This window comes from Hymenobacter psychrophilus, assembly GCF_900107135.1.
Taxonomy (GTDB): Bacteria; Bacteroidota; Bacteroidia; order Cytophagales; family Hymenobacteraceae; genus Hymenobacter; species Hymenobacter psychrophilus.
This window is the reverse complement of sequence record NZ_FNOV01000003.1, coordinates 1-57072: the sequence shown is the minus strand read 5'-3', so window position 1 is coordinate 57072 and position 57072 is coordinate 1. Positions and strand designations below refer to the sequence as shown.

Here is a 57072-nt window from a genome sequence, read left to right as displayed (position 1 = left end):
CCGTGTTCCGGGGCCACAACAAAATGCGCATCTTCCAGGAAGAAATCTTCGGCCCGGTGGTGTCGGTCACCACGTTCAAGGACATGGACGAGGCCATCGAACTAGCCAATGACACGCTCTACGGCCTCGGCGCCGGCGTCTGGACCCGCGACGCCCACGAGCTCTACCAGGTGCCCCGCGCCATCCAGGCCGGCCGCGTGTGGGTGAACTGCTACCACGACTACCCGGCCGGTGCGCCGTTCGGTGGCTATAAAAACTCGGGTTTCGGTCGCGAAAACCACAAGATGATGCTCGGCCACTACCGCCAGACCAAGAACATGCTGATTTCTTACAGCCAGCAGAAGCTCGGCTTCTTCTAGGCCATAAAGTAGCCTGAAACTATGGTGAGCCGATGTTCTGCCGTTGGGCGGGGTGTCGGCTCACCATTCTGGTTTGCAGCGCAACCAGTTACGCATGGGGTGCGTCTCTCTGATAGCTGTTAACCAACCCGTTACCGTTATGCGCTTCCTCTTCGCTCCCTTGCTGACCGCCTGCCTGGTAGGCAGCGCGGCCGCCGCTACAGCCCAGCAGTTCCCGGTTCCGGAAGCTAAAAATCCCGACTGGGTATTGCAGAAAATCGAATCCCCCACGGGTATGCCTAGTATGCAAGTCTGGTCGGTACCCGACCGGAATGCCTCTACTGAAGATGCTGTGCGCGGCGGAGTGTACGACGGAGAAACCGGGGCGCTAGTGAGCTTTTACGACCCCCGCACCGCAATTGCCTACGACCTGCGACACGGTATTCTGCATGACCGGACCACCAACAAATACTACCGCTTCCACCGCCGCGGCGCGCAACCCCAGCCGCAACCCAGCATTAAATTCCTCTGATACCGCCCGGTCCCGGCCGGCCTGTTCCCCTCCTATGCCCGAAACTGCCCTAACTCCCCGCGTCCTCGTTACGCCTGCCGCCGAAGCCACCATCGACCTGCTCCGCGATGAAAACGGCCCCCTGATGTTCCATCAAAGTGGCGGCTGCTGCGACGGCTCCTCGCCTATGTGCTTTACCAAGGGCGAATTCCGGGTGGGAGCCAACGACGTGTGGCTGGGCCAGATTTACGGCTGCGACTTCTTCATGAGCGCCTCCCAGTTCGAGTACTGGCAGCACACCCAGCTCACGGTAGATGTGGTGAAGGGCCGCGGAGCCAGCTTCTCGCTGGAAATCCCACTCGGCGTCCGGTTCCTGATTCGCTCCCGGATTTTTACTGAGGAAGAATCCAGGCAGATGGCCCCGGTCTACGACGGGGAGGAATACCTGACCCGCCCGGAGCTGGCGCAGTAGTGTAGTAGTACGTCTGCCGAAACGCAAAACGCCCCGTCAGCAGTAGCTGGCGGGGCGTTTTGGTGCTGTGAAAATCGGGATTTATTTCACCTTTACCGGCAGGCCTTCGAGCTGCACGTAGCTGAGCTTCCAGGCGTTTTTGGCGTTCTTTTTCCAGACCAGGATGAAGTTGCCTTCGCCCTCGCCGCGGGGCTGGTCGGCCATTTCGGGTAGTACGTCGGTCGAGAAGGTGCCGGCCTCGTAGGCGATGGCCGGGCCGCTGCCCGAGTTGGTGCCGTAGAGCTTCAGGTCGGCAATAGTGCCCATGGTGGCGCGCACCCATTTGTCGGATACCTCCGCTTTGCCGCTGAAGCGCGTGGCGCCCTGGGCGTACTGCACATCGTCGGCCAGCAGCGAATCGAGCTGCACGGTGTTTTTAGCGTTCCAGGCCCCGATGAACTGTTGGTTGAGGCTTTGCACATTCACGGCGTCGGCGGTGGCATCCGTTTTGGTTTGGGAGCAGCCGGCAAGCAGGGCACCTCCGAGCAGGAGGCCAAAAATGCGTTTCATGGGAACAGGATTAGGTAGAAAAATCAGAAGTGAAGCAGGCAAGGGCCCTAAGGCACGAAAAGCCCAGGTCCGCAGACCTGGGCTTTGAAACTACGCAAACGGGCCGGACTACCAGCTCTTGCGACGAACTTCGGAGGTGGGGTAAGCGGCTTCGCGCTTGCCGTAGGCCTCGTTGGGCAGGTAGCCCGAGCTCATGGCGTAAGCGGCGGGGGCAGCGTTAGGAGCGGCGAAGCTGCTCATCATGGCCGGGGCAGCAGCGGGGGCAGCGGCCATGGTAGCGGCGTTGGCACGGGCGGCCGAAGCCTTACCCTGGGCAATGCCCGAGCGGTAAGAAGCCTGGCGGTTAGCCTCGGCCCGGCGGGCGGCGGCCACGCGGGCGGCTTCGGCGCGGCGCTTATTGTCGGCGGTGCGGCCGATGCTGTAACCGAGGCCGGCGCCGGCAGCGCCGCCTACGGCCCCGCCCACCACGCGGTTTTTCTTGTTGATGATGGCTCCGGCGGCGGCACCACCCAGGCCACCGAGCACGGCACCTTTGGCGCTGGAACTAACCTTACGGTCTTGGGCGAAGCCGTGGAAGGCGGTGGTGAGGAACAGGACAAATGCGAGAAGCAGACTAACCTTTTTCATGGCGGATGATTCTAAAGTGAAAGGGCGGTGATGCCCCGGGTTGACAGAGCGGTTTACAAGCACCATGCCAATACGCAACTTCCGCCGCCGGGGTTAAGCGCGGCCGTACTGGTTTGGTGCTGCCGCCAAGCTACCCAAAAGCGTGCCTGACAGTCAAATGTAAGGCCTTTTCCGTATCTCAGCCCATGAAGACTGCTTTTCTTTTTCAGGTCGCAGAAAGCCGGGTACTGACGGGCCTGGGAGTGCTGCTACTGCCCGCCGCGCCAGCCCACACCCTGGCCTCCCTAGCCCTGCACACAAGCCTGCCGGTCCGACTCATTCAGCCCGACAAACAGGAAATTTCCGCTACGGCCAGCGTCGAGGAAATCACCCGCACCGGGGAGCCCGCCATGCGCGTGCTGCTGCTGACGCAGGAAGGCGCTACGGCCGTGCCCGTTGGAACGGCGGTGTGGGCGGTAGGGTAGCTGCGTCGCCCTCACGTTGCGCCTCACCCCCTAGCCCCCTCTTCGAAAAAGGAGAGGGGGGACTAGCTTGTAGTTTCTAAAACTAGAGCAGCCAAATTAAACTAGAAAACTAGTGGCTAGTTCCCCCTCTCCTTTTTCGGAGAGGGGGCTAGGGGGTGAGGCGCAACGCTAGAACGACACAGCTAGTTTACAGGGCCGCCGTGCTCTTCATCGGGCTTGTAATTCGCTTCCAGTTCGGCCAGCTTGGTTTTGCCGTAGGCGAAGCGGGTGATGAGCACGTAGAGCACCGGCACGATGAAAATGGCCAGCAGCGTGGCCGAAAGCATACCGCCGAGCACCGTCCAGCCTATTGTTTGGCGGCTGATGGCGCCAGCGCCGGAGGCGAATACCAGCGGCGTCACGCCCAGAATAAAGGCCAGCGAGGTCATGACGATGGGGCGCAGGCGCAGACGGACGGCTTCGAGGGTGGCCTCCAGCAGCGGCATGCCTTTATCGACCCGCTCCTTGGCGAATTCGATGATAAGGATGGCGTTTTTGGCCGAGAGGCCGATGAGCGTAATCAGGCCGATTTGGGCGTAGACGTTGTTGGTGAGCTTGGGCAGGAACGTGAGGGCCAGGATGGCCCCGAACGCGCCCAGCGGCACGGCCAGCAACACCGAAAACGGCACCGACCAGCTCTCGTACAACGCGGCCAGCAGCAGGAACACGAACAGCAGCGAGAGGCCAAAAATGTACACCGTCTGCCCGCCGGCCAGCTGCTCCTCGCGGGTCAGGCCCGAAAACTCGTAGCCGTAGCCCTGCGGCAACGACTCTTTGGCCACTTCCTGCAGCGCCTTCAGGGCATCGCCCGAAAAGTAGCCGGGGGCGGCGCTGCCGTTGATTTCGGCCGAGCGGAACAGGTTGTAGTGCGAAATCAGCGGGGCCGACTCGGCCCGCTCGTAGCTCGTAATGGTGCTCAGCGGCACCATGCCGCCGCTGCTGTTGCGCACGTAGTACTGGCTCAGGTTACTGATGCTGCCCCGGTAGCCCGAATCGGCCTGGGCTACCACCCGGAAGTTGCGGCCGTAGAGCGTGAAGTCGTTGACGTAGGACGAGCCCAGGTAGGTGCGCAGGGCCGTGCCGATATCGGCAATCGACACGCCTAGTTTCTTGGCCTTTTCGCGGTCGATGGTGAGCCGGTAACCGGGCGTGCTGGCGGTGAAGAACGAGAAGGGCCGCACGATTTCGGGCCGCTTGGCCAGCGCTGCCTGAAACGCTTTCAGGTTGCGGTCGAAAGTTTGAATTTTGCCGTCGCCGTCGCGCTCCTGGAAAATAAACGAGAATCCCCCGCTGTTGCCCAGGCCCGGGATGGGCGGCGGCGAAATCACGACGATGTTGGCTTCCTTGAACTTGCTCAGGCGCTGCTGCACGGTGGCCATCAGGCCCTGCAGCTGCAGGGCCTCGTCTTCGCGCTCGGCCCAGGGCTTAAGCTGGCAGAAAATGGTGCCGCTGTTCGATTTCGACGAGAAGTTAATCACGTTCAGGCCCCCCAGACCGGCGTAGTGCGCAATGCCCGGGATGGAATCGAGCTCGTGCATGATGTTTTTGAGCATGGCCACCGAGCGGTCGGTGGAGGAGGCTTCGGGCAGGTTGTAGGTGATGAAAATCCGGCCCTCGTCTTCGGTCGGGATGAAGGCCGTGGGCTTGTTGGCGTAGAGCAGGCCGGTGCCCGCAATCAGGCATACGAGCAGAATAACCACCAGCCGCGCGTGCTTGATGCCGCGCTGCACACCCTTGCCGTACTTGCCGGTTACGCGCTCAAACCAGCGGTTGAACTTGAAAAAGAACTTGTCCAGGCCCTTCGACTCCTGGGTGCGCTCGTGGGGCTTGAGCAGCAGCACGCATAGGGCCGGCGTGAGCGAAAGGGCCACAAAGGCCGAAATCACGACCGAAATGGCGATGGTAATGGCAAACTGCTGATAGAGCCGCCCGGTGATGCCCGGAATAAAGCCCACCGGCACGAACACGGCCGCCAGAATGAGGGCAATGGCAATAACGGGCGCCGAAATTTCGCGCATAGCCTCCAGCGTGGCCTCCAGCACCGGCATTTTGCGCGCGTTCATGTTGTGCTCCACGGCCTCCACCACCACAATGGCATCATCGACCACAATGCCAATGGCCAGCACGAAACCGAACATGGTGAGCGTGTTGATGGTGAAGCCCAGCGGAATAAAGAAAATGAACGTGCCCACAATCGACACCGGAATGGCCAGCACCGGAATAAGCGTGGAGCGCCAGCTCTGCAGGAACAGGAATACCACGATAATCACGAGCACCAGCGCCTCAACCAGCGTGTGCAGCACCTCCTCAATCGACACCTTTACCACGGTGGCCGCCTCGAACGGAATGATGTAGGTGAGGTCGGTGGGGAACTGCTGCTTGAGCCGCTCCATGGTGGCGCGCACGTTGTCGTAGGTTTCGAGGGCGTTGGCGCCGGGGGCCTGATACACGAGCAGGTAGGCGGCGCGCTTGCCATCGACGTACGAGTTGTTGGCGTAGTTGAACTTGCCCAGCTCCAGCCGGGCCACGTCTTTGAGGTAGACCACGGCCCCGGTTTCGGGGCGGGTTTTGATGATGACGTCGCCGAACTCCTCGGCCGTGCTCAGGCGGCCCTTCACGAACACAATGTACTCGAAGGTCTGGCCCGCGTTGGCGGGCGGGGCCCCAATCGAGCCGGCCGCAATCTGGGCGTTCTGCTCCTGAATGGCGGCCGTTACCTCCTGGGCCGTTACGCCGAGCTGCGAGAGTTTATCGGGGTTGAGCCAGACGCGCATCGCAAAGTCGTCGGCCCGGCTCACGATGTCGCCCACACCCTTGGTGCGCAGCAGCGCGTCTTTCACAAACAGGTTGGCGTAGTTGTCGAGAAAGGTGTTGTTGTGGCTGCCTTTGGGGGCGTACAGGGCCACCAGCATCAGAATGCTCGGGTTGCGCTTGCGCACCGTCAGGCCCAGGCGCTGCACCTCCTGGGGCAAAGTGGGCAGGGCAATGCCCACGCGGTTCTGCACGTCGAGGGCGGCAATGTTCACGTCGGTGCCCAGTTCGAAGTTCACCGTCATGCTCATCTGCCCGTTGCTGGTGCTGTTGCTTTGCAGGTAAGTCATGCCCGGCGTGCCGTTCACCTGCACCTCCACGGGCGTGGCTACGGTTTGCTCCACGGTCTGGGCGTCGGCGCCGGTATAGGTGCCGTTCACCGACACAGTGGGGGGCGTAATTTCGGGGTACTGCCCCACCGGCAGGTTCAGGATGGCCAGCACGCCCAGCAGCAGCAGCACCAGCGAGGTAACAATAGCCGTAACCGGCCGGCGGATAAAGGTTTCTGCAATCATGGTGTTGGAGCTGTTCTGGCGCTTACCCCACCCCCGGCCCCTCCCCTCCGGGAGAGGGGTGCCAGACGCGAGTTTGCTAATTCTGTTCGTTGAACGCACCCCTCTCCCGGAGGGGAGGGGCCGGGGGTGGGGTTAACGGCTGCCCGTTTTGGCCGCCGCACCCGTCGCGGCTGGGCTGCCGGCCTGTACCAGGCTGCCGTCGCGCAGGCGCTGGAAGCCTTCGGTGATTACCTGGTCGCCTTCTTGCAGGCCTTCGAGGATTACTACCTGGTCGCGCAGTTGGGGGCCGAGCTGCACTTTGCGCTGGCGGGCCTTGCTGCTGTCGCCGGCCACGAACACGAAACTCTCGCCCATCTGGTCGGTAATGGCTTTGTAGGGGATGATGATGCGCTGGCCCGACTGCCGGTTGAGCACGTGCAGCACTGCGCTCATGCCATCCTTGAGGCGGCGCTCGGGGTTGGCAAACTCCACCCGCACCTGTACGGTGGCCGTCTGCTGCTCCACGCCCCGCGCAATGGCCTTAATGCGGCCCGACTGCTTGTACATGGTGCCATCCGACAGCTCCAGGCGAAACAGCGAATCGGGGTTGGCCCGGCCGGCGGCCTGCAAAGCCATGAAGCGGGGCAGGTCGGTTTCGTTGATGACGAAGTCGACGCCCATGGGGTCTTCGGCGCTGATGGTGTTGAGCAGCGTGCTGCCGGGGCTGATTTGGGAGCCCAGCCGCACCTGCGAGATGCCGATGCGCCCGCTGAACGGGGCCGTAATAGTGGAGTAGCTTAAATCGGTGCGGGCCAGCGTAACGGCGGCGCGGGCCTGAGCTACCTGGGCCTGGGCGGTGGCGTAGGCCGTGGCGGCGTTGTCCACAATCTGGCCCGCAATGGCATCCTGCTGGGCCAGTCGCTGGTAGCGGTCGAGGTTGAGCTTGGCATTCTGCACCGTGGCCTGAGTGCTGCGCAGCCCCGCCAGCGCCTGCTGGTAGGCGGCCTCAAAAGTGCGCCGGTCGATTTCGTAGAGCTTCTGGCCCTTGGACACCACTTCGCCCTCCTGAAAAAACAGCCCCGTGATGAAGCCGCCCACCTGGCTGCGTAGCTCCACGCTGTTGAGCGCCACGGCCGTGGCCGGATACTCATCATAATACACGGCGTTGGTGGTGCGGGCGGCTACCAGCGTTACGGGCGTGGGCGGCGGCGGCCCGGCCGGCTTATCGGCATCCTTAGCGCCGCACCCTGCCAGCAGCAGCAGGGCCAGAAGAGAGAGAAAATGGTGCTTCATGATTGGTTGTATTGAGCTGTTAGCTAATAGCTTTTAGCTGACAGCTTTCATTGGGAAAAGAGCTAACAGCCAACAGCTAATAGCTTACTTCGTTAATACGCCACCGGCAGCGTGCCCAGGGCGCGCTGCACATCGAGTTTGGCAGCCAGCACGGCGTAGAGGGCGTTGTAGTAGTTGAGCTGGGAGGTGCGCAGGTCGTTTTCGGCTACTATCACTTCAAGGTAAGTCTTGATGCCTTCGTCGTATTGCAGCTTGATGATCTTGTAGATTTCGCGGGCATCGTCGCGGTTCTGGCGCTGGGCCTGCAGGTCGAGGAAGTTGCCCTTGTAGCGGGCCAGGGCCTGCTCATACTCGGTGGAAATCTGGTTCTTGGTGTCGAGCACCTGTAGGCTCAGGCGGTCTTGGCGCAGGTTGGCAATCTTGAGGTTCTGCAGGCGGCGGGTGCCGGTGAAAATCGGGAGGCCTAGCTGCAGGCCGGCCTGCGAAGTGGGGAAGGCCTGCTTGTAGAGCTCCGCGAAATCGTTGTTCTGGTACACCTTCACGTAGTTGCCAAAGGCCGAAAGCGTGGGCAGAAAGCCCAACCGGTAGTAGTCAACGTCGAGGCGCTGGAGTTGCTGCTGGGTCAGGAGCTGCTGAATCTCGATGCGGCGCTCGAAGGCCAGCGGCTCCAGCGTGTCGAGCATGGTTTCGCGGGCCAGCTGGAGCGTGTCGTAAGTCAGCGTTACAGGGGCGGCCTCGGGCGGGGCGCCCATCAGCTGGCGCAGGGCAGCGTACTTGCCCTTGAGGTTTTCGGCCGTGCTCTTGCGGTCGGTAACGGCATTTTTAACCGCAATTTCGGCCCGCTTGTAGTCAATCTTATCCTTGAGGCCGACCTCGTACTGCGCGAAGGCGTCTTTGAGCTGCTTCTGCTGGCGCGTAATGGCCTCGTCGAGCACCCGCAGCTGCTCGTTGGTCAGCAGGATGTCGTAGAAGGCCTTGCTCACGTCGCGCACCACGTCAATCTGGTAGCTGACGGTGTTTTGGCCGTTCTGCTGGCGCACATAGCGGGCCGAGCGGGCCGTGCGTAGTACATCGGCGTTGTAGAGCACCTGGTTGCCCTGCAAACCCAGGTTCGACACGTTCTGCAGGCCAATGCGCCGAATCTGGGCCGGGGCCGAAGGGTCGGTGAAGTTGGGCAGCACCGCCACCGGCAGCTGAAAGTTGCGGGTGTAGGTGCCCGTTCCCTGCACCTGGGGCAGCCAAGCCGAAAGGCCCACCCGAATCTGCCGCTCGCCAATGGCCTCATCGAGCCGGGCCTGACGCACCAGGGGCTGGTTCTGCAGAGCGTACTGCAGGCACTCGGCCAGGGAAAGCGGCTGGCCAGGCAACGGCGGGGCGGGGGCAGCCACCTGGGCCCGGCTTAGGAGGGGCAACAGCAGCAGCAGGAGTGATAAACCCGGCAGCCCGAAAGCGCGAAGCAGTTGATTCATACGACAGGCATAAACAGCTACCTGCTTACGCGAACAAAAGTAAAGCGGGCAGAAAGCCCGACACCAACAGCCTTGCGGCACTACCGGCGGGTTGGTGCCAGCAGTGCCCGGCATCGAAATCCAAGCCGCCATAACCCGCGGCGGGCAAAATTGTTGGCGTGTCGCCCGGTCCGGGCGGCGGCATCTGGCCTGAAGGCCTGGCACAATACCGGCGAAGCTGCTGGCGTCCGGCCAAGCTACCCGGCCCGACGGCAGGGTTATCAAATCAGGCTGGAAGAACCCGTAGGGCTACATTTCGGCTATCGTTACCAGCACGTCGGTGTTACGGCCGTGGTCGTCGGCGCAGGAGATTTTGATCGGCCCGGGCGGGGGGCGAAAAAATACCCGCTCGGTGGCCGACGCCGCTCGTAGAAACTGGTCGTTCACGTACCAGTACACCTGGCGCACCTCGCCATCAGTGGTGCAGCTGAGCAAGAGCTGCTGCTGCTCGCGGGCACTGAGCACGTACTCGGTATTGGAGGTGGGCGAGGTGATGGTGGGCGCCCGCTCGGGGCCGCCGCTGGCCCGCTGGCACTGGGGGTTGTGGGGCGGCAGGCGGCGGTAGGGCAGACCCTGGGCCACCCGGTAGGCGGCCACTTCGGGCAGCAGGTTGGGGTACAGCTCGCGCCGGAACCCGGCCGCCGGCGCGCAGGCCCGGCAGTAGGTAAAGGTGTTATCGGCCGACACCAGCACCTCGCGCTGGTGCTGGCAGCGCCGCCCCGAGCTTTGGTTGGGCAGAAAGTAGTCGATTACCTGGTCGGGGCAGGTTTCGCCGGGCACAAGACCGGTTTCGGTGCACACGAGCCGGAAATCGAGGCTGGCGGGCGGCACAAACCAGTCGTTGGGCGAGTTGTAGGCCAGGGCGTTGAACAGGTCGAAGAGCAGGGGCGTGGCCACATCGGAGCCGGTGAGGGCCGGGCTGCCCTGGCCGCTGAAGTTGCCCACCCACACGCCAATCGTGTAGTCGCGGTTGTAGCCGATGCTCCAGGCGTCGCGGCGGCCGTAGCTGGTGCCGGTTTTCCAGGCAATTTTGGGCAGCCGGGTGCTGCGGGCGGCCCCCAGCGGCAAGTCGGGCCGCGTCAGCTGGCTCAGGATGTCGGTGACGAGAAAGGCGGCGGCGGGGGAGACCAACGAAACCCCACCCCCCGACCCCACACTCGCTTTAGCCGCGACATCCTCCGGGAGAGGGGGAGCCAGACGTGAAGTCGTTGAACGCACCCCCTCTCCCGGAGGGGAGGGGGCCGGGGGGTGGGGTGAACGAAGCCCCAACTTCTCATACCGCCCCCCGTTCGCCAGCGCCGTGTACAACCCCGTTAGTTCTTCCAGGGTAGCCCCGCAGCCGCCCAGAATGCTGCTAAGGCCCAGGCGGGTGCGGTTGCGGGCTATGCTTTGGAAACCGGCCTGCTGCAGCTTTTCGGTGAAGGCGGGTACGCCGTAATCCTGGAGCACGCGTACGGCGGGAATGTTGAGCGAAAAGGCCAAAGCGCGCTCCAGCGCTACTTCGCCCTGGCAGTGCTTGTCGAAGTTCTCGGGGCGGTAACCCTGAAAGTTGGTGGGCACGTCGGGCAGCTGTAGCTTGGGCGTTACCAGGCCCCGGTCGAGGGCCAGCGCGTACAGGAAGGGCTTAAGGGTGCTGCCCGGCGAGCGGACGGCCACCACGCCGTCGTTCTGGCCCTGGCCCCGGAAGTCGCGGAAATCGGCCGAGCCCACGTAGGCCTCCACCTGCCGGGTGCGGTTATTCACCACCAGCACCGAAGCCTGCGAAATGCCCAGCTCGTGCAGGCGGCGCACATAATTGCCGGTCAGCTCCTCGGCCCGGCTCTGCTTGGCGCGCTGCAGGCTGCTACGGATAATGGCCGCGTGCGGAAACTGCCTTACCAGCCGCCGCGACAGGTGCGGAGCCAGCGTGGGCGCGGCGTGGCGGCGCACGTTCAGCGGCTCGCGCAGGGCATCTTCAATATCCTGCTTTGCGAACAGTCCGGCGGCCCCAAACCGCTGGAGCCAGCGGTTTCGCTCGCGGCGCACGGCTTCGTTGTTCTGGCCCAACACCAGGCCGCGCGGGCGGTTGGGGATGATGGCCAGCGTGACAGTCTGGGCCAGCGAGAGGAAGTTGGGCGGCTGCTGGAAGTAGAGCAGGGCGGCCGATTTCACGCCCTCGATGTTGCCGCCGTAGGGCACCAGGTTCAGGTAGAGCTGCAGAATCTCGTCCTTGCTGTAGTGCGCTTCGAGCTGGGTGGCGCGGGCCATTTCGAGCAGCTTGTTGCCCAGCGTGCGCGGCTTGGGCTCCAGCAGCCGCGCCACCTGCATGGTAATCGTACTGGCCCCGGTGGTGCGACCCTGGCCAAACAGGTTGCGCCCGGCGGCCTGCACCAGCGCCAGCGGGTTCACCCCGAAATGCCAACGAAACCAACGGTCCTCCTTCTCGATGATGGTCTGGCGCAGTACCGGCGTAATCTCGCTGAGCTCGGTTTTCATTCGCCACTTTTGGGTGGGGTTGAGGGAGGCGTGCAGCACGGTACCATCGGCGGCCAGCACAATGGGCGAGTAGCGCGGGGCCGCCGGCAGCGGAAACAGCCGGTCGAGGGCCAGCAGCAGCAGCAGCGCCAGCCCGGCCAGGATTTCCAAAGTGCGAATGGCGGTGCGCCGTTTCATAGGGGCAAGATACGGGTTGCCCGGGCCTTCTTGCCGCCGGCCTTTCGTATATTCGTCAGCCAAGCAACCCCCGCTGCTATGTCCGTCATCACCGATATTTCCCAGCTCGACCTAACCAAAACCTACACCTACGCCGACTACCTGACCTGGCGGCTGGATGAGTTTGTAGAGCTGATTCGGGGCAAGGTGCGACAAATGAGCCCCGCTCCGCGAGTGCGGCACCAAGCGGTTTCCTTTAATCTGGGAGGAATTATCCGCAACAAAACGCGCGGAGGTGCCTACCAGGGCTTCGCTGCACCTTTTGATGTAAGGCTGCTGAAAAGTACTCCCGACGGCGATACGCGAATTAGCACGGTAGTGCAGCCCGACCTGTGCGTTATCTGTGACCCGGCCAAGCTCGATGAGTTTGGTTGCGTGGGCGCACCCGACTGGATTATCGAAATCCTGAGCCCCGGCAACGTGGCCCACGACAGCAAAACCAAGTTCGACCTCTACGAGGAAAACGGGGTGGGCGAATACTGGATGGTGGACCCCGGCCTCAAGAATGTAATGGTGTACGTTCTCGAAAGCGAACAGTATCAGTTGCGGGGCGAGTTCTACCAGCCCGGCCCGATTCCGGTGGCTACGCTGCCCGGCACGGCGCTGGAGTGGGCAGAGGTGTTCGAAGGAATATAGCTGCTCGATTTCTGACACCTACTCAATATACGTTACCTGACGGGGCGGAAACATGCGGCGCACCAGCTTCTCTAGCCGGCCCTGGGTGCTGCGTACGCGGTGCTTCACGGGCAGGGCGCGATAGTCGAAATCAGCTAGTGCAGCTACTTCTTCGACCACTGTGCGCTCTTGTAAGTGCGATTCGAGCAGGAAGGCGCTAATGGCGGAGTTCCACTCAGTTTTGGTGCTCCAATAGTGTCCTATGTGAGCCGCGGCGGCACCCAGCGGCCCAGTTTCCTCCAGCGCAACCGATAGGGCAAATTGCTCGATGAGCCGGGGCGTTACGCCTTGCCGGCTCAAATCGTCGCAGATGCGCAGGGCCAGCGCAATGGCCTCAGCGGCCCGGCCCGCCGGAATGCCCACTACCCCGGCGTTCCACATTTGGTGGTCTTCGCGCATGGCCACGCCCCCAAACGTATGCTGTTGTACCTGCTGCCACATGCGCTGCTCAGTTTTACTGGCCAGCTGGCTTAACGCGCCTTCCGGCTCGTGCATCAGTGCCGTGCCCGACGCCAGTCGCGCCCGTAGCTCGGCCAGGGAGCCATGCAGGAAGGTATCGGTGTCGAGGTAGAGAATGGCAGACTCGGGCTGCCGCTGGTGTACGTATTCGAGGGCCTTGATTTTGATGCGCCAGAAAAAGTCGAATTCGCCCCGCCACTCCTGGATGGTCGCCGCTTCAATGGGCAGCACAGTTACATGGTCGGCCATGTGGCGGTAGAATTCGGGCGCATCCGTCACTACCGTAATACTATCGAGTTGCTCCGGCTGCCGCAGAAACGAGAGCATGGAGAAAACCGCCTGGAAATGGTTGGGAGCCGCGTTGCCGAAAACGAGATAAAGCAGGTGCATTCTGGGAAGTTGAAGAATTCTACCGCACCCGCACCACACCGGCGCCGGAGTAGCTGTGGTACTCGGCGTTGTACATGGCGTCGGCGCTTACCGGGCCTAGCTTGAAGGTGCCTTTGGACACGGCGCGGGCCAAGTAGTAGAACGCCTTGGGTTTGGGCGTGGCGGTGGTGAAGATGTTTAGGCGGTCGTCGCGCACGTCGAGGTAGTCGGGCTGGGCGGCGTCTTTGGCCCAGGCCAGCTCGCGCACGGCCCCGATGCGGGGGTTCTCGATTTCGAGGCCGGCGGGCAGCAGGTCGGTGATGGCCACGTTGGGCACCTCGCCGGCGCTTTCGGCCGATTGCAGCGTGAGGCGGACTACCACCAAATCGTTCTGGCGGAAGGTGGCCGAGCCTAGCGGGTTGCCGTTGCGGTCCATAAACTGGCGGCGCACCATCAGGTAGGCGTCTTCCTCGGGCACGCGGCCCGAGGCCGAAACGCCTTCCATCTCCCAGAAGTAGTAGAGGCTGCCCTTGTCGGCCGGCTTCAGCGTGATTTGGCGGTTGGCCACGTTGCTTACCGTGAGGTCTTTGCCGGTGAAGGCGCCGATGTTCTTGCCGTCGGCCAGCAACTGGGCAGTGGCGGTGCTGTTGGCGTTGCTCTTGGCCAGCTTGCCCAGGGCCAGCAGCGAGAAGGCGCGTTCCTGGGTGCTCAGCCAGCCGGCCTGCTGCACGCGGCGGCTCAGCTGGCGGCTCAGGCTAAGTACCTGCGGGTTGCCGGGGTCGGCGTCGAGCAGGGCGTTGAGCACCAGGGCCATATCGCGGATGGGCGAGGCGAAGGAGCCGCCCAACTCGCGGCGGGCAATGCTCGGGGCCGCGCCGAAACGGGTGGGCACCGTCTGCCGGAAGGCGCGCTGATTGCCGCTCAGGGCGAAGGCCGCCGCCAGCAGGTAGCGCGAGTCGTCGGCCAGCAGGGGGCGGTTGGCTTTGTAGTAGTTGAGGGCCACGGGGGTGGGTCGCCCGGCCAGGGCCAGCACGTAGAGCGAGTACGGAATTTCCTTTTTGGCCAGCGTCACGGGCCGAATCACGCCGCCGGTCTGGATGATGTTGTAGGTCTCGGTTTCGCGCTGGCGGGTGCGGGCTTCGAGGTAGCCGAGCACCCGGTCGAGCACGTTCTTGTTCACCGCAAAGCCTGCCTGCTTGGCTTCGAGCAGGAAATGGGCAGCGTAGGCCGTGGCCCACCAGTTGTCGTAGTCGCCGCCGGGCCAGTAGCTCAGCGAGCCGTTGTACATCTGCTGGGCCTCCACCTTGCGGATGGCCTCCTGCACGTGGTAGTTGGGGTTGAACTGCCCCGCCTTGCCCTTGACACCGGTTTTCTGCCCCAGCGTCGCCACCAAATCACCATAATACAGCTGCGGGAAGGCGGCCGACACGGTTTGCTCCAGGCAGCCGTAGGGGTACTGCAGCAGGTAGCGCAAGTCCTTGGCAAACTCGGCCATCGGTGAGCGGCTCACCACCAACTGGCTCCGCAACGAGGCCGCCATGAAATCGGTCTTCAGATTCAGCTGCTGCACCTTGCCGCCGCCCGCCAGCACCCCGCTACCGGTACGCTTTTGCAAGGGCGAAGCGGGCCGGACGGGTAGCTCGATGGTTTCGGTGAAGGTTTCGTTGAGCGCCTTCACCGTTGTGGTGAGGGTGGCGCTGCCAATGCTGGCGGGGGCCAGCACCCGGAACTTCACCCGCTGCTCGGCGCCGGCCGGTAACCGCACGGTTTGCGAGGCGGCTCCCAGCACCCGCAAGGGTCCGGTTACGGCCAAGCTGGCCGCGCCGGTACCGGGGGTTTTGGTCGTATTGGTCAGCGTTACGGGCACGTCAATGGTGTCGCCGGGGCTGGCGAAGCGGGGCAGGGCGGTGCTGATAACCACCGGGTCGGCGACGCGCATGGTGTGCTCGGCCGAGCCGAAGGCGTCGCCCTTGTAGGCCACGGCCATGATGCGGATGGCCCCGCTGAACTGGGGCACCTGGAGCTGGTAGCGGACTTTGCCGCTGCCGTCGGCCGTGAGCACGCCGCTCCACTTGGCCAGCAACTTCACGCGGCGCGAGGGTACGGGCGTGGTGCGGCGGGCCAGGTCGTAGCCGTCGCCGCCGGTGGAGCTGGTGCCCAGCTCGGGCAGCAGGAAGGGGTACACGTCGTGGGCCGCCACTTCGAGGGCGCGTTTCTGGTAGAAGTAGCCGTGGGGGTCGGGCGTGCGGAAATCCTTCATCTGCAAAATCCCCTCGTCTACCATCGCCAGCGTCACCTGGGCACCGGGGGCGGTGGTTACTTCAATGGTCTGGCTGGTCTGCGAGCGGCTCAACTCCGGCGCTTTAATGGCCACCGACAGCCGCGAGCCGGGCTTTTCCACCGTCAGCGGCACGAAGCCGCGGGCCACGGTCAGGGGCAGGCGGTTGTCTTTGATGGGGCGGATGGCGGTGGCCGTGACGTAGATGTTGGGCACGTGGCCGCCGCGAATCGGGATGTCGACTTTGGCCGATTTCTCGTCGGTATCCACGTAGAAATGGTCGAGCACCCGGTCCCGCTCTACCGTTACCAGCACGCGGCCGGGGAAGGGCGTTTTGAGCAGTAGGTGGGCGATTTGGCCGGGCTCGTATTTCTCCTGGTCGGCCTCGATGGTCACTTCGCCCTCGTTGTTTACCTCGAAGGAGTTGCTCTGGGTGTCGCCGTAGCCGTAGGCGTACACGCGCTGGGATACGTAGGTGGCCGCGCCGGGCCGCGAAACCCGGATTTCGTACTCGCCCGAATACTGCGGCGCGAAGCCCAGGTTGGCATCGGTGCCAGAGCCCGAAACCTCCACGTTGCGGCGGATAATCGTTTCCTCGCGTTTCTGCGAGTTGTACACGTAACGGCCGCCGCGGCGCTCAATCACGGTTTCCCACAGCATCCGGATTACCTCCACGCGGGCGGTGGCGCTGGTGGGCTTGCCGGCCGGCGTGAGGGCCACGAGCTCCACGGGCACCTCGTCGCGGGTTTTCGCCAGCTCGCCCAGGTTTCTCACCCCAAACATGACCGCCTGGGTCTGCACCTCGAAGGTGGCATAGCGGTTTACGGGGCGGCCGGTTTCGTCGAACACCGTGGTAAAGGCCGCGCCTTCCAGGGTGCCCAAATCGGGGTAGTCGGGCACCTGGTAGGTGGCGGTGCCGCGGCCGGCGGCGTCGGTGGTGCCTTCGCGCACGGTCTTCTCGAAACGGTCGGAAATCGGGCTTGACTCCAGGCTGCCGTAGTTGCCCCGGCGCCGGTTGCCGCTGTTGATGGCGAAGTCGAAATCGGAGTACTCCTTGGGCTGGAAGCGCTTTTCCTTGAGCGAAAACTCCACCTCAAACTTGCGGTCGGAAGCGGGCGGGCCGAACAGGTTCTGGGCCGTAATCAGGGCCTGCACGGTCTGGTCGGGCTTTACTACGGCCCGGCTGGCTTTCACCGTCACCTTCATGCGGTCCGGAATAAACTCCTCCACCGAGAGCTGGCGCGAGGTGAGCAGCACGTCGTTGGCGGTCAGGATTTCGAGCGTGTAAAGGCCGGTCATCACGCTGGGGGGCAGAATAAAGCGGGCCTCGGTGCTGCCCTCGGGGCTCAGGGTTTTCTGCAGGCTGGCGTACTCCTTGCCGGTGGGCAGCAGCAGGCGCACCTTCAGCGGCAGGCCTTTGGGCGGGGCCTGCCAGGTTTCGGTGCGCACCACGGTGTTGGTCTGGATGGTGTCGCCGGGGCGGTACAGGTCCCGGTCGCCGTAGAGGAAGGCCTGGTAGCGGGCAGCGTTGTTTTGCAGCCCGCCCACCTCGAAGCGCGAGGTTTCCACCCGGCTGCGGCTCAAATCCAGAAACGTGAAGTCGTCGCCGCGCCGGGCCACCACCATGCCCAGCCGGAACCGCGCATTCTGGGCCGTGCTATCGAACTTGGCCACGCCCGCGCCGTTGGTGACGCCCGTGCCCATTACCTGGTTGTTGGAGCTCAGGTAGCTGATTTCGACCCCGCCCAGGGCCTTGGCCTCCCGGATCGAGTTGGCAAACACCATGGTGCTGCCGGCCGCGCCCTGCTTCACAATCAGGCCGATATCCGACACGGCCACCAGCTTGCTCACCTGCAGCCACTGCCGCTCGGTATCCTGCACTTTTATCACGTAGAGCCCCTTGAGGCCCGCCGAAAACTCCAGGTCTTTCAAACTCAAGTTCAGCAGCCGCAAACCCTGCTCTTTGGGCATGCCGGCCACCGTGTAGGTGCGGTTGGACAGCACGTTGCCCAGGTTCTCCACGTCGTAATACTGGAAGGAACGGTCCACGTATTCGCCGTTTTCGTCCTGGTTGCTTTCCCCATCCTCACCGTCGTAGTCGGGGTAGCCGTACTGGCTGCCGCCGCGCAACAGCTGCTGGATGTTGTTGGCGTACACTTTGGCAATGGTCACTTGCACTTTGTCCACCTCGTTGATGCGGATGCCCAGGTTGCGGGCGCCCAGCGCGTCGAGGTACAGGGCCTTGTCGGCGCTGGCGAAGCTGATGGTGGGCCGCTCGTTGGAGAAGCTTACCGTCTCGGTCACGTCGTCGTTCAACTCGCCACCCAAACTGCCGCGTAAGCCGCTACTCAGGCGTACCTGGTAGCTTTTGCCCACCTCGAAACCACCTTTGAGGCGCACGCCGCTTTCCAGCTCCTCCACCTCAAAGGCTACCTGCGGCGACACGGCCACGGCGCTCCGCATATCCATCCCGCTCACCGGCTGGTTGGTCTGAATGGTGATAACCGGGTCGGCGCCCTGCAGCGTGCCGTTGATGGCCGTTACCTCCAGCGCCTGAGGGTCGGGCATGGTTAGCTCGGCTTCGGTGGTCTGGTCGGTGGCCAGGTCGCTGCCCACCGCGTTCAGGCCGGGGGCCAGTGCTAGTAGCAAGGGCGAACCAGGCCGCAACTGCTGCTTCAGGTTCAGGCGCACCTGCTGGCCCGCCTCGGCCCCCACCACCTCAAAAGCTACCGGCTCGCCGTCCTGGGTCAGGCGTAGCAGCGGCTTCACGTCGGTGGGCTTCACGGCGTAGTTGAAGGGCAGTTCCACCCGCAGCTCGGCCGTGCCCGCGGCCCGCTCCGAGCGGCCCCAGAAGGCCTGGGGTGCCTGCAACGCCAGGTAGGGCGTATGGAATTTCTGGCGGTCTTCGGGTAGCTCGGTGCCCCGGCGCGTGCCTTCGGGCAGGGCCTCGCTCACCAGCTTGGCCGTGAAGGCCGTGCTGGGCCGCAGCGGCACGTTGGGCGAAAACACCAGCTCCCGGTCGGTGGTCCACTTGAACTTACCGCGCATGGCCGGCTCGAACGCCACGACCCGCGTAGTATCCCAGCGGTCCAGCTGCTCAGGCCCCACCACGGCATCGGCAAACTGGAACACGATGTTCTGGTAGGGGTCGATTTCCGCGCCGTTGGGGTCGGGCGCACCCTCATCGGAGCGCGAGCAGGCAAAACCAAGTAGCGCCAGCAACACCAGCAACGGCTGGCGGGCAAGTCGGGAGAGTAGCATAGCAGGAGGGAAGGATAGGCGCCCGAAGGTATAGAAAAAGGGAGATGGAAGCGGCATCACGGATTGTTTCTCCGACTTCCTCCCGTACTTTGCTTCTATGGCTACCAAACGCGCTCCAAAACCCTCGTCAACCGCCGCCGCGCCCTCCCGGCCGCCCTTCATGCTCATCGAGCAGATTCAGGTAAAAGGCTACAAATCACTGGTTGACGCCACGCTGCACGTGAAGCCGCTGACGCTGCTCGCCGGGACGAACAGTTCCGGGAAGTCGAGCATCATGCAACCGTTGCTGTTGATAAAACAGACAATGGAAGCACCGTACCAGCCGGCGGGAGCACTCGTGTTGGATGGGGCGCATGTACAGGCGGAAACGGCTGGAGAGTTAATTAGCAAAATAGATAAGTACAATGATGTTTTTTCAATAAAAATAGTTGAGCAGAAAGTAGATAAATTGTTTAAAGAGGATATAGAAGTGTCCTTTAGGCTTGATAAGTTAGGATTCGCAATATTGTATCAGAAATCAATGTTGTTCAATAAAGAAATAAATTTAAGTCCAGCAATGAGTTGGCATGAAATAGAACCACAATTTGACAAAATTCATCTAAAATTCTTTGGTGTTGCAGCACACAGTGCAAAAGTTGTTATGGAAGCCCCTTTTCTCAAAATACAAGTTTTTGATGAAAAAGGAATAATAGACAATGTGCTCTTAGATGAAATTGTTTTTTCTTATGATTTATCAGATTTAGTTTTATCGATATCCCATATTCCGGGTCTACGAACCAATCCAAAGCGAAGCTATCCTGCAACTTTCCTTCAAAAGCAAATCAAAGGGACATTCGATTTTTATTCTGCTGGTACTATTAGCCAATGGCAGCAACAAAAGAATAGCGACGCACTCACTCAACTTAATGAGTATTTAGTTCGCTTAGGTTTGACTAACTCCATTGAAGCTAATGTGAAGAATGCAAACGAAGTAGAGCTAAGCATAAACCGTCTACCCGCCGGCACGAAAGCCAAACCCAAAAAATCCGATATGGTTAATATCGCCGATGTGGGTATCGGCGTCTCGCAGGTTCTGCCGATTCTGGTGGCGCTTATTGCCGCGCAGGAAGGCCAGATTGTATATGTAGAACAGCCTGAATTGCACCTACATCCACGGGCCCAGGTTGTCATGGCGGAGCTGCTGGCCGAAGCAGCTAACCGGGGTGTGCGCGTAATCGTGGAAACGCACAGCAGCCTGATTCTGCTGACCATCCAAACCCTGATTGCCCAGGAGAAAATCAAGAACACCGACGTGGCCCTGCACTGGTTTGCCCGCGACGCGAAAGGCGCGACCCAGGTAACCTACGTGCAGCCCGACGAGGACGGTGCTTACGGCGAATGGCCCGAGGACTTCGGCGACGTGGAGCTAAAAGCTCAGGACGCCTACCTGACTGCGGTAGGAATGCGGCACTCCGGCAAAGCGGCTGAATAGATGAAGCTGCCAGCAACCTCACGCCGCATCGTAGTCGATACCAATGTAGCCCGCTCGGCCAGCACAAGCCAGCACCCGATTTCTGATGCTTGCCGTCAGGCGTTAGAAACTCTGCAAGATGAGCAACACCGCATCGTGCTTTCCGCCACGCAACTCCGGGAGTGGCAAAAGCATCAATCCGGTTTTTCTAAGAACTGGCTGGTTCAAATGTTCAGCAGGAAGCTGTGTATACCGTTGAATCCAGAACCAGATAGCGGGTTAGCTGACTCGGTGTATTCCCTAGACTGCACCGATAAGGCGCGAGCAGAAATGTTGAAGGATATACACCTGTTGGAAAATGCCTTGGCCACGGATGACATGGTTCTCTCACAGGAAACCAACGTGCTCAACCTCTTTACTTTTTATGCCAGCGCCCTGCGCATCCCGCGCCAAGTGGCCTGGGTGCATCCGGTAACGCATGTGCCGGCCTGTATTGAGTGGCTTCAAGATGGGGCCGAAATATCTAAAGCTACGTGTGTTCCGGCAGGAGCATAGAATTCCCTCACACTCCCGCAAACACCTCCGCCCACTCCACCGCAAACCCCAGCAATGTCGCGCACGGAATCAGGCCCGGCTCGTAGTAGGTGCCGCGTAGCTCGTAGCGGCCGGCTTCGAGCACGTAGGTTGCCACCGTCTGCTCGCCCGGAAACACAATCCAGTATTCCGCCACACCGGCTTCTTCGTAGAGGCTGAACTTCTCGCGGGTGTCGTAGGCCGCCGTTTTGGGGCTCAGGATTTCGATAACCCAGTCGGGGGAACCCAGGCAGCCTTTTTCATCCAGCTTATTTGGGTCGCAGATGACGCAGAGGTCGGGCTGCACAACGGTAGTGATGGGGGAGTTGCCATCGGGTCCATCCGTGAGCAGGCGTACGTCGAAGGGCGCGAAGTAGGCCTCACAGGGGCCATTTAGTACATGCTGGTCGATGTGCCGGAATACATTGCGGGCCAGTTGCTGATGAATCCGGCGGGGCGCGGGGCTCATCAGGCGCACCTTGCCCTTTACCAGCTCCACGAACTCGTCCAGCCGCCACGTCAGGTAGTCGGCGTAGGTATAGGTTTTGGTCAGGTCGAGCTGGGAGATGTCGGTGATGACGGGCATGGCGGCGGCGGTGTGGTCCATAGTAAAGATACGTTTCGCCCGTACATTCGGGCCATGCAAGCCGTTACTATCCTCACCGTTCCCGGCCTGGGCAGCTCCGGCCCGGCGCACTGGCAAACCCGCTGGGAGCAGCACTACGGCTGCCGGCGCGTGGAGCAGCGCGACTGGCAGCACCCCGTATGCGCCGACTGGTTAGCCGCCCTCGATGCGGCCGTTTCTGCAGCGCCGGGGCCGGTGGTGCTGGTGGCCCACAGCCTGGCCTGCGCCACGGTGGCGCACTGGGCCGCCACGGCCACCCGCCCGCTGGCCGGGGCCCTGCTCGTGGGCCCGGCCGACGTAGACCGGCGCGCGCAGCTGCCCGAAGTGCGCGGGTTTGCGCCCATGCCGCTGGCGCGGTTGCCTTTCCCGAGCATCGTGGTAGCCAGCGAAAACGACGAGTACGTGAGCTTGGCCCGCGCCACGGAGTTTGCCGCCGCCTGGGGCAGCCGCTTGGTGAACGTAGGGGCACTGGGCCACCTCAATTCCGAATCGGAGCTGGGGCTGTGGCCACAGGGGTGGGCACTGGTGCAGGAGCTTGCCGCTGGCTTCGCTACCACCGGGGTCGGCTAAAAACGCAACTGCCCATCAACACACAAGCGCCCCGACCAACCGGCCGGGGCGCTTGTGTGTTGGCGAACTACTGAAGTGGCTATAGCTTCTGAAAGCGACTCACGTAGGCCTGCTTCGCGCCCGTTACGCGCACCACGTACAGGCCGCCGCTCAGGCCAGCCACACGCTGGCTGAGCTGCTGATTCAGCTGCTCGGCCGAGCCGGTGGCTTCCAGTACCAGACGGCCGGTGGTGGTGTACACGCTCAAGCGCAGGTTCCGGCCGGTTTCTGGCACCTCAAACCGCAGGCTGCTGCTGGCCGGGTTGGGGTACAGGTGCAGCGGGCCGGTAGTTGTGGCGGCGGTAGTGGCCGTGGGCGTCTGGCTCAGCGAAAAGCGCGTGAACACCGGGTAATGGTCGGTGGTGGTGCTGGCGTAGCTGGCAATGCCGGCCGCCAGGTCGGTGCGGATGGCGGCCGAGCCGTTGATGTAGTACGAGGCCATCGGCTTGGTGGCTAGCACGTTGTCAATCACCGTTCCGAAGCCTACCGTGCTCTGGGCGCCGGCGCGGGCCAGCGGCAGGGTGAGGCCCACGTAGTTGGGGTCGGCCACGAAGGTGTTGTACGACGACACGGCCGGCGTTACGCCGGTGGCAATGGTGCCTTCGAGCACGTCGTTGAAGTCGCCCAGGATCAGGGTGCTGGCGTTGGGGTAGCTGGTGTCGAGCAGGGCTTTCAGCTGCTCGGCGCCGAGCTTGCGGCGGGCGTAGTCGTTGGCCGAGCTGGCCGCAAAATTCGCCTTGGCATGGATGCTTACGAAGTTGACGCGCTGCGTTTTGCCGTCGAGCGTGACGTCGGCGGCCATCAGGAACGGGAAGCGGCCCGAGGCCCAGGCGTTGAAGGCGGGGCAGTTCTGCGCCTCCGTGCAGCGCAGCAGCCCCTCAAACTTCACGGGCCGCACCACGTCTTTGCGGTAGATAAAGGTCAGTTTCTGGGTCGAAGCGTAATCGGGGTCAGCCGTATTGTCGCTATAGGAGCCAAAATCGGCAATTTTGTAGCCGTAGGGCAGGCCCGACTGTGCCGAGAGCGTGGCCGTGAGGTTGCGCAGACGCACCGTGTCCACCACTTCCTGCAGCGCGTACACATCGGCGGCCAGGGCCCTGAGCATGGCCGTTACGTTGGTTTGCTGCAGGTCCACATCAGTCGGCCCCTGGCCTGCGGTGGTCGAGCCAAACCACTCCACGTTCCAGTTCACCACCTCCAGGGTTTTCGCCGCGTCGTAGGTGTTGCCGCGCAGGTTCGGGGTCAGCGTCGGCACGTTGGCCGTGGCCACGCTCAGCGTAGCGGCATAATCGGCCGCGGCCCGCGTGGGCAGGAACCGCACCCGAATCGGTAGTTGGCGGTTGCTGGCCTCGGCCTGGCTGTAGGTGAGGCTGGAGCTGAATACGAGGCTGTCTTTCGAGAGCTGAAATGCAACGTCGGGCGATGTTACCGTTAGCGGGCCGGTCAGGTTGGTGGTCGTCAGCACGATGTTCCGGTAGGCCGGCGTGTTCACCGGCTGGTAGCCGAAAGCCAGGTTCTGGATACTCAGGCGCACGGTGGGCGCCGAGGGCGTGGCCGAGTTGGTGAGCACCACATCGTCGAGGCTCCAGCGGGCGGCCCCGTTGGTGGTCGAGGTGTACACGAAGGCCACGTATACGCCGCTCCGCTTATAGCCGCTCAGGTCGAGGCTATTGTTCTGCCACACATTCGAGTTCTGGGCGGGGAAGTTGGCGCTCAGATCGGTCCAGGTTACGCCGCTGGCGTTGGGGTTGCCGGTGCCGGAGTAGGTGGTAGAAACCAGCAGGCGCAGGCCCGGGCCATTGAAGGCCGTGCGGGTCCAGTAAGACAGCAGCGGGAAGCTGGTACTGGTCAGGTTGAGGGCGGGCGAAATGAACCAGTCCTCGTTGGCCACGTTGCCCCCGTTGGCAAAGCCGTTCATCTGCACGGCACTGGGGTTGGGGGCCGAGTCGGTCGGGTCGGTGGGGTTGCGCCCAAAGCTGGTGCAGGCCCAGGTCTGGGCGCCCGTTACGCTGAACTGCGCCCAGCCATCGGCAAGGGCCGTGGAGCTGGTGCAGGCATTGAAATTAAATACAGTCTGCGTGAGGTCGTTGCCGCTGCCGCTAAGCGCCACATCGCGACTGGTTGCGCCGGGGCTCCGGACGTTGGCCACGCCGCTTACGGCGCCGCTGGCCTGGCCCAAAGTGGTGGGCGTAAAGCGCACGTACACCAGCCGGGGCTGGGCCAGCTCGGCCACCGTGTACACCGCGGTGGTGTCGAACGTCGTTCCGTCCTTGGAAACAGCGAACGGGGCCGCCGTGCGGACGGTAGCAGCGGCCGTCAGCCGGGTGCCGGTAAGCGTGAATGTGCGCGGGGCTGAAGGAACATTAACGGTTTGCTGGCCGAAATCGAGCGTGGCGGGGGCTACGGCCAGCACCGGCGCGTTGGGGTTGGCGTTCCAGCTGAGGGCAAAGTCGTCGATGGCCGAGCTGGGGCGGCTGCCGGGGCCCGTAGTAGGCGTGGGGGCCACAATCCGAATCCAGACGGGCCCGGCTTTGTTGTCGAGCGCCCCGCCGAAGCCGACTTTAAGGGCGGAGTTGGCGAAGAACGGGCCGGTGGTGGCCGTCGTGCCCACCGCCGTAAAGGCTGCGGGCGTGGCTCCAAAGCCGTACTCGACCTGCCAGGTAGCGGTGCGCCCAATCGTGCTGTCGAGCGACTGCAGCCGGAAGTTCAGCTCGAAATCGGTTTTGCCCAGCGTGTTGGCCACCTGAAATACGAAGGCCGGCCCAACGCCGGTAGGCGGGGTGGCCGTGCTGGTACCGTCGCCGAAGCTGCCGGTCTGGCGCAGGCCCAGGGCCCGGTTGGGGCTGGCCGCCTGGTCGGCCGACGAAGTGGTGCTTTTGAGGCCGGTGGCCGAGGCAAGGTTCTTGAACGCGCCGCTGCTGTTGCCCCAGGTGGTGGGGGCCGTAGTGAGCGTAGCCGGCGTGCCAACCTGGTTGGGGCCGGCATTGGTATAAATGCCGAAGCCGGCGGGCAGGCCGCTGGCTAGTCCGTCGAAGGTTTCAACGTAGGGGCTGCTCGTAAGCGCAACCTGGGCCCGCGCTTCCAAAGAGGCTACGGCTAGCAGGCTGGCCCAGCTTAGCAGGAGAAAACGTTTCATCATAGAAGAGAACTTTGAAAGGCGAACAGAGCAAGCAGTTCATATTGAGTCGTTTGCGTCCGGCGAAACAGCTGTCAAAAATAACCCGAAATTGCCCTGGATGCAACAAATACACAATCTGTTAACCGATTATTTCCCGTTAGCTAAGCTTTGCCGATAGGTTGAAACCGTTCTGCAGGCACCTGCGCAAGAAAACGCTACTGATCAGCAGCAGCCGGCACCCGCCGGTTCATCACCTTAAACCAGAGCGGGGGCACGGCGGCCAGCAGCATCATGCCGGGGTAGCCGGTGGGCATCTGGGGCGAGGCCGGCTGATGGCGCAGGGTGTGGTAGGGCCGCGAGGCCAAGTAGTGGTGGTCGGAGTGGCGGGTGAGCTCGTAGAGCAGGATGCGGCCCACGGCGTGCTCCGAGTTCCAGGAGTGGTGCGGCTGCACCCGCTCGTAGCCGCCGCCGGCCGTGCGCTGGCGCAGCAGGCCATAGTGTTCCACGTAGTTCACCAGCTGAAACAGCACCGCACCCACCAGCGCCGCGCCCGCCCAGGCCAGCAGCCCCAGCGGGCCGAAAATCAATCCTGCTACAGCCACGGCCGCCAGCTGCACCGCCATAAACCGCAGCAGTTGGTTCTGCATGCTCCAGGCTGGCACCTCCAGCCGCCGCAGCCGCTCGGCCTCCAGGTGCCAGGCCGAGCGGAACTCCCCACCCAAAGCCCGCGGGAGAAACAGCCAGAACGGTTCGTTGAAGCGCGAAGTGGCTGGGTCGAGGGGCGTGGCTACATGGCGGTGGTGGCCCCGGTTGTGCTCAATGAAAAAGTGCAGATATAACGCGCTGCCCAGCAGCACCTGCGCCAGCCGCTGCTCGTAGCTGCGGCTGCGGTGCCCCAGCTCGTGGGCCACATTAATGCCCAACGAGCCGCCGCAAATGCCCATGCTCAAGACAAGCCCCAGTGTTTCGGCGCCCGTCAGTGGTACCCCCGTAACTACGGCCAGGTACCAGACCAGCAGGCCCACGTGCAGCGGCACGCACAGGTACAGCAGCCAATCGAAAAACGGATGGTGCGGGACCCCAGCCGTAGCGGGCGCGTTGCTGACGATGTTGCGCGGTGGCCATGCCAGCTCCAGCAGCGGCACCAGCCCGAACACGAACAGCGGCGTGAGCCAAGCCCAGGGGCCGCGCCAGATCAGCCCGGCCGCCACGCAGGCCGGCACGAGGTAGGCACTCAGGTAACGCAGGTCGGTGGGGCGCATAAGCGGAAGTGTTTGGGGAGCAGAAGGTAAGCAGAAATCCGGCTTGTTGTCTTTACACCAAATTATCCGCTTCCCCGGCTTCTCGTGCGTGAAACAGCAGAAGCAAACCCGCCGGCTTCAGATGGGGCAAGTACCCGTAACTCTTTTAAAGAATCGGACCCGATTCCTCGGCGGTCGGTTCGCCAAGGGAGGTTGGCCCTGGCGGCTCGCTGGGAGATGCGGCCGGGGCGAAACGGTCTTTAAAGCGGGCGTAAAGCGCATTCATTCCCAGCAGTAGCAGCCCCATCAGAATAAATACCACGGCCCGCGTAATGGTCCCGGTTTGGCGCAGGTCGAAGAACAGCAGGCGTACCATGGCCGCGCCCATGCCCAGCAGGGCTGCATAGCGGAAATCCTGCCGGCGTAGCAGCAGGCTGGCCACGAAAAGCGCCACCACTTCCAGCATCAGCAACACGGTGAGCACCGAGCGGTCGTAGGATTGGGTGAGCAGGGCGGTGAGGGCCAGAAAAGCCGGGTAGAGCAGGAGGCCCACCAGCCCCGGTAGCGGCAGGCGGTCGAGGCCGGCCAGGGCAGAAAGCAGCGGGGGCCAGTCGGCCGGTTTGGCTGGGGGCTGGTGCAGCCGCAGCGCCGCGTAGCCGAACAGCAGCGCCACCGCTGCCGCCGTTGCGGCCCAGGGCAGCGTCAGGAGTTGGCCGGGGGCGAGGTAATGGAACGAGACGTAGGTGCTGGCCGCTACCGCCGCCCAGAAGAACAGCAGCCCGTAGGCCCGCACGCGGCGAAGCCGCTGGGGTAGTCGGGCCGCTAAGCGAGTGAGTCCGAAAGCGAATCCCAGCCAGACCAGTGCCAGCCATTCCGTCCGCAGCTCGTAGCCCAATGTGAAGCAACCAAACAGCAACGCCAGCTCGGGCAACAAGGGCTGCACGAAACGCTCCGATTTAAACTCCGCAACTCCGGCCGCCGGCCGTTGGGCTGCCAGTCCGGTTAATAGCAGCAGCAGCGCGCCGGCCGTGAGCCACCGCGCCGGTACCCCAAGCAGCCTGCCTGCCGAGTGGCCGAATACACCCGCAAAGTGGCCCACGAGGGCCAGTGCGAGCAGTCCGTAAGTTAGCTGCAGCAGGTAGCGGTTGGGAGAACCGGCCCGCGCCCGCGCTGCTGGAGTGGTCCAGCGGAGCCGGGCCCGGTGGGCCGCCCACGCCGCACCCGCTGCCAGCAGTGTCCAGAGCAGCACCGGCAACGCCTGGGTGCGGGGGGCAAAGGCCAGCCAGCTAGCGACGGCTGCCTGCAAGCCCAGCAGGTACAGCCAGGGCCAGCGCACGTGCCGTTCGGCCGCCGCCCACCACGAGCCGGCTAATCCCATCATCGAAAGCAGCATGAGCGGTAGCAGGTAGGCGAGCACCGGTAGGGGCCGAAAAACGGTGCCTGCGGGGTGCAAGTGCTGCCATTGCAGCAGCTGGTAAACTACAGCAGCCAGCAGCAGACCCAGCCATAAGCCGGGCACCGGCATCCGACGGCGCAGTAGCAGCAGCGCCCCACTCAGGCCCGCCAGTACCCAGCCGGCCCACATGTGCTCGTACACCAGGCTGGCCGCCGCCAGTAGCAGGCCGGCCGCCGCCAGTCCCAGCAGCCGCGGCCGGTACAGCGGGTTCGCCAGCAGCGGCACGGCATCGAATATCGGGGCCCCACGCCGGTGCAGCGTCGCCTGCGCGGCCACGGTGCTTAGCGCGGCGGCCAGCAACAGCGCGGCCCGCTGGTTGTCAGTCAGGCCGGCGGGGGCATTTACCAGCAGCGGTAGCACCACGGCCAGCGCCAGGCTGGCCAGCAGTAGCACGCGGTAGAGCAGCCATTCTGCCCGCCAAACCAGTAGCAGCATAAACGCCAGCATTTCGAGGTAGAGCAGCGTGTTGGCTGCCGGCCAGCTCAGGCCCGCCTCGTGCAGCCCCAGGATAAACACGGCTAGCAAGGCCTGCCCCAACAGTACCAGCCCGGTCCGGAACCAGTCGGGCTGCTGGCGGGCCCAGTGGGCCAGCCCAAACGTGAGGCCGGCGGTGGCCGCCGCCGCGCCCAGCAACCCCGCTACGGGCGGGTGGGGTAATCCGAATAGCGCCTGCACCAGCAGCCCGATTCCGTTCAGGTAAAAAAGTGCCGTCAAACCGCGTAGGGCCCGCAGGGGCAGTTGGTTGCCGGGGCTCTGGAGCAGGGGGCGCAGGGCCGGCCACCGGGGCGGCAACAGCAGCAGCCCCGCGCTGCCCAGGCTGGTTAGCAGCAGCAGTGCCAGCCGCTGGTGCAGCACCGGCGCGGCCAGCTCGCGCACCGAGCCCACGGCCGCCAGTAGCAGGGCGCCGCCGCTGGCCAGGGTGAGGCCCGCCAGTACTTTATAGGCCAACTGCTCGGTAGCCCGGCCGCAGGCACCGGCCAAAAGCAGGGTTTCAAAATAGAGCAGTGCGAAAGTAGCCGGCCAGCTGAGCCCGGTTTCGTGCAGGCCCAGCATAAACACGAGGAGCAGCGCCTGCCCGCTCAGCAGGTGCAGGGTGCGGAACCAGCCACCGGAATTGCGCAGGTACCAGGCGCCACCAAAAACGGCTCCGGCCGCCGCCAGTGTGCCGCCCAGCAGGGCCAGCAGCGGCGGATGGGCAAACCCGAAAATGGCCCGGGCCAGCAGCCCCGCCGCCCCCAGGTACAGCAGCCCCACCACGCCCCCAAACACGCGGGTAGATTCCTGGTTGTGGCCGGCATCTTCTGCGGTCAGCAGTGGCTGCTGTTGCAGCAGTTGGTAGTAACCGGCCCCCAGCAGGCCCGCCAGCAGCAGGAGCAGCGCGTGGCGGGTTACTTCGGTGGCCGGGTAGGAGTTCAGGTAGAGCAGGTTCAGTACAACCAGCCCCAGCCCGGCGGCCACGGCCCCAACAGAGGCCACCTGAAACACCAGCCGCTCGCCTTCGCGCGCCATAATAAAGGCTACGAGTAGGGTTTCGAGCAGCATAAAGAGCAGGATGAGCGTGCCCGAGGCGTGCCAGCCCTGGAGCGAAAAAGCCGCGAACAAGGCCAACATCAGCGAAATAATACTGTCGGTGCGGAACAGCCAGCCAATGCCCAGTTGCCGGGCCTGCCGCGCCACCCCAAACGTAAGCAGGGCCCCCAGCGCCAGCGGTACCGTTTTCCAGGGCGAGCCGGTGCTGTACTGGTACAGGTTGATGCCCAGGCAGGTCCAGTTGAGCACGTGGGCCGCGAACAGCAGCGCATCGAACCGCTGTTGGGCATACACCCGGCGGTACTGCACCACGGCCGCCGCCGCGCCCACCAGCAGTAGCAGGGCCATAGCCATGAGGCGCGCCGGGGCCAGTAGTGCGGCCGCTTCGCGGGTGTAGTGCCAGTATTGGTGAAAGATGAAGAAGCTGAGAATGGTGAGCAGCAGCTGGTATTTCCAGCGCTGGCGATAGGTGATAACGATGCTGAACACGGTGACGCCCGCGGCGGCGCCCAGCGTTAGCAGCTCGCGGGGCAGCACGGCCAGGGCCACTAGGCTCAGCACGCCGTGCAGGGTGGCCACATCTTCGCGGCCCGCGTCCCAGGCCAGCCAGAGGTTGACGGCCACGCCGGCCAGCAGCAGCAGATAGCTTAGTGGTGGCCCGGCCCATTGCAGCCCCGGTACGCTCACGGCACCCACGCAGGCAAACAGGAAAATAGCCGCCGCACTGCTTTGCAGCCACACGTTCAGCTTGGCCGCGAAGGGCTTGGGCCGCAGGTAGTAGTGCAGGCCCAGCAACGCCGCCGCAAAGGCCGTAATCATGCCGAAGCGCAACGGCGCACTCACCCGCAACGCCGTGTAAACGCCCAGAAACCCGACGCCCGTTACGAGCACCACGGCCCCCAGAATGCCCGTCCAGTTATCGAGCAGCACTTTCTCCGCCCGGTCCCACCAGGTTGGCTCCGCTGGCGCGGCGGGCACTGCCGCCACCGGCGGGCGGGGCGGGGCAGCACGCGGCGCCGGGAGTGGCGGCCGGGTGGGAGCGGCGGCCGGAGCCGCAGGGGCCGCCGCCGCTAGCGGACTCACCGGAACTACCAGCGCAGGTGAGAGTCCGGCATCGGTTGGAGTTGCCGGGGCCGGAGTTGGAGTAGCGGCCACTACCGGAGCCACGCTTAGCGGCGCAATTGGCGCAGCCGGAACTGGCAGACCAGCGGGCTGGGGTGCCGGCACGTTGGCAGAAACAGCCTTGCTGACGGCAGCAGCCACTGAAGCCGCAGTGGCAACGCTGGGAGCCGGCACAGTTGCCACTAAGGTTGCCGGGGCCGTGGTAGCGGCACTGGACAACTGCTGGACCTCCCGGCGCAGAATTTCCACGGTGGCCACCAAGCTGGCATGGGCCCGTTCGCGCTCGGCTAATCGGTCGGTGAGGGCCCGAATCAGCTTTTGCAGCTTCTGATACAGCAGGCCTGCACCCACGACAACGAGCAACAGCAGAAAATTGTCCATCCGGTAACTAAGGGGAAATAAAGCACGAAGCAGCCGCTGTCAGGCAGCCGATAACGAGGCAGATTGGGGCGCGTAATGAGAAGGCTGCCACCAGGTTTCTGCTATAGCTAGAGGACCTAAACATACCAGATATTCCTCAGATAATATCTAATTAAATGACAAAATTTTGTACAAATTATTTTGGATCCGGCGAAAACTGCTCTCCAACGTACCTTGCTGTTCGTTCTTGATTTTAGCAGCCGTTATGCTTTCCCAGGCCCACGAAGTTTTCCTCGAAGTTGCCCGCCAGCTCAGCTTTACCAAGGCGGGGCAGACGCTGTTTCTGAGCCAGTCGGCGGTGAGCAAGCGGGTGCGGGCGCTGGAGGAGCACTATAAAACGGGTTTGTTCGAGCGGCTGGGCAACAGCGTGCAGCTCACGCCGGCCGGCGAGCTGCTGTACCAGAAGCTGCTGCTGGCCCGCCAGCTCCAGCACGAGCTGCACCTCGAGTTCGCGGCCCTCAGCCCTGCCTTTTCGCCCCCGCTCGACATGGTGATTGGAGCCAGCACCACCATTTCGCTCTACGTGATTCCGCCGGTGCTTTCGGCCTACCTGAGCCAGTACCCCAACACCCGGCTCACGCTCAAAAACCGCAACTCCGAAAATATCCTCCGCGCCCTGCTGGCCCACGAAATCGACCTGGGCATCATCGAAGGCATCCACCGAGTCAGCAACGTCACCTACATGCCCCTGCTCACCGATGCGGTGGTGGCCGTGTGCTCAGGCCGCAACCCGCAGCTGCGCCAGCCCCTGCTGGCCGCCGACCTGCTGCGCACGCCCGTAGCCCTGCGTGAAACCGGCTCGGGCACCCTGGCCGTGCTCGAAGAAGCGTTGGCCGCCAAGGGCATTCGGCTCACCGATTTGCCGGTAAAAGTGCGCTTGGGCGGTACCGAGGCCCTCAAAAACTTCGTCCGCGTGGATACCTGCCTGGCCTTCCTGCCCCGCCAGGCCGTGACCAAGGAGCTGGCCGCCGGCGAGCTGGTCGAAGTGCCCATTCTGGATCTGAACTTGGTGCGCCACTTCGAGTTCGTGCAGCGCAAAGGCACCGAAAACAATCAGCCTTACAAAACCTTCGTACAGTTCGCACGGCGGTACTACAGTTGAGTTGTCAGTGTCCGGTTGCCAGCCGGGAGTCCCAGGGCTGAAGCCCTGGGCTAGTCAGCGGTTTGTATGGTGCGCTACATAGCCCAGGGCTTTAGCTCTGGGATGCTTGGCTAACACCCATCAGCCAACAAAACCATTCCAAACCGGCATAGCCTATTCCAAGTGGCCATTTGTTTTCGGCATAGACAGCGGGGAATTTTGCGTTCCATCCCCTGCCTATGAACCCGACTCTCGAATCCATTACCTGCCTGCACGAGCTCGAATGCTCCGTTTGCGGCCAGCCCCATTCCGCTCACCAGCTGCAGCGCGTGTCTGAGTGCCACCAGATGCCGCTGGTGGCCACCTACCACCTGTCGCCGCAGCTTACCCCGGCCGCTGGCATCAACCCGGCCGACCATTCTATGTGGCGCTACCGGGCCCTGCTGCCGCTGCTCGACGACAAAAACAAGGTGAGCCTGGGCGAAGGCCTGACGCCGCTGCTGCACTTGCCGACCCTCGGCGGCCGCTACGAGTTGGCCAGTTTGCTGCTCAAGGACGAAGGCCAGAACCCTACCGGCTCGTTCAAGGCCCGGGGCCTGAGCATGGCTGTTTCCAAGGCCAAGGAGCTGGGCGCCACCGGCTGCATCATCCCAACGGCCGGCAACGCGGGCGTGGCCCTGGCCGCCTACTGCGCCCGGGCGGGCCTGCGGGCCGTGGTGGCCATGCCCCGCCACACGCCTAAGGCTTTCAAAGAAGAGTGCTACTGGTACGGGGCCGAAGTGCAGCTCATCGACGGCCTCATCAACGACTGCGCCGCCTGGGTGCGCCAGCACAACGCCAACGGCCAGCTGCTCGACGTATCGACCCTGAAAGAGCCCTACCGCCTCGAAGGCAAGAAAACCATGGGCTACGAGCTGGCCGAGCAGCTGGGTTGGCAGCTGCCCGACGTGCTGCTGTACCCGGCCGGCGGCGGCACTGGCCTCATCGGCATCTGGAAGGCGTTCCGCGAAATGCAACAGCTAGGCTGGCTCGCGCCCGATGCCAAGCTGCCCCGCATGGTAGCCGTGCAGGCCGACGCCTGCCAGCCGCTGGTAGCCACCTACACGGGCCGGCAGGCCAACTGCCACGCCTACGTCGGTCGCCCCTCCATTGCCAACGGCCTGGCCGTACCCCATCCCATGGGCGAGCAGATGATGCTGCGCGTGCTCGAAGAATCCAACGGCACGGCCCTGAGCATCACCGATGAGGAAATGATGGAAGGCATGCGCGAACTGGCCCGCCACGAAGGCCTGTTTGTAGCGCCCGAAGGCGGAGCCGTCTGGATGGCGGCCCGCAAGCTGCTGGCCTCCGGCTGGATTGCCCCCGGCGAGCAAATCCTGCTGCTCAACACCGGCTCGGCCCAGAAGTACATGGACAACGTGGAGGGCCGCTGGGAAAAGTAGACGGCCTGGCCCCATCAACTCAGCAAGCGCCCGCTATTCTTTAGATAGCGGGCGCTTTTCGTTTTGACAGGCCTTGTGAGAAGTGCTTGGTTTGCTCTGCTGATAACCACAGTTAGTCAATGTATACTTGCTGGCTACACTTGTTGAATGATACACTATTTTTGATCTAGATATGTATTTTATCTAAAAAGACCTTAAATAGAAAGGAGGTATGCTGATAAATAGATATTATTTTAGTTATTACACCTTAAATAAAAGGGTTATAATCTGAAAATACGTTTATGTTTGCCAAGACCTCCGCTTCCCGGCCTAGCCGGACTCTGCTTACTCTGTTGGTGCTGGTAGCGCTGGCTTTTGCGGCGGCCTTCATAAAGGTACCACACCCAGCGGCGGCCCCGGGCTCGCTCAATGGCGCCGATGTTGCCTGGATGCTCACGGCCTCGGCCCTGGTACTGCTGATGACGCCGGGGCTGTCGTTTTTCTACGGCGGCATGGTGCGCCCCAAAAACGTGATTAGCACCATGCTCCAGAGCTTTGTGGCGCTGGGTGTGGTGTCGGTGCTGTTTTATTTCGTGGGCTTTTCGCTGTGCTACGGTACTTCCTGGCACGGGCTGATTGGCAACCCGCTCACGTTTGTCCTGCTGCGTAACGTGGGCACGGCCCCCAATCCGGTCTTTGCGGCCGGCATTCCGTTCGTGCTCTTCTTCGCCTTTCAGCTCAAGTTCGCCATCATCACGCCGGCCCTGATAACCGGCTCGTTTGCTGAGCGGGTGCGCTTCAAGGGCTATCTGGCCTTTATGGTGCTGTTTAGTTTGCTGATTTACTGCCCGCTGGCGCACTGGACCTGGCACCCGGAGGGCTTTTTGCGGCAGTGGGGCGTGCTCGATTTTGCGGGCGGCACGGTGGTGCATATTTCGGCCGGTGTAGCCGCCTTGGCCGGGGCGCTGGTGCTGGGCCAGCGCTCGGCCAGCCTGCGAAATTCGTCGTTTTCAACCCCCAATGTGCCCTACGTGCTGCTGGGCACGGGTTTGCTGTGGTTTGGCTGGTTTGGGTTCAACGCCGGCTCGGCGCTGGGGGCCAACGAGCTGGCCGCCCTTTCCTTCGTGAATACCAACTTGGCTTCGGCCGCCGCGCTGCTGGCCTGGGTGCTGGTGGAGGTGGTGCGCGGCGGCAAGCCCACCGCCGTGGGGGCCTGCACCGGGGCCGTAGTAGGCTTGGTGGCCATCACGCCCGCCGCCGGCTACGTCGATTATGGCCAGAGCATCCTGTTCGGGGTGCTGGCCGCCCTCATCAGCCACGCCGCCGTGCACTGGAAAAATGCCCGCACCACCATCGACGATACACTCGACGTGTTTCCCTGCCATGGCCTGGGTGGCATTGTGGGCATGCTGCTCACGGGTGTTTTTGCCGATGAAGTGGGCCTGATTCACGGCTCGGCTACCACGTTCGGCTACCATGTGCTGGGGCTGCTTATTGTGGTGGGCTACTCGTTCGGCGGCTCCTGGCTGCTACTCAAGCTTACCGACCGGCTTGTGGGCCTGCGTGTGCAACTGCCCGAGGAAGAGCTGGGCCTCGACCTGAGCCAGCACGAGGAATCCACCTACCACACCGACGAGGAGTTCGAGCGCACTTACCGCCGCGCCGCACCCGGGAAACTGGTCAGCTAAGAAGCCAGTAACTGCCGTTGCGCAAGGAAGTAAACCGCTGCTTTCGCGGCGTCTGGCTCCTTGCGCAACGGCAGTTACTGGCTTCTGAATTTTCCTAGTGCCTGCTGGAATTCCGCTTCCGAAAGGCCCCCGATTTCCACTTTCTTGAAGGGGGCCGCGTGGCCGCTGAGCAGCGTGAGGCTGGATTTACTCACGCTAAACACTTCCGCCAAATAGGCCAGCAGGCAGGCGTTGGCCTTGCCATCCTGGGCCGGGGCGTGCAGGCGCACGGTTACGGTGCCGTCGGGTGCTACAGCCAGCTGGTTGTGGCGGGCATTAGGCCTGGCTTTCAGGTGCAGTACGGGCACTGCTCAGGCGGGCGAGTTGTAGGCGTCGTACACGTTCCAGGCCCAGATGAGAAAGGGCACGATGATGGTCCAGACCAGCAGAAAGCTGATGGTGCCGCCAACGGCCCAGATCAGAAAGGCCTTCAGAAACTGCCCCTTGATAAGCTGACCCAGGCCGGGTACGAAAATGGAAACCAGGGCGGGCAGGCCGTACGTCTGCTTCATAGTAATCAGGTAAGAATGTGAGGGGGTGAATACGAAAGGAAAAGCAATATGCAGGAAATCAGCCGGCTTTCTTACTATCTGCTCAAGCCTGCGCCCCGCCAACATGTACCCGGGTCTGCCCGAAGGGGCAGCGCTCCAGCAGCGTGCAGCGGCCGCAGGCGGGGGTATGGAAGTAGCAGCACTTCTGGCCGTGAAACATCAGGATTTCGTGGTGGTCGTACACCTGCTGGGCATCCCAGTCGGGCGGCAACAGGGCCGCCAGCTGCTTGTGGGCCGCCGCCTCGCCCACCTTGGGGCCAATAAGGCCCAGGCGCTGGGCCACGCGGTGGTGGTGGCTATCGACGGGCATGGCCGGGCGGCGCAGGGTGCTGAATAGCAGCACGGCGGCGCTGGTTTTGGGCCCTACGCCGGGCAGCTGCTCCAGCCAGGCCCGCGCCTCCGGAATGGGCAAATCGGCCAGAAACGCCAGGTCGCAGGGGCCGCCTTCGCAGCGCTGGCCTACTTCGCGCAGAATCTGCTGGAGCCGCGGGGCCTTCTGCTCGGGCCAGGTGCAGGGGCTGATGGCGGCTTCGACCTCGGTCGTGGGCGCGTCGCGCACCTCATCCCAGGTCGGGAAGCGGGCCCGCAGCTGCTGGTAGGCCCGGTGCGAATCCTGGTTGCGGGTGCGGTGGGAGAGCAGCGAGCTGATAAGTTCACTGAGCGGATCCTTGGTGGCGAAGAAGGCCACCGGACAGCCGTACTCGGCGCACAGTTTCGCGTGGGCCCACAGGGCCAGCTCCTGGCGCTCGGCCGGAGCAAGGTCAGTAGCGGAAGCAGGGGAAGATTTCACCCGCTTGCCTACGTGCGCCTGCGTTGGCAGTTGCCAACGTTCAGTAACTGCGCGTCATGCTGAGCGAAGCGGAGCGCAGTCGAAGCATCTCTACCGCTTCGTTGTAGTAGACAGAATTAGTATTGTGGTAGAGATGCTTCGACTACGCTCCGCTTCGCTCAGCATGACATTCCTAATCCCTAATCCTCCTAACGCCCGGTATTATACAGCAGGACGGCCTGTTTGACATTGTTCTGCGACTTGCCCCCGATAACCAGCGGCACAATGGCCAGCGGAATGGCCGCGTATACCAACGGCGACACCGAAAGGCCGTTGCTGCCCCCAAAGCTCGACAGCACCCCCGCCAGCAGCAGGCCCCCGGCGCCCACGTAGCTGAGCGTCGTTAGGGTTTGGTAGCGGCGGGCATCGGCCAGCAGCTGCTGCGAGCCGGCGTTGTCGGTGGTAGCCAGCTGCAGGTTGCGGATGCTCAGGTCTTCAATCGGGCCATTGTCTTTGCTGAAGTACTCGTTGCGCACCGTGCGGTAGCCTCCGAAGCCGCCGTAGCCATAGGGGCTGTAGCCGCCGGGCCCGAAACCGTTGTTGCTGTATTGCTGGGTGGTGATGGAATACAGGCTGATGCGGCCCACCCGGTCGCGGCGCAGGGTGCTCTCGCGCTTGCTGCGGCCCGGCAGGGTGGTGCGCACATAAAAGCCGGTTTCGTCTTCGTAGTAGCGCACATCGTTGAAATCGAGCTTTTGCTGGCCATCGACGAGCAGAAACGTGCGCCCGAACACCGGACTGCGCACCTGCACATCGTAGCCCCGCAGCACCTGCCCCGATTTCAGGCCCACGCTGTAGCGGCTGGTGTTGGCCGGCGGCAGCGGCGGGGCCTGGCGCGGGTCGGAGGCCGGCGTACCGGGGGCCAGCACCGGCGAAGTTACCGGGGCCACTGCACGGGTGGTATCGGGCGGGGCCGGCGCAGGTACGGTGTTTAGCTCACGGGGCGTTTGCTGGCCCAGGGCCGGCCGCACAAAGGCGCTCAGCGTCAGCAATGGAAGAAGTCGAAGCAGCATAACCGTAAATAACGCAGAAAGCCCGAAGAATAGGACGGATACGCGGCCGTAGGCATCGACCTGAAGGGGCCGTTCATAAGCCGTCAGACCCTAACCGGAGCCCCGCTATAGTCGTGCCGGGTTGTGTGCAACGCGGGTGGGCCGGGCTGCCGGGCGTACGTAGCCGGCCGAAAGCCGGTGGCCGCGGCCCCGGCGGTCCTGCCTATCTTTGGCACCGCCCGGCCCATTCCGTCGCCGGCTCCTTCTGCTTATGTCCGCTCCCGAAGTTATTACCTCGCCCCAGAATCCGCGCATCAAAAACCTGCTGCGGCTCCAGCAGAAATCGGCCGAGCGCCGCAGCCAGGGCCTCACCATTATTGAAGGGTTGCGCGAGCTCACCATTGCCCGGGCCAATGGCGTGCAGGTGCCCACCGTGTTTGTGTGCCCCGAGCTGGCCGGCCCGGCCCACGAGGCCGAGCTGCAAAACATGTTTGCCGGTACCGGCACCGATTGGGTGGCCGTGTCGAAGGCCGTGTTCGGCAAGGTGGCCTACCGCGAAGGCTCCGACGGCGTGCTGGCCCTGGCCCGCCCGCCCCACCACACCCTCGAAAGCCTCGTGCTGCCCGAAAACCCGCTGCTGCTGGTGCTCGAAGCCGTAGAGAAGCCCGGCAACCTGGGCGCCATCCTGCGCACCGCCGACGCGGCCCGGGCCACGGCCGTCATTGTCTGCGACCCGCGCACCGACCTGTTCAACCCCAATGCCATCCGCAGCAGCATCGGCTGCTCGTTTACGGTGCCTACCGTGGCCACCTCGCGCTCCGAGCTGCTGGCCTGGTGCGCCGCCCACGGCATCCGTACCTACGCCGCTGCCCTCACCGAGCAGGCGGTGCCCTACACCGGTTGCGACTTTCGCGGGCCCACAGCCCTGGTAATGGGCACCGAGGCCGACGGCCTTACCCCCGAGCTGATGCAGGCCTGCGACCAAACCATCATCATCCCGATGGGCGGCTACATCGACTCGCTCAACGTGAGCACTGCCACTGCCATTCTCACCTTCGAAGCCGTGCGCCAGCGCATGGGCTAAGCCGGCGGCGGCGGCGCCAGACGGTTGGTTCCCGGCCCGCTACCGACATCCGAAGAATTCAATTTCCTGATACCTTTGGCCGCTGCAACGGCTGCACAATGCCTGGGTTGCCAGGTGTAAGTGTGGTTTTGCCAGCTTATACGCTACTGAGTACCTATAGCTTTAGATGTTTCGATCCAGACTGTGGCTGGTACGCCACCCAGCACCACCCGCTTTGCCAACCGATTCGCTGCCACATCGGGCGGTTTTGCCGCTGGCGGCCGCTCCCTGGCTGCTGCTGCTGGCCGCACTGTTGTTCGTGGCCAGCTTCTACCAGCGCGTACTGCATGGCGATGAGGCCTGGATCGGGGAGCAGGCCTACTGGGCCGCCAAGGAAGGCATTGTGCGCTCGGAGCTGTTCGACGGATTTTTGGGGGCCGGCACCCGGCAATGGGTGTACCACTGGCTGTTTGTGTGGCAGGCGGCGGGCGTCATCCGGCTGGTTGGCTGGTCGGCGCTGGTGCTCAAGCTCATCAGCCTGACTTACCTGGGCATATTTGCGCTCATCTGCCGCCCGCACCTGCGGCACTACTTGGCTACTGCCGCCGCCCGCCGCCTGTTCTGGGCCGTACTGCTGCTGAATGCGCTGGTAGTTGAGTATGGCTTTGTATTCCGGCCCGAGATTATGCTTATGTGCCTGGGGTTCGGCTCCTGGGTGCTCCTGCAGCGGTGGCTGCATACGGGGCAGACGCAGTGGTACCAGCTGGTGCTGGCCGCCGCGCTGGCCGGCCTGGCCGCCGCCACCCACCTCAACGGCCTGATCTACCTGGCCGCCGGGGCGGGGCTGCTGGCCTGGCGGCGGCAATGGAGCGGGGGCGCGCTATTTGCAACCGTAGGCGGAGCGGTGTTTGCCCTCTGCTTCCTCGATGTGCTCGTGCATGACGCCTGGGGCACTTACCTCCGCCAATTCGCGCCGGCTATTGGCGGCACCAAATCGGGCCATGGGTTTGCGCTGGTGCTGCGGGCGCTGGCTGAGCATAAGCGCTTTTTCCATTCGCCCCTCGAAACTGCTTTGTCGCTGTTGGTGTTGGCGGCGGCCGTTGCGCTCTACCGTTCGCGCTGGCGCACCCCCCGCCTGACCGATGCCACGTTGTATCTGTTGCTGCTGGTGGTGGCTCTGGCGGCGCTTTCGCAAAGCAAAACCACCAAGTACCTGGTGCTGTACCTGCCCCACCTGTGCCTGCTGGTAGCGGCGGGGTTCGAGCGGCTGCCGGCCCGGCCCGGTTGGGTGCGGGGGATGCTGGCCGTGGTGCTGGGCTTCTACGTCATCGTCAATGGCGTTTATACGGGCCTGCTTATCGGGCAGCACGAGGATAGAGTAGCGCGCAACCAGCAGCTGGCCACTCAATTGTCGGCCTACCGAAATACCTGCATAGTGGCACCTATGCATTTGGTTTTCAATCAGATTGAGACCTTTACCATTCAGGGTGTAACCTGCTACCTGGTGCAGGCGGAAACCAGGCAGCAGCGCCCCAATGGCCTGATGCTGTTCGAGGAAGCCGCCCGCTCCCGGCGCCGACTCATTGTGTTGGATGATCATTCGCTCAAAGACCTAAACCTGCCCCGACCCGTGGCGGGCGGCACCTACGGGGGCTACCGCTACGCCTACCGCTTCCACGATTATTATATTTACAAAGCCCTGTAAACCCGTTCGGTAACAAGCTCCCAAAGCCCGACTGCTTACCGCCAGAGCCGCCAGCTCCAGAGCGTAGCGCCCACAGCAGCAGCGCGCCGTTCGGCGGCGTTTTGGGTGGATAGAACAGGCGCTTCTTTGCAAGAAAATATGGTTATCTAGCACCGAACTTTCCTCGTCTATGGCCGCGTGCAGGGCGTGTTTTTCCGCCAGAGTACCCGGCAGCAGGCCCAGCGCCTCGGCCTCGGCGGCTACACCCGCAACAACCCCGACGGCACCGTTAGCATCGAAGCTGAAGGGCGCGCCGAAGCCCTGGCCGCGCTGGAAACCTGGTGCCGGCAGGGTGGCCCCCTTGCCGCCCGCGTTGATAAGGTAGACGTGGCAGCCGGCGCAGTGCAGGGCTACGCGAAGTTTGAGGTGCGCCACTAGGCGGTCCTGGTTTCACACCCGCCGCAGGCTCTGCACGGTTACGTCGAGCGGCTCGGCGGCGTAGAGCAGGGGCGGGCCAACGGGTGTGGGCAGGCCGTGGCTTTCGAGCAGCGTCGAGTTCCACTCCTGCAACGTAGCCTCGCGCAGCTGCCAGGGCTCGTGCCAGAGCTGCCCACGCCAGAGGTGCGGCCCGTGCCGGCCGGCCCGCACGTCGGGGCCGGCGGTATAGAGGCAGTAGCGTTCGGTAAGAAAATGCGCCAGCGTGCCCGGCCGGGCCAGCGGCAGGGCCGCGCCCGGCGTCCAGGTGGCGGCAAAAGCAGCAGGGGCAGTGCCGCTATGGGTGCGCTCGGCCTCGGCCCGAAACTGGCCGTTGGTTTCCGTAAGCGCCATGCGGGCGTGCAGGTAGGGCAGGTGGAACAGCGTGCGGGCCGCCCACACGCCTAGTGGCTGGGTGGCATCAAGCGAGAGAAACCACACGCCGGGCACCCCATCGAGGCGGGCGTAGGTGCGCACGTTCAGCTCGTGCAGCGCGCTCAGGCCGGGCACGGCCGGCAGGCCCAGCGGCCGGATGCGACTTATCGTGAACGGCACCACCCCCAGCCAGGCCTGCCCGTCGAATAAGTCCAGCTCCAGCCGGGCCGGCAGGTAGGGCCGCAGGGTTTCGGGGGCCACCGGCCAGTGGGCAAACAGCAGGTTGCTCCAGCGCTGCCGCATCAGCGGCAGGCGGCGCAAAGCAGGTGAAGACGAGTTGGAAGCCATTAATCGGAGGTGGTTACGGGCCCGGCTACGGCGGAAGGGCCGGGGCACTTACAACAGAGAAACCGGCCGATGCGCTGCGCTGAAACCGATAAAAGCCCGGGCTGCCGGCCCGGTACCTTGGGCTGGCAGGCTGCGGTTTGAAGCGTGCAAAAAAGCAGGCGTTGGTACCGCCGGGGAAAAAGTTGGGCCCACTGCCGCTAAAGTGAGATATTGCGGCAATGAACAAAGCGTTACTGACCACTCTGCTCCGCCGTGCGAGCCTGATGCACGCCGCCGACCGAGTCCGCTACGGACTGCTGCGCTACCGCAACCGCCGGCCCAACCAGGCTTTTCGCGCCGCCCACCCGGCCGTGGCCCTGCCGCCAGACTACCTGATGTATGAGTCGTTCCAGCTCAATTACCGCAAATACTACGAGGGCGGCCGGGAAACTGCTGAGTGGGTGCGCGACCATCTGGCCCGGCACCTCGCCCTGCAGAATCAGCACATCCTCGACTGGGGCTGCGGTCCGGCCCGGGTTATCCGCCACCTGCCCGCGGTAGTGGGCCAGGGCTGCCGCTACACCGGCACCGACTACAACGCCCGCTCTATCGAGTGGTGTCGCCAGCAGCTGCCCGGCATCGGATTTCTGCTCAACGGCCTCAACCCGCCCCTGCAGGCCGCCGCCGCCACGTTCGATGCGGTGTACGGCATTTCCATTTTCACCCACCTCTCGGCCGCCGGCCACCAGCGCTGGTACGACGAGCTGCTGCGCGTGACCCGCGCCGGCGGGGTACTGCTGTTTACCACCCACGGCGCGGCCTTCCGCGCCATCATGACCGACGCCGAGCGCGCCACCTTCGACGCGGGCCAACTCGTAATTCGCAGCAACGTGGACGAAGGGCACCGGGTGTTTGCCGCCTTTCAGCCCCCGGTGTATCTGCAGGCGCTATTCGGGCAGCAGTGCGAGGTGCTGGAGCACATCCCGGGCGAGCGGCAGGGCGCGGCCGCCAGCCAGGACGTGTGGCTGCTACGCAAGATGTAGCCAAGCTAAACAGCGCAGGGCCAGCAGATAAAGCGGGCAGCTCCTGACTTCAGGTTTACCACTGGTGCAGCTTGAAGCCCAGCTGCTGGGCCCTGGCTGCCAAGTCTTCGGCTACTTCCTGTGCCACCACACTCAGCGGATAGGAGTCACCGTCGAGGCTGAACATCACCAAGGCTAGTTCGCGTGGTTCCAGCGCCTCCTGCACAAGGTCGAGTTGCTCGGGGCCGAGGTCTTCGTCGGCGCCTAAATCCGTTGTTTCGGTTAGGGGTGGCCGCTTTTGCCGGGTCAGCACGTAGTTCAGGCTGCCGATTATTTCACCGGCAGTTTCTTTCCAGTCACACTCTACGGCCAAATCTTCGGCCAGCAGCGCATCAATCAGGGCAATGTCGCGCAACTCCTGCGAGGCTATTTCGCTCTCAATCCCTCTTTCGGCCAGTTCCTCCGCAAACTGCGCCGCATAACCTGTTGCATCCGTCAGCACCAGGTTCAGCCGGTCAGCTAGCCGTTGGGTGGCCGCCGCGTCGCCCAGGGTAAACAGGTCAAGAAAAGCCGAGAGTTCAGGATGCATAGTGGTGGGTGGAAATGGTCAGAAAGGGAAAGTGCTGCCTTCGTGTAAAAGTAGGTAAGTGCCGGCAGACACAAAAAAGGGGGGCAGCCAATGGCTGCCCCCCTTTTTTGTGTCTGCCGACTAGGAACTAGTCGACTTTCTTGGCCGAGCGCAGGCGCTCGTTTTCGTCGAGCAGGATTTTACGCATCCGGATCGACTTGGGCGTTACCTCCAGGTACTCATCCTTCTGGATGTATTCCATGGCTTCTTCCAGCGAGAACTGGCGCTTCGGAACAATCTTGGCGTTGTCGTCGGTACCCGACGCGCGCATGTTCGTGAGCTTCTTGCCCTTCTGGATGTTGATGGTCAAATCGTTCGGGCGGGTGTGCTCGCCGATAACCTGGCCAGCGTACACTTCTTCGCCTGGATCAACGAAGAACTCGCCGCGGTCCTGCATCTTATCGATGGTGTAGGCCGTGCCCATACCCGTGTCCATCGAAATCAGCGAACCAGCAATACGGCCCGGAATTACACCCTTGTGCGGCTCGTAGGCCGAGAAGCGGTGGTTCATGATGGCCTCACCGGCGGTAGCGGTCAGCACGTTGTTACGCAGGCCGATCAGGCCCCGGGCCGGGATGTTGAACTCCAGGTGCTGCAGGTCGCCCTTAGGCTCCATGATGGTCAGCTCGCCCTTGCGCATCGTCACCAGCTCGATAACTTTGCCGGCCGTCGTCTCGGGTACATCTACTACCAGGTGCTCGATGGGCTCCAAGCGGTGGCCCTTCTCGTCTTCCTGGAACAATACCTGGGGCTGGCCTACCTGCAGCTCGAACCCTTCGCGACGCATGGTCTCGATGAGTACCGACAAGTGAAGAATACCGCGGCCGTACACCAGGAACGAATCCTCACGGTCGGTTTCCTTTACGCGCAGGGCCAGGTTTTTCTCGGTTTCCTTGAACAGACGGTCACGCAGGTGACGCGAGGTCACGAACTTGCCTTCCTTACCGAAGAAGGGCGAGTTGTTGATGGTGAACAGCATGTTCATCGTTGGCTCGTCGATGCTGATAACCGACAGACCCTCGGGGTTTTCGGCGTCGGCCAGCGTGTCGCCGATGTCGAAGCCTTCGATGCCCGTTACGGCGCAGATTTCGCCCGAGCTAACCTCGGAAACCTTGGTGCGGCCGAGGCCTTCGAACACCTGGAGCTCCTTGATCTTAACCTTTTTGATAGTGCCGTCGCGCTTCACGAGGCTCATGTTGGCACCTTCCTTCAGCGTACCGCGGTGCACGCGACCAATGGCGATACGGCCCACGAACGACGAGTAGTCGAGCGAGGTAATCTGCATCTGGGGCGTACCGTCCAAGGTAGGAGCGGGCGGAATGGAAGCCACTACGGCGTCGAGCAGCGGAATGATGCTGTCGGTTTTTACCTTCCAGTCGGTGCTCATCCAGCCCTGCTTCGACGAGCCGTACAGTGTCACGAAGTCCAGCTGATCTTCGCTGGCGCCGAGGTTGAACATGAGGTCGAAAACCTGCTCGTGCACCTCATCGGGCCGGCAGTTTTCCTTATCGACTTTGTTTACCACCACAATGGGCTTCAAACCCAGGTCGATGGCTTTGCCCAGCACGAAGCGGGTCTGGGGCATGGCACCTTCGAAGGCATCGACGAGCAAGAGCACGCCGTCGGCCATTTTCAGGACCCGCTCCACCTCGCCGCCGAAGTCGGCGTGACCAGGCGTGTCGATGATGTTGATTTTAACGTCTTTGTACCGAACCGATACGTTTTTCGAGACGATGGTAATGCCACGCTCCCGCTCCAGGTCGTTGTTGTCGAGGATGAGGTCGTCGAACTGCTGGTGCTCGTCGAACAGCTTCGAAGCGTGGATAATCTTGTCCACGAGCGTGGTTTTGCCGTGGTCAACGTGCGCAATGATGGCGATATTCCGAATGTTCTGCATACAGGGGTTTTTGCGGGTGCAAATGTACAAATTATTGAGCGTAAACTCAGGCGGCCGGTTAATTGTCGGCGCCTAGGCAAAAGCTCGCGCCGGCGGCGGCTAATTCGTTGACCCGCTGCCAAATCGTGCAAACCTGCCTCTGCGCGGCCTCAGGGGCCCAACCGAACTGTACCCGGCTCGCGTATGTTGTTCACCTGTCGGCTTTGATGGCCGACTTTCCTTCCTAGAAAAAAAACTGTCCTATGCGCTCTTCTCTGCTGATTTTGTTGCTTTCCGCCGCCACGTTTAACACCGCCTGCTCGCAGGCCAGTTCCCGCGACAGTAAGATGGATGCATCCGACTCGGCCCGCCCGAATACGGCGGCCGCACCTGCGGGGAAGGACTATCCTAAGCCGCAGCCCGTAACGGGCAAGCCCGGCGAGTTCCCGGTGCAAAAGACCAACGCCGAATGGAAAAAGCAGCTCACTGCCGAGCAGTATTTCATCCTGCGCGAGCAGGGTACCGAAAAGCCCTTCGATAATCCTTACCACGACAATCACGAGAAAGGTAACTACTACTGTGCCGCCGATGGCAATTTGCTTTTCTCCTCGGAGGCAAAGTTTGAGTCGGGTACTGGCTGGCCTAGTTTCTGGGCGCCGGCGGCCAATGCCAGCCTTAAAGTAACCACCGACAACACCTACGGCATGAGCCGCGACGAGTTGGTGTGCGCCAAATGCGGCGGCCATCTGGGCCACGTCTTCAACGACGGCCCCAAGCCTACCGGCCTGCGCTACTGCATGGATTCGTACGGCATGACATTCAAGAAGGAGTAGTGCTCAGCGCTTCGTTGTTAGTCCTTAATTGAAAACAGACTGGTCATTCCAAGCCCCGCTTGGAATGACCAGTCTGTTTTTGCCACCTCAAAAACCAGTGCATCAGATGTCCACTCAAACTCAAACCGACCCGATTACCACCCTGCAAGCCGCGCTGGCTCCGGCCCGGGCGCAACTGGTGGCCCATGGCGTGTACCAGTCGTTACATTCGCTGGCCGATTTGCGCACGTTTATGGAGCACCACGTCTTTGCCGTCTGGGATTTTATGTCGTTGCTGAAGGCGTTGCAGCGCGAGCTGACCTGCGTGGAGCTACCCTGGGTGCCGCGCGGCAACCCGGCCACCCGCCGCCTCATCAACGACATTGTGCTGGAAGAGGAAACCGACCTCGACCCCGAGGGTCGGCCTACCAGCCACTTCGAGCTGTACCTGCGGGCCATGCGCGAGTGCGGGGCCGATACCGCACCCGTGGAGCGGCTCCTGGCCGCGCTGGCCGAGGGCGCTTCGGTGGCCGAGGCCTTAGCGGCGGCCGGGGCACCGGCTTCGGTGCGTGAGTTCGTGCTCGGCACATTCCAGCTCATCAATTCGGGCCAGCCCCACGCCGTGGCCGCCGCCTTCACGTTCGGGCGCGAAGACGTGATACCCGACATGTTCCGCCACCTGGTGCACGACTTGCGCCAGCGCTTTCCCGGCCAGCTCGACACATTTACTTACTACCTCGACCGCCATATTCAGCTCGATGAGGAAGTACACACGCCGCTGGCCCAGCAAATGGTACGCGACCTGTGCGCCGATTCGGAGCGGCGTTGGGCCGAAGCCGAGGCCACGTCCGTAACCTGCATGAGTGCCCGTGTGGCCCTATGGGACGGAATTCGGGCCGCATTGTAAAAAGGCGCTGGCGAAGCCAACTTCGCTTCCGCCCAATCGTTAGCAAAGGAGCCAGCCTGTTTTGGGCCGGCTCCTTTTTTCGTCGCGCCATGAGCACCGCCGTTCTATTCCGCCTCTTACTGCCGGCTGCGCTACTGCTTGCTGGCTGCACAACCTCGCAGGAAACCCGCAGCGAGGAAACCAGCGTGCGGCAGCGCGTCCCGAACCGCATCCTGACCGATGCCGACCGGCAGGCGGCCTACAACAGCAACGCCGGCTACGGTGGGGCCACGCCCGATGCCACGCCCGGCCGGGTCAGGCCCGGCGAGCAGGCCAGCGGCATCAACTCGCAGAAAAACCCCGAAAGCCTCAACACCGACAACAACAATACGGCCACGCCCGAAACCCGCCTGCGCCGCGTAAAAGGTGCCCCGGCCGATACCCTGCGCCTGCCCTAAAACGGGCCGAAACGCCATTCTATTTCCGCTTAAACGCTCAACGGCCCGTTACCGAATAGTAACGGGCCGTTGAGCGTTTTTTAGTGTGCTGTTAGCTTACGAGTCCGCTTCAGTTGCCGAGTTGGCAGCAGGGGTTGCCGCTGCCGGCTTGCGCGCTGCGCGCGGGCGGCTTGCCGTGGTGGTGCCCGTCGCTTTGGCGGCCGGTTTAGCAGCTGTTATTGTCGCTGGTTTGGTGCCGGCGGTGCGGCGGTGCGTGGCGGCCGGAGTCTTCGCAGAAGCTTCGGTCTCGGGCAGCGTGGCCGGGTCGGCGGTGGTCGAAATACTGTCGGAAGCGGCGGGTGTGCCCATTTCCTGGCCGCGCACTATCGTGTGCAGGGCCTGCTCGAAAAGCTGCTCCACATCGGTGTCGAGGCGACGGGTGGCGTCTTTCACTACTTCCTGCAGTTTGGTTTTGGTGTCCTTGCGGATGCGCTTAACTACCTCATTAATGCGGCCGTCCAATTCCTTCTGCAGCTGCTTGGCGGCTTGCTTCAGGGCCTTTTTCTGGCTGTCTTTCTTGCCGGTTTTCTGGCTATTGAGGGCTGCTGAGGCCGATTTGGCTGCTTTTGCAGCCTTCGCTTGCGCCTTTTCAGCGGGGTCCTTGGCGGCTTTAATTGTTTTGGCCTTCTTGGCCGGTTTCTCTTTTTTCGACTTGTCTTTTTTAGCCGACTTTTCTTTGGAGGACTTGCTCATGGCGGGAATCGGAAAATGTTGAAAAAGAAAGGAGTAAGCATAGATACGGCCCGCTGCCTCGACAGTTTAGGGCGTTGCAATTATGGTTGCAAAAATCTGGCGACCTGCACCCGCCCTTGGGTAGCTAGTCTGCGCGGTTCCTGGTTTTACTCGTTCCTTTGCACTCCCGCGGCCAGCCGGTCGTTTTTTCAGCTGATTTCTTGCCTCCGAATATGTCCGCTCTACCCCAACGCTACACCGTTACGGCGGCCCTGCCCTACGCCAACGGCCCCGTACACATCGGCCACCTGGCCGGCGTGTACCTGCCCGCCGACATTTACACGCGCTACCTGCGCGCCCAGGGCCGCGACGTGAAATTCATCTGCGGCTCCGATGAGCACGGCGTGCCCATCACCATCCGGGCCCAGAAGGAGGGCGTCACGCCCCAGCAGGTCGTCGATAAGTACCACGCGCTCATCGGCGACTCGTTCCGCGACTTCGGCGTGTCGTTCGATATTTACTCGCGCACGTCCTCGAAAACCCACGCCGAAACGGCCAGTGCCTTTTTCCTCAAGCTGTACAAGGAAGGCAAGTTCATCGAGCAGGTGTCGGAGCAGTACTATGATGAAAAGGCCGACCAGTTTCTGGCCGACCGCTACATTGTGGGCACCTGCCCGAACTGCGGAAACGACAACGCCTACGGCGACCAGTGCGAGAAGTGTGGTACGTCGCTGAGCCCGACAGAACTCATCAACCCGCGCTCCATGCTCTCGGGCAACCAGCCCGTGCTGCGCGAAACCAAGCACTGGTATCTGCCCCTCGACCAGTACGAGCCCTGGCTGCGCGCCTGGATTGTGGAAGGCCACAAGCAGGACTGGAAAGCCAACGTGTACGGCCAGTGCAAATCGTGGATCGACCAGGGCCTGCTGCCCCGCGCCGTGACGCGCGACCTCGACTGGGGCGTGCCCGTGCCGGTGCCCGGCGGCGAGGGCAAAGTGCTGTATGTGTGGTTCGATGCGCCCATCGGCTACATTTCGGCTACCAAGGAACTGCTGCCCGATGGGGCCTGGGAGCCCTACTGGAAAGACGCCGGTACCCAGCTCGTGCACTTCATCGGCAAAGACAACATCGTGTTCCATTGCATCATCTTCCCGGCGATGCTCAAGGCCCACGGCGAGTTCATCCTGCCCACCAACGTGCCCGCCAACGAGTTCCTGAACCTGGAGGGCGACAAAATCAGCACGAGCCGCAACTGGGCCGTATGGCTGCACGAGTACCTGCAGGATTTCCCTGGCCAGGCCGACGTGCTGCGCTACGTGCTCTGCGCCAACGCCCCCGAAACCAAGGACAACGACTTCACCTGGAAAGACTTCCAGGCCCGCAACAACAACGAGCTGGTAGCCAACCTGGGCAACTTCGTGAACCGGGCCGTGGTGCTTACCCACAAGTTTTTCGGTGGCCAGGTACCCGCCAGTGCCGGTTTCACCCCCGAAGATGAGGACGTGTTGCGCCAGCTCGGTGAGTTTCCGGCCCGCATTGGGGAGCTGATTGACAACTACCGCTTCCGCGATGCGCTGAACGAGCTGATGAACCTCTCGCGCCTGGGCAACAAGTACCTGGCTGACCAGGAGCCCTGGAAGCTCATCAAAACCGACGAGGCCCGCACCGGCACCGTCCTGCACGTGGCCCTGCAACTAACGGCTGCCCTGGTCACGCTGCTCGAGCCCTTCCTGCCCGAAGCCGCCGCCCGCCTGGGCCGTATGCTCAACACCGAAAAAGGCCCCTGGCCCGAAGCCGGCCGGCCGACCGCACTACCCGCCGGCCACCAGCTGGCCGAAGCGGCCCTGCTGTTCACCAAAATCGAAGATGCTACCGTGGAAACCCAGGTGCAGAAGCTGCTCGACACCAAGAAAGCCAACGAGGTAGCCGCTGCCGTTTCGGCCCCCGCCAAGGAGGACATCAGCTTCGAACAGTTCCAGACCATGGACCTGCGCATCGGCACCATCGTGGCCGCCGAGAAGGTTGCCAAAACTAAAAAGCTGCTCAAACTAAGCGTCGACCTTGGTTTCGACGAGCCCCGCACCATCGTCAGCGGTATTGCCGAGCACTTCCTGCCCGAAGCCCTAGTGGGCCAGCAGGTGCAGGTGTTGCTCAACCTGGCCCCCCGCGAAATCAAGGGCATCCAGAGCCAGGGCATGCTGCTAATGGCCGAAAATGCCGACGGCGTGCTGTCGTTGATGCAGCCCAGCAGCGCCGTGCGGCCGGGTTCAGGCGTAGCGTAGGCTGAAAGTCAAAACTGGTAAAAGCAAAGCGCCCCACCATATATATGGTGGGGCGCTTTGCTTTTACCAGTCAATATACGAGCAGCTATAGGGGAGTTATATGCTGACTTATTGCCCGAAGCAAGGAGGCTAGACGGTCCAAGTCAACAGATGTGAATGGTACTTCATTTTTAGCCGCTCTTTTTAGTTCTGCTACATCATCAAACAAGGACCCGATAACTACTTGTGGTTGCTCAAGCTTTTCCCAATCATCTGTTGGAATAATGGCATAGTAGTCGGTTTCCAAATCAAAAGTCCCTTCACCAATGCCTTCCAAATAAGCGGTGGCTCTTTGAAGTAGAGACTTCAACTCGTCAGTGGTAATTTTTGCGTTAGACTGCTTCATATGAAATATTACACATCCTTCACATTCACCACGTTCATGGCCCGCTCCACGCCCTGCATCCCGAAAGCCAGCACTGCCTCGCCGGCTTTTTCGAGGCGGCCATCGAGGTCGATTTTCTCGTCCTCTGAGAACGGGCTGAGTACGTAATCCACCTGCCGGCCCTTGCCGAAGCTGGCGTCGATACCGAAGCGGAGGCGGGCGTACTCGTCGGTACCCAGCGTTTCCTGGATGTGCTTAAGGCCGTTCTGGCCGCCGGCCGAGCCCTTGGCTTTCAGGCGCAGCTTGCCGAAGGGCAGGGCCAGGTCGTCGGTCACGACCAGCAACTGCGCCTTTTCGATTTTGAGGGCGCTGAGCCAATGGGCAGCGGCTTTGCCACTCAGGTTCATGTAGGTAGTTGGCTTCACGAGCACGAACCGGCGGCCCTTGTGCTTGAACTCGGTGGTGAAGGCATGGCGGCCCAGCTGCCAGGGCGCGGCCTCGTGCTTGCGGGCCAGGAAGTCGGCCACCATGAACCCCACGTTGTGCCGGGTATCGGCATATTCGGGCCCGATGTTGCCCAGGCATAAAATCAAAAAGACCACGGATTAGCTCGGATTTTAACGGATTGCACGGATTTCGTAGTTGACTGCAGCCGGGGAATCCGTGGTAAGCCCCCGGTGCAAAAGTAGGCGCAGTTGCGCAAAGCCTCGTAGCCGAAAAGCAAAAGAGCCACCCCGTTACTGGGGCGGCTCTTTTGCTTGGGTCGGAATAGCCCAGTCTCAGCAAATCGTTTACGGTAATTCGTGCAAACTGCTAGAATCCGGGCTAATTCCTTGGTTCTTACTTCTCGGCGGCCAGCTGGCCTTTGAGTGCACGTGGGATGGCCACGGTAGCAATCGGGGCCTGGGGGCTGCTGAGGATAGTGTAGCCCTTTGCCTCCACCTTGTCTACTTTGATCGACTTGCCCAGTGCCAGCTCCGAAATATCAACCTCCACGTAGTCGGGCAGGTTTTCGGGGGTAGCCTTCACTTTGATTTTGCGGAGCTTGCTTACCAGCTTGCCACCGGCCAGTACGCCCGGCGATACGCCTACGTACTTCACGGGAACCTCCATTTTCACTTCTTTGCCTTCCTGCAGCTCCAGGAAATCAACGTGCAACAGCATTTCGTTCACGGGGTGGAACTGCGAATCCTGCACGATGGCGCGGTACATGGTGCCCTCAATGTTGAGGTCAACGATGTGCACCTCGGGGGTGTACAGCAATTCGCGGAACAGGATGGCTGGTACGGAGAAGTGAACCTGCTCGGTGCCGCCGTACAGTACGCATGGTACGTACGAATCGAGGCGGACCGCTTTGGCGTCCTTCTTACCGAGATTCGCTCTTTTAAACCCTACAATCTCGAGGCTTTTCATAAAAGTGTGCTTTGGAGGAAAATCCGCTCACCCACAGCAGGCAAACGGGCCGCAAAGATAAGCGTATTGTTTGGCAATAGTGAAGTGAGTGAAAAAGACTGTGTCATGCTGAGCGCAACGAAGTCTTTACTTGTACTACACCACTCCCTGCCAGTAGCTCTAAACAAACAGCGAGCTGATGGATTCGTGGGTAACCACGTTGCGGATGGCTTGGGCGAAAAGCGGAGCCAGCGTGATGACCCGAATTTTGGGGTTTTCCTGCTGCAATGGAATCGTATCGGTAATCACCAGCTCCTCCAGCATCGAGTTGCGAATCCGCTCGTGGGCCGGGCCCGAAAGCACGCCGTGCGTAATTACGGCCCGCACCGACTTGGCACCGCGCTCCATCAGCAGCTCGGCGGCCTTACAGATCGTGCCGGCCGTATCCACGATGTCGTCGACGAGTACCACGTTCATGCCCGTCACGTCGCCGATGACCTGCATGGAGGCAATTTCGTTGGCCCGCAGGCGCATTTTATCGCAGACCACGATTTCGGCCCCAAACTTCTTGGCAAATCCTCGGGTACGCACTACGCCGCCGACATCGGGCGAGGCAAAAAGCAGGTTGTCGAGGCCCAGCGACTGGATGTAGGGCGCCAGAACGGTCGCGCCATCGAGGTGGTCGACGGGAATGTCGAAGAAGCCCTGAATCTGGCCGGCGTGCAAATCGCAGGTCATCAGGCGGTCGGTGCCCACGCTCTGCACGAAGTCGGCCACCACTTTGGCCCCGATGCTCACGCGGGGCTTGTCTTTGCGGTCTTGGCGGGCGTAGCCGTAGTAGGGCATTACCACGGTTACCGAGGCGGCCGAGGCGCGCTTGGCGGCGTCCACCATCAGCATGAGCTCCATCAGGTTTTCGGCCGGTGGGTTGGTGCTCTGGATCAGGAATACGGCGCAGCCCCGGATGCTCTCATTGAAGCTGGGCCCCAGTTCGGTATCGGCAAAACGCTGGATGCTCAGGTCGCCGAGGGGCTGACCGAAAGCTTCGGCAATTTTTTCGCCTAGCTCGTGGGAGGCGTTACCGGCGAAAATCTTGACTTGCTGGGCCATGGGAAAAGGTGTTAAGAAGTTAAGGGGTGGAAATAAAAAATTCTCCCACCGGCCGACGGTACGGCGCGAGGGGAGAATCGGGGAGGCGTGAAGAAATCAAATGAAGTGCCACGTTGCCTTGCTTCGTTCAAGGATGCCGTCTGCATCTGCGGTATCCAATCATCTGCAACAGCTGCGATTAAAGCGCGAAAGGCGCCGACTCTTCCGGGGGAGGAAGAATCAGCGCCTTTCGCGTTGGCTGCGTCAGTTGTCCGACCAGGGCTCGAACCTGGACTTTCTTGAATCAAAATCAAGCGTGTTGCCAGTTACACCATCGGACAATTTCCGGGCGGCTTTCCGGGTGAGCGGTGCCGTTTGGTTGTGCAAATGTACGGTGGCTTTTATTACAGGCAAATTTCCGGCGAAAAATTTTTACTTGATTCCGGGGGCCAACAGGCATCGAAGGGTCTTTCAGAGCTGAAAATCAGGGTTTCAGACCCTGAAAAAAAAGTTGACAGCAGCCCGTAGCTGTGGGCTTTGGCAATGCCACGATTAAGCCGTAGTTTTGCGGCCTGAATCGTTGCACCCAATCCCAATCTATAAAAAGCAATGGCGAATACCGGCAAAATCACCCAGGTTATCGGTCCCGTCGTGGACGTGAGCTTCGCGGGTGAGAACTCCAAGCTTCCCAATATTCTCGACGCACTCGAAGTAACCAAAGGTAACGGTCAGACGATCGTGCTAGAGGTGCAGCAGCACCTGGGCGAAGACCGGGTTCGTACCATCGCCATGGACTCGACCGAAGGTCTGACCCGTGGCGCCGGCGTGCGCGACCTGGGCGCGCCCATCTCCATGCCTACGGGCGAAGGGGTAAAGGGCCGTCTGTTCAACGTCATCGGCGAAGCCATCGACGGCATTCCGCAGCCCAAGAGCGACGGACCGATGTCCATCCACCGCTCGGCTCCGGCCTTTGAAGACTTGGCGACGTCGTCGGAAGTGTTCTTCACCGGCATCAAGGTAATCGACCTGCTGGCTCCTTATGTGAAGGGCGGTAAAATCGGTCTGTTCGGCGGTGCCGGCGTAGGCAAAACCGTACTCATCCAGGAGCTTATCAACAACGTCGCCAAGGCCTACGAAGGTCTGTCGGTGTTTGCCGGCGTAGGCGAGCGGACCCGCGAAGGCAACGACCTGCTGCGTGAATTCATCGAGGCCAACATCATCCGCTACGGCGAGGCGTTCAAGCACTCGATGGAAGAAGGCGGCTGGGACCTGAGCAAGGTCGATATGGCCGAGATGGAGAAGTCGCAGGCCACCCTGGTGTTCGGCCAGATGAACGAGCCCCCCGGAGCCCGGGCCCGCGTAGCCCTCTCGGGCCTCACCATTGCCGAAAGCTTCCGCGATGGCGACGGCACCGGTGCCGGCCGCGACATCCTGTTCTTCATCGACAACATCTTCCGCTTCACACAGGCCGGCTCCGAGGTATCGGCACTGCTGGGCCGCATGCCGTCGGCCGTAGGTTATCAGCCCACGCTGGCCACCGAAATGGGTGCTATGCAGGAGCGGATTACCTCCACCAAGCGCGGTTCCATTACCTCGGTGCAGGCCGTGTACGTGCCCGCCGATGACTTGACTGACCCGGCCCCGGCCAACACCTTTGCCCACTTGGACGCCACGACGGTACTGAGCCGCAAAATCGCCGAGTTGGGCATCTACCCGGCCGTTGACCCGCTGGACTCCACCTCGCGCATCCTGTCGGCCGACGTACTCGGCGACGAGCACTACAACACCGCCCAGCGCGTGAAAGAGCTGCTCCAGCGCTACAAGGAACTGCAGGACATTATTGCCATTCTGGGTATGGATGAACTCAGCGAGGAGGACAAGCAGGTAGTAAACCGCGCCCGCCGCGTGCAGCGCTTCCTGTCGCAGCCCTTCTTCGTGGCCGAGCAGTTCACCGGTCTCAAAGGCGTGCTGGTTGATATCAAGGACACCATCAAAGGCTTCAACGAAATCATCGACGGCAAGTACGACCACCTGCCCGAGGCTTCTTTCAACTTGGTAGGTACCATCGAGGATGCCGTTACCAAGGGCGAGAAGCTGATTGCCGAAGCAAAGTAATTTTGAGCTGTTAGCTGATGGCTGCTAGCTGTTGGCTGCCCATTGCTGACTCCGGTCATCAGCTAACAGCCAACAGCTAACCGTTCAGAAACTATGCATCTGGAAATCATCACGCCCGACCGCAAGGTGTTTGAAGGCGAGGTTACGTCGGCCCGGTTTCCGGGAGCCGATGGCCTTTTCGAAGTCCTCAACGACCACGCCCCGCTCATTTCGGCGCTGAAAGCCGGTGAAATCGTGCTCAACGGTGGCGCCAGCCGCTTTCACGTGGAAGGTGGCGTAGTGGAAGTGCTGCGCAACAACGTCATCGTGCTGGCCGAGGGCGCTTCGGCGTAACCTGCGGTTTCAGCTTCTAGTGAAAAGCCTTTCCTTTGCAGGAAAGGCTTTTCTGCTTTTTCAGCCTGAATTAACGGTTTATGAAAATCCACCCCAAAATCACCCCGATTTACCAGACCTCAGTTTTCAAGTTCGAGGACCTCAACGAGCTGGAGCTGTATTTCGGGGAGCCGGGCAGCCGCTACCTGTACTCGCGCAACGGCAACCCCAACTCCGACGAGCTGGCAGCGGCCGTAACGCAGCTGGAAGGCGGAGCAGGAGCGGTGGCCACCGGCTCGGGCATGGCAGCTATTTTTGCGGCCGTTATGGCCTATTGTGAGGCCGGCGACCATGTGCTGTGCGCGGCCGACATCTACGGCGGCTCGTCGGCGCTGCTGAGCCAGGAGCTGAGCCGGCTGGGCATTACGGTGAGCTACGTGCCCTTCGCCGACCTGACCACCAACCTGCCGGCCTATGCGCAGCCCCGTACCCGGCTGCTGCTCTGCGAAACCATCAGCAACCCGCTGCTGCGCGTCATCGACCTGCGCGCCGCCGCCAATGCTGCCCACGCGCTGGGCCTGAAGCTGGTGGTAGACAACACCTTCGCTACGCCGGTACTTACCCGCCCCTTCGAGCACGGGGCCGATCTGGTGATGCACAGCGTAACCAAGTACCTGGCCGGCCACTCCGACGTTACGGCCGGCGCGGTAGTGGCCCGCACGCCCGAGGACGCGGCCCGGCTCCGGCAAATCGGGACGCTGTTTGGGCTGACGCTGAGCCCCATGGAAAGCTGGCTGGCCGTACGGGGCCTGAAAACGCTGCGCCTACGCATGGAAGCGCACTGCCGCAACGCCCAAGCCGTGGCCGAGCTACTGGTGCGCCACCCAGCTGTGGGACAGGTGTTCTATCCGGGGCTGCCGGGGCATCCGCAGCATCAGCTAGCCGCCGTGCAGGGGGCGGGAAGCTTCGGCGGCATGGTGTCGTTCCGGCTCGCCGACGACACGACGGAGGCCGTGAGCCGCTTCATGCGGGCCAGCCAACGGTTCCCGTTCGCGCCTTCGCTGGCCGGCGTCGATTCGTCGCTTTCGTACCCGGCTGGTACCTCGCACCGGGCCCTCACCGAGGAGCAGCGGCAGGAACTGGGCATCACGGCCGGGCTGGTACGCCTGAGCGTGGGCATCGAGCCAGCCGCCGAGCTACTGGCCGATTTGCAGCAGGCCCTGGACGCCAAGTAAGGCCGTGAGCCAGTGGCCGCGAGCAGTAGGCGGATACCAATAAGCACATTCGGCGCCCTACCGCTTCATCATTTAGAGTGTGTGGACAGTCATGTTTAAATTTGCGGGATGCGACGCCACGAACTTACTGAGCGTGAATGGGAACTGATTCAGCCGCACACACTTGGGCAGGCCGGTACGGCAGGCGGCACAGGCCGCAACAACCGCCATTTTGTCAACGCCGTGGTCTACCGGGTGCGCACGGGCTGCGCCTGGCGCGACCTGCCCGAACGGTTTGGCCCTTGGAACACGGTAGCCCGACGCTTTCGCCGCTGGGCGCTGGCTGGGGTCTGGGAGGGCCTGTTCCAGGCGGTGCAGGAGCCGGATTATGCTTGGGTGCTGGT

Annotated in this window: 46 protein-coding genes, 1 tRNA gene and 1 pseudogene (1 of these 48 only partly in view); 23 read left to right on the top strand and 25 right to left on the bottom strand. The window is 62.5% G+C overall.

Annotated features, from left to right (window positions below; translation table 11 throughout):
- The 3 genes from BLW21_RS05120 to BLW21_RS05110 all read left to right on the top strand — a co-directional run.
- Window positions 1-359, top strand: partial view of an aldehyde dehydrogenase family protein gene (locus BLW21_RS05120; RefSeq protein WP_092738389.1) — the 3' end only. It extends 1168 nt beyond the left edge of the window; 359 of the gene's 1527 nt are visible here — the last part of the coding sequence; its start codon lies beyond the left edge, outside the window; its stop codon occupies window positions 357-359.
- A 139-nt stretch (window positions 360-498) separates the two neighbouring features.
- Window positions 499-870: a hypothetical protein gene (locus BLW21_RS05115; protein WP_092738388.1), complete on the top strand. Its 372-nt coding sequence runs from the start codon at window positions 499-501 to the stop codon at window positions 868-870.
- Between the two features lie 34 nt (window positions 871-904).
- A complete protein-coding gene (locus BLW21_RS05110) occupies window positions 905-1321 on the top strand; it encodes a DUF779 domain-containing protein (protein WP_092738387.1) in 417 nt (138 codons plus the stop codon).
- Window positions 1322-1402: 81 nt separating this feature from the next.
- On the opposite strand, the gene BLW21_RS05105 is transcribed toward BLW21_RS05110, so the two are convergent.
- A complete protein-coding gene (locus BLW21_RS05105) occupies window positions 1403-1870 on the bottom strand; it encodes a YybH family protein (RefSeq protein ID WP_092738386.1) in 468 nt (155 codons plus the stop codon).
- Between the two features lie 108 nt (window positions 1871-1978).
- A complete protein-coding gene (locus BLW21_RS05100; RefSeq protein WP_092738385.1) occupies window positions 1979-2497 on the bottom strand; it encodes a glycine zipper domain-containing protein in 519 nt (172 codons plus the stop codon).
- Window positions 2498-2682: 185 nt separating this feature from the next.
- On the opposite strand from BLW21_RS05100, the gene BLW21_RS05095 reads away from it, so the two are divergent.
- Window positions 2683-2961: a hypothetical protein gene (locus tag BLW21_RS05095; RefSeq protein ID WP_092738384.1), complete on the top strand. Its 279-nt coding sequence runs from the start codon at window positions 2683-2685 to the stop codon at window positions 2959-2961.
- A 182-nt stretch (window positions 2962-3143) separates the two neighbouring features.
- Here BLW21_RS05095 and BLW21_RS05090 read toward each other — a convergent pair whose 3' ends face one another.
- The 4 genes from BLW21_RS05090 to pbpC all read right to left on the bottom strand — a co-directional run bounded on the left by BLW21_RS05090 (window position 3144) and on the right by pbpC (window position 11758).
- Entirely contained in the window at window positions 3144-6326 is a 3183-nt protein-coding gene (locus tag BLW21_RS05090; RefSeq protein WP_092738383.1) for an efflux RND transporter permease subunit, read from the bottom strand.
- 132 nt (window positions 6327-6458) lie between these two features.
- Complete coding sequence (locus tag BLW21_RS05085; protein ID WP_092738382.1) at window positions 6459-7598, bottom strand: efflux RND transporter periplasmic adaptor subunit; 1140 nt, start codon at window positions 7596-7598, stop codon at window positions 6459-6461.
- A 92-nt stretch (window positions 7599-7690) separates the two neighbouring features.
- Window positions 7691-9067: a TolC family protein gene (locus BLW21_RS05080; protein WP_175470864.1), complete on the bottom strand. Its 1377-nt coding sequence runs from the start codon at window positions 9065-9067 to the stop codon at window positions 7691-7693.
- Window positions 9068-9355: 288 nt separating this feature from the next.
- Window positions 9356-11758, bottom strand: a complete 2403-nt coding sequence (gene pbpC / locus BLW21_RS05075) for a penicillin-binding protein 1C (protein ID WP_092738380.1) — start codon at window positions 11756-11758, stop codon at window positions 9356-9358.
- Between the two features lie 78 nt (window positions 11759-11836).
- On the opposite strand from pbpC, the gene BLW21_RS05070 reads away from it, so the two are divergent.
- Window positions 11837-12433 (top strand): Uma2 family endonuclease, encoded by a 597-nt coding sequence (locus tag BLW21_RS05070; protein WP_092738379.1) that lies wholly within the window; start codon window positions 11837-11839, stop codon window positions 12431-12433.
- An 18-nt stretch (window positions 12434-12451) separates the two neighbouring features.
- On the opposite strand, the gene BLW21_RS05065 is transcribed toward BLW21_RS05070, so the two are convergent.
- Window positions 12452-13321: a hypothetical protein gene (locus BLW21_RS05065; protein WP_092738378.1), complete on the bottom strand. Its 870-nt coding sequence runs from the start codon at window positions 13319-13321 to the stop codon at window positions 12452-12454.
- Between the two features lie 19 nt (window positions 13322-13340).
- The gene (locus BLW21_RS05060) at window positions 13341-18839 is read right to left on the bottom strand and encodes an alpha-2-macroglobulin family protein (RefSeq protein ID WP_175470863.1); all 5499 of its coding nucleotides are present in this window, start codon (window positions 18837-18839) and stop codon (window positions 13341-13343) included.
- Between the two features lie 97 nt (window positions 18840-18936).
- Between BLW21_RS05060 and BLW21_RS05055 the strand changes: the two genes are divergently transcribed.
- Both BLW21_RS05055 and BLW21_RS21035 read left to right on the top strand, forming a co-directional pair.
- Window positions 18937-20310 carry an AAA family ATPase gene (locus BLW21_RS05055; protein ID WP_092738376.1) on the top strand — a complete coding sequence of 458 codons (1374 nt, stop codon included), beginning with the start codon at window positions 18937-18939 and terminating at the stop codon, window positions 20308-20310.
- A complete protein-coding gene (locus tag BLW21_RS21035) occupies window positions 20311-20844 on the top strand; it encodes a hypothetical protein (RefSeq protein ID WP_139255088.1) in 534 nt (177 codons plus the stop codon).
- Between the two features lie 7 nt (window positions 20845-20851).
- Here BLW21_RS21035 and BLW21_RS05045 read toward each other — a convergent pair whose 3' ends face one another.
- A complete protein-coding gene (locus BLW21_RS05045) occupies window positions 20852-21469 on the bottom strand; it encodes a Uma2 family endonuclease (RefSeq protein WP_245711815.1) in 618 nt (205 codons plus the stop codon).
- 33 nt (window positions 21470-21502) lie between these two features.
- Here BLW21_RS05045 and BLW21_RS05040 point away from each other — a divergent pair, with 33 nt between their 5' ends.
- Window positions 21503-22057, top strand: a complete 555-nt coding sequence (locus BLW21_RS05040) for an RBBP9/YdeN family alpha/beta hydrolase (protein ID WP_092738374.1) — start codon at window positions 21503-21505, stop codon at window positions 22055-22057.
- A 79-nt stretch (window positions 22058-22136) separates the two neighbouring features.
- Here the strand turns inward: BLW21_RS05040 and BLW21_RS05035 are convergent, their stop codons facing one another.
- The 3 genes from BLW21_RS05035 to BLW21_RS05025 all read right to left on the bottom strand — a co-directional run bounded on the left by BLW21_RS05035 (window position 22137) and on the right by BLW21_RS05025 (window position 30944).
- Window positions 22137-25235, bottom strand: a complete 3099-nt coding sequence (locus BLW21_RS05035) for a T9SS-dependent choice-of-anchor J family protein (RefSeq protein ID WP_092738373.1) — start codon at window positions 25233-25235, stop codon at window positions 22137-22139.
- 194 nt (window positions 25236-25429) lie between these two features.
- Entirely contained in the window at window positions 25430-26476 is a 1047-nt protein-coding gene (locus tag BLW21_RS05030) for an alkane 1-monooxygenase (protein ID WP_092738372.1), read from the bottom strand.
- 145 nt (window positions 26477-26621) lie between these two features.
- Entirely contained in the window at window positions 26622-30944 is a 4323-nt protein-coding gene (locus BLW21_RS05025) for a hypothetical protein (protein WP_092738371.1), read from the bottom strand.
- 244 nt (window positions 30945-31188) lie between these two features.
- Here BLW21_RS05025 and BLW21_RS05020 point away from each other — a divergent pair, with 244 nt between their 5' ends.
- From BLW21_RS05020 to BLW21_RS05010, 3 genes are all read left to right on the top strand, one after another.
- The gene (locus tag BLW21_RS05020; RefSeq protein WP_092738370.1) at window positions 31189-32085 is read left to right on the top strand and encodes a LysR family transcriptional regulator; all 897 of its coding nucleotides are present in this window, start codon (window positions 31189-31191) and stop codon (window positions 32083-32085) included.
- A 218-nt stretch (window positions 32086-32303) separates the two neighbouring features.
- Window positions 32304-33506, top strand: a complete 1203-nt coding sequence (locus BLW21_RS05015; protein WP_092738369.1) for a threonine synthase — start codon at window positions 32304-32306, stop codon at window positions 33504-33506.
- A 281-nt stretch (window positions 33507-33787) separates the two neighbouring features.
- Window positions 33788-35173, top strand: coding sequence for an ammonium transporter (locus BLW21_RS05010; protein ID WP_092738368.1), 1386 nt, complete (start codon window positions 33788-33790; stop codon window positions 35171-35173).
- Window positions 35174-35247: 74 nt separating this feature from the next.
- Here the strand turns inward: BLW21_RS05010 and BLW21_RS05005 are convergent, their stop codons facing one another.
- The 4 genes from BLW21_RS05005 to BLW21_RS04990 form a co-directional block, all read right to left on the bottom strand.
- On the bottom strand, window positions 35248-35520 hold the full coding sequence (locus tag BLW21_RS05005; protein ID WP_092738367.1) for a DUF167 domain-containing protein: 273 nt from the start codon (window positions 35518-35520) through the stop codon (window positions 35248-35250).
- Window positions 35521-35523: 3 nt separating this feature from the next.
- Window positions 35524-35724: a hypothetical protein gene (locus BLW21_RS05000; RefSeq protein WP_092738366.1), complete on the bottom strand. Its 201-nt coding sequence runs from the start codon at window positions 35722-35724 to the stop codon at window positions 35524-35526.
- An 82-nt stretch (window positions 35725-35806) separates the two neighbouring features.
- Complete coding sequence (locus tag BLW21_RS04995) at window positions 35807-36553, bottom strand: endonuclease III domain-containing protein (protein WP_092738365.1); 747 nt, start codon at window positions 36551-36553, stop codon at window positions 35807-35809.
- Window positions 36554-36741: 188 nt separating this feature from the next.
- The gene (locus BLW21_RS04990; protein WP_139255086.1) at window positions 36742-37605 is read right to left on the bottom strand and encodes a hypothetical protein; all 864 of its coding nucleotides are present in this window, start codon (window positions 37603-37605) and stop codon (window positions 36742-36744) included.
- A 250-nt stretch (window positions 37606-37855) separates the two neighbouring features.
- Here BLW21_RS04990 and BLW21_RS04985 point away from each other — a divergent pair, with 250 nt between their 5' ends.
- The 3 genes and pseudogenes from BLW21_RS04985 to BLW21_RS04975 all read left to right on the top strand — a co-directional run.
- The gene (locus tag BLW21_RS04985; protein ID WP_092738363.1) at window positions 37856-38668 is read left to right on the top strand and encodes a TrmH family RNA methyltransferase; all 813 of its coding nucleotides are present in this window, start codon (window positions 37856-37858) and stop codon (window positions 38666-38668) included.
- Window positions 38669-38834: 166 nt separating this feature from the next.
- Window positions 38835-40352: a hypothetical protein gene (locus BLW21_RS04980; protein WP_139255085.1), complete on the top strand. Its 1518-nt coding sequence runs from the start codon at window positions 38835-38837 to the stop codon at window positions 40350-40352.
- 168 nt (window positions 40353-40520) lie between these two features.
- Window positions 40521-40769 (top strand): annotated as a pseudogene (locus tag BLW21_RS04975) (acylphosphatase); the annotation flags it as partial.
- 12 nt (window positions 40770-40781) lie between these two features.
- Here BLW21_RS04975 and BLW21_RS04970 read toward each other — a convergent pair.
- Window positions 40782-41528 (bottom strand): YqjF family protein, encoded by a 747-nt coding sequence (locus BLW21_RS04970; protein WP_092738360.1) that lies wholly within the window; start codon window positions 41526-41528, stop codon window positions 40782-40784.
- Between the two features lie 218 nt (window positions 41529-41746).
- Between BLW21_RS04970 and BLW21_RS04965 the strand changes: the two genes are divergently transcribed.
- A complete protein-coding gene (locus BLW21_RS04965) occupies window positions 41747-42550 on the top strand; it encodes a class I SAM-dependent methyltransferase (protein WP_092738359.1) in 804 nt (267 codons plus the stop codon).
- 55 nt (window positions 42551-42605) lie between these two features.
- On the opposite strand, the gene BLW21_RS04960 is transcribed toward BLW21_RS04965, so the two are convergent.
- On the bottom strand, window positions 42606-43118 hold the full coding sequence (locus tag BLW21_RS04960) for a DUF6630 family protein (RefSeq protein WP_092738358.1): 513 nt from the start codon (window positions 43116-43118) through the stop codon (window positions 42606-42608).
- A gap of 127 nt (window positions 43119-43245) precedes the next feature.
- Window positions 43246-45054, bottom strand: a complete 1809-nt coding sequence (gene typA / locus BLW21_RS04955; protein WP_092738692.1) for a translational GTPase TypA — start codon at window positions 45052-45054, stop codon at window positions 43246-43248.
- A gap of 242 nt (window positions 45055-45296) precedes the next feature.
- Between typA and msrB the strand changes: the two genes are divergently transcribed.
- The 3 genes from msrB (at window position 45297) to BLW21_RS04940 (ending at window position 47189) form a co-directional block, all read left to right on the top strand.
- On the top strand, window positions 45297-45866 hold the full coding sequence (msrB, locus tag BLW21_RS04950) for a peptide-methionine (R)-S-oxide reductase MsrB (RefSeq protein WP_092738357.1): 570 nt from the start codon (window positions 45297-45299) through the stop codon (window positions 45864-45866).
- Between the two features lie 106 nt (window positions 45867-45972).
- The gene (locus tag BLW21_RS04945) at window positions 45973-46752 is read left to right on the top strand and encodes a DUF3050 domain-containing protein (RefSeq protein ID WP_092738356.1); all 780 of its coding nucleotides are present in this window, start codon (window positions 45973-45975) and stop codon (window positions 46750-46752) included.
- Between the two features lie 89 nt (window positions 46753-46841).
- The gene (locus BLW21_RS04940) at window positions 46842-47189 is read left to right on the top strand and encodes a hypothetical protein (protein WP_092738355.1); all 348 of its coding nucleotides are present in this window, start codon (window positions 46842-46844) and stop codon (window positions 47187-47189) included.
- Window positions 47190-47285: 96 nt separating this feature from the next.
- On the opposite strand, the gene BLW21_RS04935 is transcribed toward BLW21_RS04940, so the two are convergent.
- The gene (locus BLW21_RS04935) at window positions 47286-47921 is read right to left on the bottom strand and encodes a hypothetical protein (RefSeq protein ID WP_092738354.1); all 636 of its coding nucleotides are present in this window, start codon (window positions 47919-47921) and stop codon (window positions 47286-47288) included.
- Between the two features lie 212 nt (window positions 47922-48133).
- On the opposite strand from BLW21_RS04935, the gene metG reads away from it, so the two are divergent.
- Window positions 48134-50182 carry a methionine--tRNA ligase gene (gene metG / locus BLW21_RS04930; protein WP_092738353.1) on the top strand — a complete coding sequence of 683 codons (2049 nt, stop codon included), beginning with the start codon at window positions 48134-48136 and terminating at the stop codon, window positions 50180-50182.
- 85 nt (window positions 50183-50267) lie between these two features.
- Here metG and BLW21_RS04925 read toward each other — a convergent pair whose 3' ends face one another.
- The 5 genes from BLW21_RS04925 to BLW21_RS04905 form a co-directional block, all read right to left on the bottom strand.
- Window positions 50268-50567 (bottom strand): hypothetical protein, encoded by a 300-nt coding sequence (locus BLW21_RS04925; RefSeq protein ID WP_092738352.1) that lies wholly within the window; start codon window positions 50565-50567, stop codon window positions 50268-50270.
- Window positions 50568-50575: 8 nt separating this feature from the next.
- Entirely contained in the window at window positions 50576-51148 is a 573-nt protein-coding gene (pth, locus tag BLW21_RS04920; protein ID WP_092738351.1) for an aminoacyl-tRNA hydrolase, read from the bottom strand.
- 238 nt (window positions 51149-51386) lie between these two features.
- Complete coding sequence (locus BLW21_RS04915; RefSeq protein WP_092738350.1) at window positions 51387-51959, bottom strand: 50S ribosomal protein L25/general stress protein Ctc; 573 nt, start codon at window positions 51957-51959, stop codon at window positions 51387-51389.
- Between the two features lie 159 nt (window positions 51960-52118).
- Window positions 52119-53048 (bottom strand): ribose-phosphate pyrophosphokinase, encoded by a 930-nt coding sequence (locus BLW21_RS04910; protein ID WP_092738349.1) that lies wholly within the window; start codon window positions 53046-53048, stop codon window positions 52119-52121.
- A gap of 247 nt (window positions 53049-53295) precedes the next feature.
- Window positions 53296-53368: transfer RNA gene (locus tag BLW21_RS04905), tRNA-Gln, on the bottom strand.
- Window positions 53369-53636: 268 nt separating this feature from the next.
- Here BLW21_RS04905 and atpD point away from each other — a divergent pair.
- The 4 genes from atpD to BLW21_RS04885 all read left to right on the top strand — a co-directional run.
- The gene (gene atpD, locus BLW21_RS04900; RefSeq protein ID WP_092738348.1) at window positions 53637-55142 is read left to right on the top strand and encodes a F0F1 ATP synthase subunit beta; all 1506 of its coding nucleotides are present in this window, start codon (window positions 53637-53639) and stop codon (window positions 55140-55142) included.
- A 93-nt stretch (window positions 55143-55235) separates the two neighbouring features.
- Window positions 55236-55475 carry an ATP synthase F1 subunit epsilon gene (gene atpC / locus BLW21_RS04895; RefSeq protein WP_092738347.1) on the top strand — a complete coding sequence of 80 codons (240 nt, stop codon included), beginning with the start codon at window positions 55236-55238 and terminating at the stop codon, window positions 55473-55475.
- A gap of 80 nt (window positions 55476-55555) precedes the next feature.
- Window positions 55556-56689 carry a trans-sulfuration enzyme family protein gene (locus BLW21_RS04890; protein WP_092738346.1) on the top strand — a complete coding sequence of 378 codons (1134 nt, stop codon included), beginning with the start codon at window positions 55556-55558 and terminating at the stop codon, window positions 56687-56689.
- Window positions 56690-56797: 108 nt separating this feature from the next.
- Window positions 56798-57072: transposase (locus tag BLW21_RS04885; protein WP_139255084.1), on the top strand; the 275-nt coding region annotated here is incomplete at its 3' end.

Bases quoted from the DNA above. Each gene is read 5' to 3' on its own strand.
- BLW21_RS05080 (WP_175470864.1), bottom strand. From the start codon at position 9,067: ATGAATCAACTGCTTCGCGCTTTCGGGCTGCCGGGTTTATCACTCCTG.
- typA (WP_092738692.1), bottom strand. From the start codon at position 45,054: ATGCAGAACATTCGGAATATCGCCATCATTGCGCACGTTGACCACGGC.
- BLW21_RS05060 (WP_175470863.1), bottom strand. From the start codon at position 18,839: ATGCTACTCTCCCGACTTGCCCGCCAGCCGTTGCTGGTGTTGCTGGCG.
- BLW21_RS04965 (WP_092738359.1), top strand. From the start codon at position 41,747: ATGAACAAAGCGTTACTGACCACTCTGCTCCGCCGTGCGAGCCTGATG.
- BLW21_RS05015 (WP_092738369.1), top strand. From the start codon at position 32,304: ATGAACCCGACTCTCGAATCCATTACCTGCCTGCACGAGCTCGAATGC.
- BLW21_RS05105 (WP_092738386.1), bottom strand. From the start codon at position 1,870: ATGAAACGCATTTTTGGCCTCCTGCTCGGAGGTGCCCTGCTTGCCGGC.
- BLW21_RS04910 (WP_092738349.1), bottom strand. From the start codon at position 53,048: ATGGCCCAGCAAGTCAAGATTTTCGCCGGTAACGCCTCCCACGAGCTA.
- BLW21_RS04890 (WP_092738346.1), top strand. From the start codon at position 55,556: ATGAAAATCCACCCCAAAATCACCCCGATTTACCAGACCTCAGTTTTC.
- BLW21_RS04990 (WP_139255086.1), bottom strand. From the start codon at position 37,605: ATGCTGCTTCGACTTCTTCCATTGCTGACGCTGAGCGCCTTTGTGCGG.
- atpC (WP_092738347.1), top strand. From the start codon at position 55,236: ATGCATCTGGAAATCATCACGCCCGACCGCAAGGTGTTTGAAGGCGAG.
- BLW21_RS05055 (WP_092738376.1), top strand. From the start codon at position 18,937: ATGGCTACCAAACGCGCTCCAAAACCCTCGTCAACCGCCGCCGCGCCC.
- BLW21_RS05040 (WP_092738374.1), top strand. From the start codon at position 21,503: ATGCAAGCCGTTACTATCCTCACCGTTCCCGGCCTGGGCAGCTCCGGC.
- BLW21_RS05030 (WP_092738372.1), bottom strand. From the start codon at position 26,476: ATGCGCCCCACCGACCTGCGTTACCTGAGTGCCTACCTCGTGCCGGCC.
- atpD (WP_092738348.1), top strand. From the start codon at position 53,637: ATGGCGAATACCGGCAAAATCACCCAGGTTATCGGTCCCGTCGTGGAC.
- BLW21_RS04940 (WP_092738355.1), top strand. From the start codon at position 46,842: ATGAGCACCGCCGTTCTATTCCGCCTCTTACTGCCGGCTGCGCTACTG.
- BLW21_RS05110 (WP_092738387.1), top strand. From the start codon at position 905: ATGCCCGAAACTGCCCTAACTCCCCGCGTCCTCGTTACGCCTGCCGCC.
- BLW21_RS21035 (WP_139255088.1), top strand. From the start codon at position 20,311: ATGAAGCTGCCAGCAACCTCACGCCGCATCGTAGTCGATACCAATGTA.
- BLW21_RS05025 (WP_092738371.1), bottom strand. From the start codon at position 30,944: ATGGACAATTTTCTGCTGTTGCTCGTTGTCGTGGGTGCAGGCCTGCTG.
- BLW21_RS05000 (WP_092738366.1), bottom strand. From the start codon at position 35,724: ATGAAGCAGACGTACGGCCTGCCCGCCCTGGTTTCCATTTTCGTACCC.
- BLW21_RS05070 (WP_092738379.1), top strand. From the start codon at position 11,837: ATGTCCGTCATCACCGATATTTCCCAGCTCGACCTAACCAAAACCTAC.
- BLW21_RS04985 (WP_092738363.1), top strand. From the start codon at position 37,856: ATGTCCGCTCCCGAAGTTATTACCTCGCCCCAGAATCCGCGCATCAAA.
- BLW21_RS05065 (WP_092738378.1), bottom strand. From the start codon at position 13,321: ATGCACCTGCTTTATCTCGTTTTCGGCAACGCGGCTCCCAACCATTTC.
- BLW21_RS05100 (WP_092738385.1), bottom strand. From the start codon at position 2,497: ATGAAAAAGGTTAGTCTGCTTCTCGCATTTGTCCTGTTCCTCACCACC.
- BLW21_RS04980 (WP_139255085.1), top strand. From the start codon at position 38,835: ATGTTTCGATCCAGACTGTGGCTGGTACGCCACCCAGCACCACCCGCT.
- BLW21_RS04925 (WP_092738352.1), bottom strand. From the start codon at position 50,567: ATGAAGCAGTCTAACGCAAAAATTACCACTGACGAGTTGAAGTCTCTA.
- BLW21_RS05020 (WP_092738370.1), top strand. From the start codon at position 31,189: ATGCTTTCCCAGGCCCACGAAGTTTTCCTCGAAGTTGCCCGCCAGCTC.
- msrB (WP_092738357.1), top strand. From the start codon at position 45,297: ATGCGCTCTTCTCTGCTGATTTTGTTGCTTTCCGCCGCCACGTTTAAC.
- BLW21_RS04960 (WP_092738358.1), bottom strand. From the start codon at position 43,118: ATGCATCCTGAACTCTCGGCTTTTCTTGACCTGTTTACCCTGGGCGAC.
- BLW21_RS04915 (WP_092738350.1), bottom strand. From the start codon at position 51,959: ATGAAAAGCCTCGAGATTGTAGGGTTTAAAAGAGCGAATCTCGGTAAG.
- BLW21_RS04945 (WP_092738356.1), top strand. From the start codon at position 45,973: ATGTCCACTCAAACTCAAACCGACCCGATTACCACCCTGCAAGCCGCG.
- BLW21_RS05035 (WP_092738373.1), bottom strand. From the start codon at position 25,235: ATGATGAAACGTTTTCTCCTGCTAAGCTGGGCCAGCCTGCTAGCCGTA.
- BLW21_RS05090 (WP_092738383.1), bottom strand. From the start codon at position 6,326: ATGATTGCAGAAACCTTTATCCGCCGGCCGGTTACGGCTATTGTTACC.
- BLW21_RS04935 (WP_092738354.1), bottom strand. From the start codon at position 47,921: ATGAGCAAGTCCTCCAAAGAAAAGTCGGCTAAAAAAGACAAGTCGAAA.
- BLW21_RS05010 (WP_092738368.1), top strand. From the start codon at position 33,788: ATGTTTGCCAAGACCTCCGCTTCCCGGCCTAGCCGGACTCTGCTTACT.
- BLW21_RS05085 (WP_092738382.1), bottom strand. From the start codon at position 7,598: ATGAAGCACCATTTTCTCTCTCTTCTGGCCCTGCTGCTGCTGGCAGGG.
- BLW21_RS05115 (WP_092738388.1), top strand. From the start codon at position 499: ATGCGCTTCCTCTTCGCTCCCTTGCTGACCGCCTGCCTGGTAGGCAGC.
- pbpC (WP_092738380.1), bottom strand. From the start codon at position 11,758: ATGAAACGGCGCACCGCCATTCGCACTTTGGAAATCCTGGCCGGGCTG.
- BLW21_RS05095 (WP_092738384.1), top strand. From the start codon at position 2,683: ATGAAGACTGCTTTTCTTTTTCAGGTCGCAGAAAGCCGGGTACTGACG.
- metG (WP_092738353.1), top strand. From the start codon at position 48,134: ATGTCCGCTCTACCCCAACGCTACACCGTTACGGCGGCCCTGCCCTAC.
- BLW21_RS04970 (WP_092738360.1), bottom strand. From the start codon at position 41,528: ATGGCTTCCAACTCGTCTTCACCTGCTTTGCGCCGCCTGCCGCTGATG.
- BLW21_RS05045 (WP_245711815.1), bottom strand. From the start codon at position 21,469: ATGGACCACACCGCCGCCGCCATGCCCGTCATCACCGACATCTCCCAG.